This window comes from Aliidiomarina quisquiliarum (assembly GCF_023922585.1).
Classification (GTDB): domain Bacteria; phylum Pseudomonadota; class Gammaproteobacteria; order Enterobacterales; family Alteromonadaceae; genus Aliidiomarina; species Aliidiomarina quisquiliarum.
The window spans coordinates 114,114-171,784 of the sequence record NZ_JAMFTN010000020.1 but is presented as its reverse complement, the minus strand read 5'-3'; the positions used below and the strand labels follow the sequence as shown (position 1 = coordinate 171,784).

Annotated in this window: 47 protein-coding genes (2 of these 47 cut by a window edge); 18 read left to right on the top strand and 29 right to left on the bottom strand. The window is 46.4% G+C overall.

Features of this window, described 5'->3' with window-relative positions; all coding sequences use genetic code 11:
* The 6 genes from M1L23_RS07665 to M1L23_RS07640 form a co-directional block, all read left to right on the top strand.
* Nucleotides 1–820, top strand: the end of a protein-coding gene (locus tag M1L23_RS07665; RefSeq protein ID WP_252626758.1) for a HAMP domain-containing methyl-accepting chemotaxis protein. It extends 1,103 nt beyond the left edge of the window; only the last 820 of its 1,923 coding nucleotides appear in the window; its start codon lies beyond the left edge, outside the window; it ends in the stop codon at nucleotides 818–820.
* Nucleotides 821–985: 165 nt separating this feature from the next.
* Entirely contained in the window at nucleotides 986–1,606 is a 621-nt protein-coding gene (locus M1L23_RS07660; RefSeq protein ID WP_252626757.1) for a bacteriohemerythrin, read from the top strand.
* A 52-nt stretch (nucleotides 1,607–1,658) separates the two neighbouring features.
* The gene (locus M1L23_RS07655) at nucleotides 1,659–2,627 is read left to right on the top strand and encodes a putative bifunctional diguanylate cyclase/phosphodiesterase (protein ID WP_252626756.1); all 969 of its coding nucleotides are present in this window, start codon (nucleotides 1,659–1,661) and stop codon (nucleotides 2,625–2,627) included.
* Nucleotides 2,617–3,030, top strand: a complete 414-nt coding sequence (locus M1L23_RS07650) for a CZB domain-containing protein (RefSeq protein ID WP_252626755.1) — start codon at nucleotides 2,617–2,619, stop codon at nucleotides 3,028–3,030. The genes M1L23_RS07655 and M1L23_RS07650 overlap by 11 nt, the downstream gene beginning before the upstream one ends.
* Nucleotides 3,031–3,416: 386 nt before the next feature.
* The gene (locus M1L23_RS07645) at nucleotides 3,417–3,980 is read left to right on the top strand and encodes a hypothetical protein (protein ID WP_252626754.1); all 564 of its coding nucleotides are present in this window, start codon (nucleotides 3,417–3,419) and stop codon (nucleotides 3,978–3,980) included.
* Nucleotides 3,981–4,192: 212 nt separating this feature from the next.
* Nucleotides 4,193–5,935, top strand: a complete 1,743-nt coding sequence (locus M1L23_RS07640; RefSeq protein WP_252626753.1) for a Na/Pi cotransporter family protein — start codon at nucleotides 4,193–4,195, stop codon at nucleotides 5,933–5,935.
* A gap of 92 nt (nucleotides 5,936–6,027) precedes the next feature.
* Here the strand turns inward: M1L23_RS07640 and M1L23_RS07635 are convergent, their stop codons facing one another.
* The gene (locus M1L23_RS07635; RefSeq protein WP_252626752.1) at nucleotides 6,028–8,217 is read right to left on the bottom strand and encodes a YfaP family protein; all 2,190 of its coding nucleotides are present in this window, start codon (nucleotides 8,215–8,217) and stop codon (nucleotides 6,028–6,030) included.
* A 227-nt stretch (nucleotides 8,218–8,444) separates the two neighbouring features.
* On the opposite strand from M1L23_RS07635, the gene M1L23_RS07630 reads away from it, so the two are divergent.
* From M1L23_RS07630 to M1L23_RS07620, 3 genes are all read left to right on the top strand, one after another.
* Nucleotides 8,445–9,902 carry an NAD-dependent succinate-semialdehyde dehydrogenase gene (locus M1L23_RS07630; protein ID WP_252626751.1) on the top strand — a complete coding sequence of 486 codons (1,458 nt, stop codon included), beginning with the start codon at nucleotides 8,445–8,447 and terminating at the stop codon, nucleotides 9,900–9,902.
* Between the two features lie 125 nt (nucleotides 9,903–10,027).
* Nucleotides 10,028–10,897: an MBL fold metallo-hydrolase gene (locus M1L23_RS07625; protein WP_252626750.1), complete on the top strand. Its 870-nt coding sequence runs from the start codon at nucleotides 10,028–10,030 to the stop codon at nucleotides 10,895–10,897.
* A 21-nt stretch (nucleotides 10,898–10,918) separates the two neighbouring features.
* The gene (locus M1L23_RS07620) at nucleotides 10,919–11,674 is read left to right on the top strand and encodes a sulfite exporter TauE/SafE family protein (RefSeq protein WP_256473672.1); all 756 of its coding nucleotides are present in this window, start codon (nucleotides 10,919–10,921) and stop codon (nucleotides 11,672–11,674) included.
* Nucleotides 11,675–11,691: 17 nt separating this feature from the next.
* Here the strand turns inward: M1L23_RS07620 and M1L23_RS07615 are convergent, their stop codons facing one another.
* From M1L23_RS07615 to M1L23_RS07605, 3 genes are all read right to left on the bottom strand, one after another.
* Nucleotides 11,692–12,252, bottom strand: a complete 561-nt coding sequence (locus M1L23_RS07615) for a gamma-glutamylcyclotransferase (protein ID WP_252626749.1) — start codon at nucleotides 12,250–12,252, stop codon at nucleotides 11,692–11,694.
* Nucleotides 12,253–12,270: 18 nt separating this feature from the next.
* On the bottom strand, nucleotides 12,271–13,635 hold the full coding sequence (hemN, locus tag M1L23_RS07610; protein ID WP_252626748.1) for an oxygen-independent coproporphyrinogen III oxidase: 1,365 nt from the start codon (nucleotides 13,633–13,635) through the stop codon (nucleotides 12,271–12,273).
* A 112-nt stretch (nucleotides 13,636–13,747) separates the two neighbouring features.
* Nucleotides 13,748–14,614 (bottom strand): putative RNA methyltransferase, encoded by an 867-nt coding sequence (locus M1L23_RS07605; RefSeq protein ID WP_252626747.1) that lies wholly within the window; start codon nucleotides 14,612–14,614, stop codon nucleotides 13,748–13,750.
* Between the two features lie 56 nt (nucleotides 14,615–14,670).
* On the opposite strand from M1L23_RS07605, the gene M1L23_RS07600 reads away from it, so the two are divergent.
* On the top strand, nucleotides 14,671–16,899 hold the full coding sequence (locus M1L23_RS07600; protein ID WP_252626746.1) for a patatin-like phospholipase family protein: 2,229 nt from the start codon (nucleotides 14,671–14,673) through the stop codon (nucleotides 16,897–16,899).
* 12 nt (nucleotides 16,900–16,911) lie between these two features.
* Here the strand turns inward: M1L23_RS07600 and M1L23_RS07595 are convergent, their stop codons facing one another.
* Nucleotides 16,912–17,868, bottom strand: coding sequence for a YeiH family protein (locus M1L23_RS07595; protein WP_252626745.1), 957 nt, complete (start codon nucleotides 17,866–17,868; stop codon nucleotides 16,912–16,914).
* A gap of 28 nt (nucleotides 17,869–17,896) precedes the next feature.
* Nucleotides 17,897–18,475, bottom strand: a complete 579-nt coding sequence (locus M1L23_RS07590) for a TMEM165/GDT1 family protein (protein WP_252626744.1) — start codon at nucleotides 18,473–18,475, stop codon at nucleotides 17,897–17,899.
* Nucleotides 18,476–18,585: 110 nt separating this feature from the next.
* Here M1L23_RS07590 and M1L23_RS07585 point away from each other — a divergent pair, with 110 nt between their 5' ends.
* The gene (locus M1L23_RS07585; RefSeq protein WP_252626743.1) at nucleotides 18,586–19,197 is read left to right on the top strand and encodes a LuxR C-terminal-related transcriptional regulator; all 612 of its coding nucleotides are present in this window, start codon (nucleotides 18,586–18,588) and stop codon (nucleotides 19,195–19,197) included.
* A gap of 8 nt (nucleotides 19,198–19,205) precedes the next feature.
* Here M1L23_RS07585 and M1L23_RS07580 read toward each other — a convergent pair whose 3' ends face one another.
* The 10 genes from M1L23_RS07580 to rlmJ form a co-directional block, all read right to left on the bottom strand.
* Nucleotides 19,206–20,252, bottom strand: a complete 1,047-nt coding sequence (locus M1L23_RS07580; protein WP_252626742.1) for a malonyl CoA-ACP transacylase — start codon at nucleotides 20,250–20,252, stop codon at nucleotides 19,206–19,208.
* A 10-nt stretch (nucleotides 20,253–20,262) separates the two neighbouring features.
* Nucleotides 20,263–22,449 carry a thiamine pyrophosphate-dependent enzyme gene (locus M1L23_RS07575; protein WP_252626741.1) on the bottom strand — a complete coding sequence of 729 codons (2,187 nt, stop codon included), beginning with the start codon at nucleotides 22,447–22,449 and terminating at the stop codon, nucleotides 20,263–20,265.
* 3 nt (nucleotides 22,450–22,452) lie between these two features.
* Nucleotides 22,453–23,637: an acyl-CoA dehydrogenase gene (locus M1L23_RS07570; RefSeq protein ID WP_252626740.1), complete on the bottom strand. Its 1,185-nt coding sequence runs from the start codon at nucleotides 23,635–23,637 to the stop codon at nucleotides 22,453–22,455.
* A gap of 146 nt (nucleotides 23,638–23,783) precedes the next feature.
* Nucleotides 23,784–24,473: a hypothetical protein gene (locus M1L23_RS07565; protein ID WP_252626739.1), complete on the bottom strand. Its 690-nt coding sequence runs from the start codon at nucleotides 24,471–24,473 to the stop codon at nucleotides 23,784–23,786.
* Between the two features lie 33 nt (nucleotides 24,474–24,506).
* Nucleotides 24,507–25,232, bottom strand: coding sequence for a hypothetical protein (locus M1L23_RS07560; protein WP_252626738.1), 726 nt, complete (start codon nucleotides 25,230–25,232; stop codon nucleotides 24,507–24,509).
* Between the two features lie 30 nt (nucleotides 25,233–25,262).
* Nucleotides 25,263–27,677 carry a zinc-dependent metalloprotease gene (locus M1L23_RS07555; protein WP_252626737.1) on the bottom strand — a complete coding sequence of 805 codons (2,415 nt, stop codon included), beginning with the start codon at nucleotides 27,675–27,677 and terminating at the stop codon, nucleotides 25,263–25,265.
* 92 nt (nucleotides 27,678–27,769) lie between these two features.
* Complete coding sequence (locus M1L23_RS07550; RefSeq protein ID WP_252626736.1) at nucleotides 27,770–28,969, bottom strand: OmpA family protein; 1,200 nt, start codon at nucleotides 28,967–28,969, stop codon at nucleotides 27,770–27,772.
* A gap of 273 nt (nucleotides 28,970–29,242) precedes the next feature.
* Entirely contained in the window at nucleotides 29,243–29,773 is a 531-nt protein-coding gene (locus M1L23_RS07545) for an Mpo1 family 2-hydroxy fatty acid dioxygenase (protein ID WP_252626735.1), read from the bottom strand.
* Nucleotides 29,774–29,905: 132 nt separating this feature from the next.
* Nucleotides 29,906–31,885 (bottom strand): bifunctional 2',3'-cyclic-nucleotide 2'-phosphodiesterase/3'-nucleotidase, encoded by a 1,980-nt coding sequence (locus M1L23_RS07540; protein ID WP_252626734.1) that lies wholly within the window; start codon nucleotides 31,883–31,885, stop codon nucleotides 29,906–29,908.
* Between the two features lie 15 nt (nucleotides 31,886–31,900).
* Nucleotides 31,901–32,755, bottom strand: coding sequence for a 23S rRNA (adenine(2030)-N(6))-methyltransferase RlmJ (gene rlmJ / locus M1L23_RS07535; protein WP_252626733.1), 855 nt, complete (start codon nucleotides 32,753–32,755; stop codon nucleotides 31,901–31,903).
* A 190-nt stretch (nucleotides 32,756–32,945) separates the two neighbouring features.
* On the opposite strand from rlmJ, the gene M1L23_RS07530 reads away from it, so the two are divergent.
* From M1L23_RS07530 to M1L23_RS07520, 3 genes are all read left to right on the top strand, one after another.
* Entirely contained in the window at nucleotides 32,946–35,129 is a 2,184-nt protein-coding gene (locus tag M1L23_RS07530; RefSeq protein WP_252626732.1) for a M3 family metallopeptidase, read from the top strand.
* A gap of 202 nt (nucleotides 35,130–35,331) precedes the next feature.
* Complete coding sequence (locus tag M1L23_RS07525; protein ID WP_252626731.1) at nucleotides 35,332–37,890, top strand: penicillin acylase family protein; 2,559 nt, start codon at nucleotides 35,332–35,334, stop codon at nucleotides 37,888–37,890.
* Between the two features lie 66 nt (nucleotides 37,891–37,956).
* Nucleotides 37,957–38,526, top strand: a complete 570-nt coding sequence (locus M1L23_RS07520) for an isochorismatase family protein (RefSeq protein ID WP_252626730.1) — start codon at nucleotides 37,957–37,959, stop codon at nucleotides 38,524–38,526.
* Here the strand turns inward: M1L23_RS07520 and M1L23_RS07515 are convergent.
* The 8 genes from M1L23_RS07515 to cysE form a co-directional block, all read right to left on the bottom strand.
* The gene (locus M1L23_RS07515; RefSeq protein WP_252626729.1) at nucleotides 38,518–38,880 is read right to left on the bottom strand and encodes a Na+/H+ antiporter subunit G; all 363 of its coding nucleotides are present in this window, start codon (nucleotides 38,878–38,880) and stop codon (nucleotides 38,518–38,520) included. The two genes, M1L23_RS07520 and M1L23_RS07515, sit on opposite strands and share 9 nt — an antisense overlap.
* A gap of 32 nt (nucleotides 38,881–38,912) precedes the next feature.
* The gene (locus M1L23_RS07510) at nucleotides 38,913–39,182 is read right to left on the bottom strand and encodes a K+/H+ antiporter subunit F (RefSeq protein WP_252626728.1); all 270 of its coding nucleotides are present in this window, start codon (nucleotides 39,180–39,182) and stop codon (nucleotides 38,913–38,915) included.
* Nucleotides 39,176–39,715: a Na+/H+ antiporter subunit E gene (locus M1L23_RS07505; RefSeq protein ID WP_252626727.1), complete on the bottom strand. Its 540-nt coding sequence runs from the start codon at nucleotides 39,713–39,715 to the stop codon at nucleotides 39,176–39,178. Before M1L23_RS07505 ends, M1L23_RS07510 begins: the two co-directional genes overlap by 7 nt.
* Nucleotides 39,712–41,217 (bottom strand): monovalent cation/H+ antiporter subunit D, encoded by a 1,506-nt coding sequence (locus M1L23_RS07500; RefSeq protein ID WP_252626726.1) that lies wholly within the window; start codon nucleotides 41,215–41,217, stop codon nucleotides 39,712–39,714. Before M1L23_RS07500 ends, M1L23_RS07505 begins: the two co-directional genes overlap by 4 nt.
* Nucleotides 41,214–41,585 (bottom strand): Na+/H+ antiporter subunit C, encoded by a 372-nt coding sequence (locus M1L23_RS07495; protein ID WP_252626725.1) that lies wholly within the window; start codon nucleotides 41,583–41,585, stop codon nucleotides 41,214–41,216. Before M1L23_RS07495 ends, M1L23_RS07500 begins: the two co-directional genes overlap by 4 nt.
* 12 nt (nucleotides 41,586–41,597) lie before the next feature.
* Nucleotides 41,598–44,384 carry a monovalent cation/H+ antiporter subunit A gene (locus M1L23_RS07490; protein WP_252626724.1) on the bottom strand — a complete coding sequence of 929 codons (2,787 nt, stop codon included), beginning with the start codon at nucleotides 44,382–44,384 and terminating at the stop codon, nucleotides 41,598–41,600.
* Between the two features lie 85 nt (nucleotides 44,385–44,469).
* Complete coding sequence (cysK, locus tag M1L23_RS07485; protein WP_252626723.1) at nucleotides 44,470–45,438, bottom strand: cysteine synthase A; 969 nt, start codon at nucleotides 45,436–45,438, stop codon at nucleotides 44,470–44,472.
* A gap of 2 nt (nucleotides 45,439–45,440) precedes the next feature.
* A complete protein-coding gene (gene cysE, locus M1L23_RS07480) occupies nucleotides 45,441–46,253 on the bottom strand; it encodes a serine O-acetyltransferase (protein ID WP_252626722.1) in 813 nt (270 codons plus the stop codon).
* 117 nt (nucleotides 46,254–46,370) lie between these two features.
* On the opposite strand from cysE, the gene M1L23_RS07475 reads away from it, so the two are divergent.
* Nucleotides 46,371–47,681, top strand: coding sequence for a metal-dependent hydrolase family protein (locus M1L23_RS07475; protein ID WP_420840633.1), 1,311 nt, complete (start codon nucleotides 46,371–46,373; stop codon nucleotides 47,679–47,681).
* Nucleotides 47,682–47,731: 50 nt separating this feature from the next.
* Here M1L23_RS07475 and M1L23_RS07470 read toward each other — a convergent pair whose 3' ends face one another.
* Together M1L23_RS07470 and yihI are read right to left on the bottom strand one after the other, a co-directional pair.
* On the bottom strand, nucleotides 47,732–48,184 hold the full coding sequence (locus tag M1L23_RS07470; RefSeq protein WP_252626721.1) for a DUF2489 domain-containing protein: 453 nt from the start codon (nucleotides 48,182–48,184) through the stop codon (nucleotides 47,732–47,734).
* Nucleotides 48,184–48,654, bottom strand: coding sequence for a Der GTPase-activating protein YihI (yihI, locus tag M1L23_RS07465; protein ID WP_252626720.1), 471 nt, complete (start codon nucleotides 48,652–48,654; stop codon nucleotides 48,184–48,186). The genes M1L23_RS07470 and yihI overlap by 1 nt, the downstream gene beginning before the upstream one ends.
* Before the next feature lie 787 nt (nucleotides 48,655–49,441).
* Here yihI and M1L23_RS07460 point away from each other — a divergent pair.
* The gene (locus M1L23_RS07460) at nucleotides 49,442–51,214 is read left to right on the top strand and encodes a DUF885 domain-containing protein (protein ID WP_252626719.1); all 1,773 of its coding nucleotides are present in this window, start codon (nucleotides 49,442–49,444) and stop codon (nucleotides 51,212–51,214) included.
* Between the two features lie 101 nt (nucleotides 51,215–51,315).
* On the opposite strand, the gene M1L23_RS07455 is transcribed toward M1L23_RS07460, so the two are convergent.
* Nucleotides 51,316–51,960: a c-type cytochrome gene (locus M1L23_RS07455; RefSeq protein WP_252626718.1), complete on the bottom strand. Its 645-nt coding sequence runs from the start codon at nucleotides 51,958–51,960 to the stop codon at nucleotides 51,316–51,318.
* Between the two features lie 183 nt (nucleotides 51,961–52,143).
* On the opposite strand from M1L23_RS07455, the gene yihA reads away from it, so the two are divergent.
* On the top strand, nucleotides 52,144–52,782 hold the full coding sequence (gene yihA, locus M1L23_RS07450) for a ribosome biogenesis GTP-binding protein YihA/YsxC (RefSeq protein ID WP_252626717.1): 639 nt from the start codon (nucleotides 52,144–52,146) through the stop codon (nucleotides 52,780–52,782).
* A complete protein-coding gene (locus M1L23_RS07445) occupies nucleotides 52,783–53,676 on the top strand; it encodes a DMT family transporter (protein ID WP_252626716.1) in 894 nt (297 codons plus the stop codon).
* Nucleotides 53,677–53,697: 21 nt separating this feature from the next.
* On the opposite strand, the gene polA is transcribed toward M1L23_RS07445, so the two are convergent.
* Nucleotides 53,698–56,532, bottom strand: coding sequence for a DNA polymerase I (gene polA / locus M1L23_RS07440; protein ID WP_252626715.1), 2,835 nt, complete (start codon nucleotides 56,530–56,532; stop codon nucleotides 53,698–53,700).
* Between the two features lie 421 nt (nucleotides 56,533–56,953).
* Nucleotides 56,954–57,671: the 3' portion of a TetR/AcrR family transcriptional regulator gene (locus tag M1L23_RS07435; protein WP_252626714.1), read on the bottom strand. It continues 23 nt past the right edge of the window; 718 of the gene's 741 nt are visible here — the last part of the coding sequence; its start codon lies beyond the right edge, outside the window; its stop codon occupies nucleotides 56,954–56,956.

Sequence of the window (57,671 nt, the reverse complement as noted above, 5' to 3'; positions counted from 1 at the left end):
CACTACTCAGCTGGCTTCAGCCGCAGAGGAGCTTTCCGCCGTAACTGCGCAAACTAGTGCTGGGGTAAGTATGCAACGTCAAGAAACCGAGCAAGTGGCAACCGCCATGAATGAAATGACCGCCACGGTGCACGAAGTAGCGCGCAATGCAGAAAATGCGGCCGCAGCAGGTGAGCGCGCCAATCGTTTAGCGACCAATGGCGAACAAGTTTTACAAGGTGCATTAGATGCCAACCGCCGCTTAACCGCCCAGGTACAGCAAAGCGCTGAGGCCATGCATCGGTTAAATGAAGACAGTGCAAACATTTCAACGGTGCTAACGGTTATTAACGGGCTGGCGCAACAAACCAACCTATTGGCCTTGAATGCTGCCATTGAAGCGGCGCGGGCTGGAGAAGTTGGGCGTGGGTTTGCTGTTGTGGCCGACGAAGTACGTAATTTAGCCCATAGTACCCAGCGGTCTACTTCGCAAATTGAAGAGCTAATTGAAAACTTACAATCGGGCTCTAAAAACGCCGTGGAAATGATGGATAACAGCTACAAGCTTTCAGACTCTACGCTTGAATTAGTACAAGAAGCCAATACCGAGTTGAAGGTTATCGCCCAAACGGTACTAGAAATTCAATCGATGGGCATGCAAATTGCCACTGCAGCAGAAGAACAAAGCCTGGTAGCCGAAGAAATTAACCGTAACGTTGTGAACGTAAACAATGCAGCGGACCAGTCTGCCACTGCAGTGGAAGAAACCGCATCAGCGTCGCAGGCTTTAGCGCGCTTAGGGCAAGAGCTTAACAACTTGGTAGCGCGCTTTAAAATTTAGTTTTACCTACCCTAACTAGGTAGCTAATACTATTGTTACTATTAATTCAATTGCTATAACCTTAATTACACTGTTTTTGTCGCTCGTATAGGTTACTTGCTGGCAGTACATTGAAACCAATTAATACTAAATTAGTAAATGGTTGTCATTGAGGCTTACCAAAATATGTTGGAAGCAAGCTCACGTTCAAAATTTGATATTGTGCCGTGGAACTCTAGTTTTGAAATAGGTATTGAGGTTCTCGACGAACAGCACCGTAGGCTGGCTGCTTTAATAAATGAGTTCGCACAATCCTATGTTTACGGCAACGATATAGACGAACCCATTCGTATTTTAGACGATATGGTAGCTTTCGTAGAGTTCCATTTCGACACTGAAGAAACACTGTGGGCCGAGCTTTCTGTGAACGACCCCTTATTTAAAGACCATGTGAAAACCCATAGTGGTTTTGTGGGGAAAATACGTCTATTTCAGTCAAAACTGTCGGTAGAAAACCGCCAAAAGGTAATGGATGAGCTTTTAGCATTCCTAATTACTTGGCTAGCCCACCATATTCTGTACGAAGACAAAATTTACTCGCTGGTATTGCACCAAGTTCGAGCAGGCATTGATATAAGTACCGCTAAACAGCAGGCACAAGAAACCATGTCTGGGCGAACCTCGGTACTTATTCAAAGTATTCTGTCTATGTATAAAGAGCTTTCTTCCCGTACCCTTGCTCTCGAACGAGAGGCCTATTCTCGGCAAGTGGCCGAACAAGCATTATTAGACCAAGAGCAATATTGAATTTCTGTGCTGGGGGTAAATAGCGATAACCTTTGGGACTGGGACTTTAGCAATGTCGACTTTAGCCAAACGCTTACAGCGACTGTTTAATAGTTCTACTGTGCTTGCTCGAGTTGGTGGCGATGAATTTGTTATGCTGTTTTCTCGGCTTGAAGCAGAGGAAAGCTACTTCCCACAACTTAACCGGCTATTAGCTGCGGTTAATAAGCCTTTAACCATTGACGGAGTTGACTTGGTATTGACCGCCAGCATTGGTGTTACTGAATACCCGCAACCATTAGAAGTGGCCGGTGAACAGCTAATGCGGCAAGCACAGCAAGCACTGTTTCAGGTAAAAATGTTAGGTAGAGGGCATTATCAAAAATATGATGTTGGCTCTGAACAAAATGCCCGAGAGCTTACGGACTATATTGAACAAATTCGCAAAGGCCTGCATGCCGGCGAGTTTGTGCTGCATTACCAACCTAAGGTTTATATGAAAAGTGGCATCGTTTTCGGTGCTGAAGCCTTAATTCGGTGGCAAAAAAGCACCGGCGAACTGGTTTTACCTGGTAATTTTTTACCTGCTTTATTTAACCACCCACTTGAAGTTGAACTAGGTGATTGGGTTATTCGCACTGCATTGGCACAAATGCACTTGTGGAAGCAGCAAGGGCTAAATATAAAAGTAAGCGTTAATGTTAGTAGCCAACAACTATTTGATACTGCTTTCGTTGATAAGCTAAACGCCGAGCTTAAGCTTTATCCAGACATTAACCCTTCGTTGTTTCAGCTTGAAGTGCTTGAAAGTAGCATGTTAGACGACCTGCAGGCTGTTTCTAGCATAATGCAGAACTGTCGTCGACTGGGAGTAAGCTTTGCCCTTGATGACTTTGGCACAGGCTATTCTTCCCTTGCTTACCTTAAGCACTTACCGGCAAATGTATTAAAGGTTGACCAAAGCTTTGTTCGCGAAATGATGCAAAACACCGATGATTTGTCGATTATTTCCGGCGTAATTGGTATGGCCAATGCCTGCTGATGACTTTCCCCGTTGGGCGCAGCACTGGCAAGCGCCGCCTTCGTGGCTTGGCCAACCACCAGTGGAAGCCCACAACTTGCCATTGCTTTACGCAGAAGTTGAGCATCGCTCATGGATAATAGCATTAGAGCAGTGGCTATGTGGTGAGCTCAAAAACCCACCTGTGCTTGATCGCCACCACTGCAAACTAGGCGTTTGGATTGACAGCGAAGCAAATAGCCGGTTTGGCTTACAAGCTAAATTCTCTAACTTAGAAAAGTTGCATCACGACATACACCAACTTGGCCAAAGTGCAATTTCTTTGTATACGCAGGATCAAGCCGAAGCGGCAAAAAAACTATTACCACAACTTTGGCATTTGCGTGATTTATTTATGGACGAACTAAAGTCTCTGATAGGTTAAAACCAAACACTTTCTATTTCGCTTGGCTTACTTCATTTAAAAAGCTAATATAAGCCACATTACTAATCGTGCAGTACACTACTTAAAAGCTACATTCAATTATTCCAAACAACTGCGCTTATTATTTCCAAGTTAATATAAACAACAGTTAGCTAACAATATAAATTTACTGTAAATTACCTTGCTTATTTTATTATTTGTGAGGTCCTTCCTTTTGTATTAAATAACTGTACCAACACCCCTAATAGATAAATAACAATTGCTTGATAGATAGCCATTCAGCACGCTACAGACCCCATTCTACTTGACCTTCGCTTACCTACAACCGAAAATAGGGGCCTCTTAATGAGTCACTTGATTTTTTCAACCCATAAGGAATATACATTATGAAAAAATTAGCAGTAGCGACAATTGTAGCAGCCAGCTTAATTTCTTTTTCAGCTGCAGCAGAACAATCTCCTTCTTTTGATTTTGTTTCTTTAAATTATTTAAGCAATGACACTGTTGCTGGAACTATTAAAGGCTTCGATATTAAAGCCAACGTAAGTATTATGAATGGTGTTTTTGCCGAAACTGAATTAAGCCGTGTTACTAAGTCTGGAAATACTTTATTAGCAGGCGACTTTGGTATTGGTTACGGCTATGCGATTTTACCTTCAACCGCTTTAGTAGTTTCTGCTGGTTTAACCCATATGCGTTTGTCGCCAAAAGGTGACAAAACCCTAACCGACAGCGGTCAGTATGGAACAATTGGTGTGCGTTCAACCATATTGCATGACAACCTAGAATTAGGCCTGCGGGTAAACCGCCACTGGACCGATATTAGTGAAACCTCTTACACCGCTTCTGCCCGTTACTATGTAATGGACCAGTTAAGTGTTGAGTTAGGTTACAACTACGTAGACAGCGACTTTAAAGCGTACAACCTCGGTGTTGCTTACCACTTCTAAGCCTTTTTAAGTTAAGCCTTAAAAGCTATCCAAAGCCTCGTATTTACGAGGCTTTTTTATTGTTTTTATTTTTTAAAAGTCGAAACTAAGCAGAAACTTTTTTATTGCGCTCGAAACATGGATATAATGCGCCACCACAACAGGCTAAAAACACCGTGCCCTAATTAATAAGTGAACTTACACTTTTGGGCCAGGCAAAAGAAGGCGACGGTATGACCTATACATGGTTTGACTTCCTCCAGTTGATCGGGTCTCTGGGCATTTTCATATTCGGTATGAAAATATTTAGTGAGGGCCTGCAGAAAATTGCAGGAGGTAGGCTTAAAGGCATTCTCAGTGGCATGACGCGAAACCGTGCCATAGGCGTAGTAACAGGGCTTGGTACCACAGTAATAACTCAGTCGTCGACTACCACCACGGTGATGGCGGTGAGTTTTGTTAACGCCGGCTTACTTACCTTCGTGCAGTCAACCGGCGTTGTTATGGGGGCCAATATTGGCACCACGGTTACTGCTTGGATGGTGGCACTGTTTGGTTTCAAATTCGAAATTACCCCCATTGCTTTAGCACTTATTGGTGTGTTTTTCGCTTTTTTATTCTCTAAAAGCACCCGTTTGCGTAATATTGCTGAAACCATGGTCGGCTTTGGTATTCTCTTTATCGGCCTAAGTTTTATTAAAGGTGCCGTACCCGACATTGACGCCAACCCCGAAATATTGAACTTCCTGCAGAACTATTCCGACTTCGGCTACCTATCTTTAGTGCTGTTCGTGCTTATAGGCACCCTACTAACGTTGCTTACCCAGTCTTCTTCTGCGGCAACGGCCATTACCTTGGTTATGCTGTTCGAAGGCTGGATTTCCTTCCCTATTGCCGCGGCAATGGTATTGGGTGAAAACATTGGTACTACCGTAACAGCGAATATAGCCGCACTTGCCGGTAACGTGCATGCGAAACGAACCGCCAGGTTCCACTTCTTTTTTAACGTAATTGGCGTGATTTGGATGATGTTGGTGATTGTTCCATTCTTAGGCCTAATGGACACCATGATTCAGTACTTCACTCAAAACCCTATTTCTATCATTGAAGGGGCGAAAGAGTCACGTGCGAATGCCACCTTAGGGCTGTCGTTATTCCATACTTCGTTTAATATATTAAACGTGCTTATTTTATTTGCGTTTGTACCTTACTTGGTGCGCTTCGTTGAATATATATCGCCCGACAAAGGTACCGACGATGAATTTAGTCTGCGCTACATAAGTGCTGGCGCTATGGTGTCGCCGGGCTTCTCCATTGAGCAAGCCAATAAAGAAGTACAACAGTTCGTTGGTATTATTGAAAAAATGCATCACTCCTTGCATGAGCTTATTTTCGACGAGAAAGCTGACAAACCAAAGCTTATGGAAAGTATTGCAAAATATGAAGAGCTTACCGACCGGCTTGAAGTTGAAATTGGTAACTATTTGGTACGTATTAGTGAGAATGCTAACCTAGAAAACGTGCTCACCGAGCGCATGCGCTTTATGCAAATTATGATCAACGACTTAGAGCGTATTGCCGATATTTATTACCAGCTGTCGAAACAAAGTGAAAAAATGGTGCAAACTCGCTCTAGCTGGCCCACTACTGCTCTTTCCGAAATGGCTGAAATGATGGACGCTGTTAATAACGCCATTCAAGCCATGAAAACAAACGTGAAGCTTGACCCCGAAATGGTTAGCTTAGAAGAAGCATTAGTACTTGAAGACAAAATAGACGCCATACGTGAAATGTATCGCGACACGCACTACACGCGCTTAGAAGGTGGCGAGTATGCTTCTCGTGCGGGTGTGTTATTTATCGACATGCTGAATCGTTTAGAGCGTATTGGCGACCATATTCTTAACGTTAACGAGTCGGCTGCAGGGCGCCGCTTAAAAGCTGTACGGGTAGACGGCGACGACCAGGGCTCTTAATACTTAGCTGTTCCATTAGACAACATAAAAAGGCCTGACCTCAGTTTGCTGTGGTCAGGCCTTTTGCTTAGTTAAGTTTTTTAGCTGTGTTTCTATTGCTCGCTTGGTGCCTGTTTAACTGGAAACTGCATGGTTGCTTCTGGCGGCATACCATTCGCCCAAATGTCGGAACCACTTCTAGGTACATAACGGTCTACTCGTAACACACTTACACTACCGTCTTCAGCAACAGTTACGTCGAAGGCAATCCAAGTATTAGTACTGCTGCTTCCGCTATTGGCGTCTTCGCTTGGGGCAAATACATAGTTTTCACCATTTACCTGCAGCTCTACGCGAGTAGGCGACTGGAAAATTGTGCCACTGCCGCTGTAATGGTGCACTGCGTAACGATAAACACCAGGGTACGGGAACGCTGGCACTGTTGTTACTTCAGGCCCATAGCTGGTTACATCATCCACATCAAGGTCTATAGTTACACCATTAACAGTTTCTTTACGGTTAGCATAGTAAACACGGAAACGTTCACTACTAACTGTGCCATTGGGCACTGTTGGGCCCATTAGGTGGGTGTCTAAGTCGCTTGGGTTCGCTCCCCAAGTTAGGGTTACCCGCATTGCACCCTGTATAGCCACCACACATTCTGGCAAAGTCAGGTCTGTTGCACCTACTTGCACTGGGAAAGTGGTGCTAATTCCGCTGGCGTCATTCACGGAAATAAGCAAGCGGCTATTGGGCCTAACTTGAATGGAGTAATTACCTTCGTTGTCGGTGTAGGCGGTCGAGCGACCAATATAATCTACCCCTTCAGCTCGTATACGAACATTGCGCCGAGGTGTTTCATTATCTTCTTCAAACACGCAGCCATTGATACGCACGGAATTGTATAACACCGCCGCATTCCAGAATGAAAAGTGTTTTACGTCACCTTCATAATACTTTGCACCGCTGTTGGCATCGGTTTTCAATGTAGCTTGGCCTTCTACTCCCCATATTCCGGTTAATTCATTGAAGTAAATTAATGGCACCGTGGCCGGTGGATTAGTGGCTCGTTCCGCTAAAGGAATTCGGGCCGTAGCTACTACGCCTTCGGCTAGGTTCACGGCATTACCACTGCTATTTACAAAACTAGCATTTATGGCACCAAACGACTCAATTTGCTGAATTGTGCCTTGTACCGGATCGTAAGCTTCGTACTCGCCTGGCATAATGTCTGGATCAGACGAGCCATCGATATTCGTTAACCTAGCTGTAATGTCTGTACTTGCATAACCGTCGGCATCGACAAACCCATTAGCTGGCACGGTAACTGATAAAGGTGAGTTTTCAACAGTCACTGTTGTTTCTTGTGCACCATCGAAGGTTACTTCGGCGTCGACAGAAATCATTGCTATTGAAACACTAGTGGAAGGGTTTTCAACGCTGGTTCGGCCCACATCGGAACGGGTTGAATAACCATCAGCAATGGCTTGCATGACAAGGCGTTCTTGGTAGCCAACTCCCTTTACCGTAACACGACCTTCGTCGTTTGTTTCAACGCTATCTAACAGCGTATAGGCATTTTCATCTTCTATTGCTGCCCCTTCTGCACCACTGAACACATAAGCATTCACAGTTCCGTTCACTATAGGCATAGCAGTTTGGTAGTTTGTAACTAACACCGAAACTGAACCAAAGGTAGTGCAGGAAATATCGATAGCAGGTGCTTCTTCTGCAACTACAAACTCGCTTGGCGTAATTGTACAAGTATGGCCAGCCATTGCATTTAAACTTAGCTTAATCACGTCACCTGGGCTTACCAACGGGGCTAGCTCGGTGTCACCCTCACCGACAATGTGGCTATAGTCGGTACCATTAATTGAACTACTTAGGCTTAGGTCGCGTTCGTTACCGCTAACTGAAAGCTGCATAGCAAATGTAGGTATAACCACTATGTCTTCACAGCTTACCGCAACATTATTAATATCAGCTCCTGCAAATGTTACTTGTTGTGGCGCCAACGTACATGTTTGCCCCTCTGGGGCTGTTGTTATTGATAAATTAACCGTGGTTTTGTCTTCCCATTCGGTGCTGAATGAAAAGCTTCCATTCGCTGCAACTGTCAGGGTTTCGGTATTAGCTTTAAGCTTCACTGCACCACTTAAACCACTAGCATTACCTGATAATGTATATTTTTTTGCTGGTTTGTCGTCACTTGAACAGGCGGTTAAAGTAGCTAACGTTGCCACCACAGCAAACATTTTCAGCAACCCTAGTAGTGCCCGATAATTTGAATTTTGATTCATGGTATTCTCCTCGGCTCCATTAATTACGCCGATTAAAACTTAACCAATTGCAACCTTTGTGTAAACATGTTTGTGCGTTTCACCTGCTAAAGCTCATAGGTGTCTTTACTGCGCTTTTACTGCGCATTAAAACTATGACAGTCTTTCAAGTTGAATTCGTGTAACGTGATAGCACTATTTTTGCCGCACTATTTATACTTACTCTATGCCCTAGAAGGACGTTATTTATGCCTCTTAGCCACGCTGCGAAACAGCTTATTCACAATCAATGCTTAATAAATGGTACTTGGGTTAGTGCTTTGTCGGGCGACACTATTACGGTGCGTGATCCGGCCACCAATGCGGCTATTGTTAACGTGCCCGCTTTAAGCGACGCAGAAATAGAACAAAGTATTCAAGCAGCCACCGCTGCGGGAAGCCCATGGCGGGCTAAAAGTAGTGCCGAACGGGGGCTGTTATTACGTGCATGGTTTGATTTAGTAATGCTATACCAAACCCCCCTAGCGCAAATAATGACCCTTGAGCAAGGTAAGCCTTTAGCTGAAGCCAAGGCTGAAATTGCTTATGCGGCCAGTTATATAGAATGGTATGCGGAAGAAGCCAAGCGTAATTATGGTGAAACTATTCCTGGCCCGAACAGCACTACGCGTATTGTGGTTACCCGCGAGCCGGTTGGTGTATGCGCAGCTATTACCCCTTGGAATTTCCCTGCCGCCATGATTACCCGCAAGGTAGCGCCAGCCTTAGCGGCTGGCTGTACCATTATTGTTAAGCCAGCTTCTGAAACACCGTTAACGGCATTGGCGTTAGCCGACTTAGCCATTGAAGCGGGTATTCCAGCAGGGGTGCTGAACGTAGTAACTGGTTCGGCCAAGTCGATTGGCAAGGTGCTTACCAGTAGCCCTAATGTGCGCAAGCTGAGCTTTACTGGTTCAACTGCTGTAGGCGCCCTACTTATGGCCCAAAGTGCGCCTACGGTGAAACGGGTGTCGTTAGAGCTTGGTGGTAATGCACCCTTTATTGTGTTCGACGACGCCGACATTCAGGCTGCCGCCCAAGGCGTGATAGACAGTAAGTTTCGTAACGCTGGGCAAACCTGTGTGTGTGCTAACCGCATTTATGTACAACGCAATATTTACCCACAGTTTGTGGCGGCATTAAAAGAAAAAGTAACTCAACTTAAAGTTGGCAATGGTTTTGAACAGGGCGTAGCTATAGGACCATTAATTAACCCTGCAGCAGTAGAAAAGGTACAAGCACATATAGCCGATGCCTTAAAGCAAGGCGGCGAACTGCTACTAGGTGGTAAGCCCCACATGCTTGGCGGTAATTGGTTTGAGCCCACTATTATTGGCAACGTACCGCAAACAGCCCTATGTGCCAAAGAAGAAACCTTTGGCCCTTTTGCGCCGCTATTTATATTCGACACCGACGAAGAAGTAATTGCCTGGGCCAATGACACCGAATTCGGCCTTGCGGCTTATTTTTATGCCAGCAACATTCACCGTGTGTACCGTATTGCCGACGCGCTCGAAGCCGGCATGGTTGGTATTAATACGGGTTTAATTTCCAATGCTAGCGCACCTTTTGGCGGGGTAAAGTCTTCGGGTATTGGGCGTGAGGGCGGCCGCCAAGGGCTAGAAGAATATACCGAGCTGAAATATATGTGCTTTGGCTCTGTTTAACCCGCGCTTGAATCGGAAACTTCGATTAAGCCAATCAGCCCTTGATAGTTTAAAAAGTTATATATTTATGCAATATTAGCATTAACTAATTTAATGAATGTTTTTGCACTAGCAAAGGAGAATATATGAGCTCGTCAGTTTTGGTTAAAGCGTTCCTCGATAGCGACAGCGAAACCTTTAGCTATGTTGTGTCTGACCCGATCACCAACAAAGGTGTGGTTATAGACCCTGTGCTCGACTTCGACTATAAGTCGGGCCGTACGGCTACCACTAGCGCACAAACCATGTTGGACTATATAACCGCTGAACAATTAGATATTGAATGGGTACTAGAAACCCATGCCCATGCGGACCATCTTTCTGGGGCGCCTTTTTTCCGCGAGCAAATTGGTGCGAAAGTAGCCATTGGCACTGAAATTAAACAAGTGCAAAAAATTTTTAAAGAGGTATTTAATCTTGAAAAAGAATTTTTACCCAATGGCGACGTATTCGACCGTTTGTTTGACGACGGCGATGTATTGCAGGTGGGTAACTTAACTATTCGCATTATGCACACGCCTGGCCATACGCCTGCCGACCTTGCTTACATTGTGAACGAGGAAGTAGTCTTTGTGGGTGACACCTTATTTATGCCCGACGTAGGCACCGCCCGCTGTGACTTCCCAGGCGGCGATGCGCGCACCTTATATCAGTCTATTCATAAGCTATTGGCGTTACCCGACCACATGCCCATGTACGTATGCCATGACTACCCTCCTGAAGGCCGTTCGCATGAGTACGAAACCACCGTAGCAAAGCAGCGGGCGGAAAACATTCATGTAGGCGGGGGGGCTACGGAAGATGAATTTGTTGCTAAGCGTGAAGCCCGCGACGCGACGCTTGAAATGCCACGACTTATTTTACCTTCTATTCAGGTTAACATTCGCGCCGGCCACATGCCGCCAGCTGAAGACAACGGCAAAGTGTATTTCAAATTGCCAATTAACCAGCTGTAAGCAACACATAAGGACGTTTTAATGATTAACGCAATACTTGGGGCCATTCTTATTGGTTTGAGCCTTGGCGTGTTTGGTTCGGGCGGTTCAATTTTAACGGTGCCGGTGCTGTTGTATTTAGTGCACATGCCGCCTGATGTGGCAATTGCTTCGTCGTTATTGATCGTGGCGGCCATTAGCTTTTCGGGTAGTTTGCTACAAATTCGTAAAGGCATGATTTCATGGCCCCATGTACTACTGTTTGGTATTCCAGGCATGTTTGGTACTTATGGCGGTGCTTGGTTAGGTAGTATTACCGACGCCCGTTGGCAGTTACTGCTGTTTGTTGTGCTTATGCTTGTTGCGTCGGTATTTATGTGGCGCAATAAAACCGCACATATAGCGCCCGCTGCAGAGAAAATAAAAGTGCCGCGGGTAGTAGCCGACGGTTTAGTCGTTGGTGTTATTACTGGTTTTGTGGGCGTGGGCGGTGGCTTTTTAATTGTGCCTGCCTTAGTACTGCTAGGTGGGTTAACTTTACCCATAGCCATTGGTACCAGCCTATTTATTATTGCTATTAAGTCGGTGGTAGGTTTTGCAAAGTACTACGAAGTGCTTAGCGCCACCGACTATATATTTGACTGGTCTATTATTGGCTTAATTATAGCCGGGGGCGTGCTGGGTAGTTTCTTTGGGGTGTGGATTGGCCACCGTTTACCCAAAGAAAAACTGCAAAAAGGCTTCGCTATATTCTTGGTTATTATGGGTGTATTTGTACTGGTGCGTTCGGTGCTATAACCAAGTTAAACTGTCCGCTAACTGAGCGCCAGCAAATGGCGCTCGATAGCAAACACATGTTCGTCTTCAACATTCAGCTTTCGCAATGCGGCAGCAAGTTCAAGTAAATACTCGTCGTTGGGCCCGCTTGGGCCCACCGATTGCGCAATATGCTGGGCAATGTCGGCTTCGCTGGCAGGGCCCAAAAACGCGACATTTTCTTCCGTGGCAATATAAACCAAACCTTCTACTTCAGTACCGTCGGCAAAGTGCAGCGGTGTTTCAAACCGCAAGTAGCCATTTTTTTCACGATGATCAAGGTGGCCAAATACTTCAGGGGTAACCTTATAAGCCATACCCATGCAGCTTGAACCGGGTTGTTCAATAAGCGTAGCTACTCGGCCGGGGGCTTTAGGTGTACCGCGGTGGTCGTGCGAACCTTGCCAAAAACGCCGCACCCAATTGTCGATACGAGCGGGCTTTCGTTCTATATAGTCAAAGTCTACTTTATAAATTAGCGAACCATAGCCAAACAACCATACCGGCTGCCCTTCTACTAAGGTGCTTTGCGCTTGGTTAATTGCCTGTGTGTCGATCATTGTTACTGCTGCCTTTCATTAAATGACTTTTGAATACGACTGCTGGCCTTGTTGTAAGTAAATATCAAACGTTGAACAGATACTTCTAACCAGTAACCGCCCTGCTTCCGTTACGAAAATATGTGTTGCTGTGCGTTCTACTAAGCTGTCGTTTATAAAGGGCTTTAAGCGCGCCAAACTGTCGGCAAAATAGCTTTCAAAGTCGATATTCCACTTCTTGGCAAAGGCAACGGTGTCTAAGCTGAAGTGACAAATTATTTCCGCAATAAGGTCGGCGCGAATGGTGTCGTCGTGGGTTAAGCTAACCCCTTTCACCACCGGCAATTGTTGCTGTTCAATACAGCCGTAATACTTGTTTAATTCTTTTTCGTTTTGCCAAATTACACCGTTAATTTGGCTTATAGACGACGACCCAAGCCCAAGCAGTGCGTTCGAACCATGGGTTGTGTAACCTTGGAAATTACGTTGCAACTTACCTTCTCGCTGCATTTGCGCTAGCTCGTCGGTTGGTAACGCAAAGTGGTCCATGCCAATACATTGGTAGCCCGCCTCGGAAAACTCTTCAATGCCTAACTGTAACAGCGACAGCTTGGTGTCGGCCGTTGGCATGGTGTCGTCTTTAATTTTTCGCTGCGACGGAAACCGGCTAGGTAAATGAGCGTAGCTAAATAACGAAATGCGGTCCGGCGCCCAAGCTATGGTTTTCTTTAAGGTGTAGGCAAAAGTTTCTGGTGTTTGTAAGGGTAAACCGTAAATTAAGTCGAGGTTGATAGAATTAAAACCAAGCTCTTTCGAGTGTTTAATAATAGCGTCGAGCATAGATTCTTCTTGTACTCGGTTGATAGCAATTTGCACGTTTGCATCTAGATCTTGAATACCATAGCTTACTCGATTAAACCCTAGCTTACGCAGGTGCGTCAGCTTGTCGAGAGAACAACTGCGGGGGTCTATTTCAATACTTATTTCGTGGCCCGCATGAACGTCGAGCGACAAATGCTGTTCTATCATTAGCATTAGCCTGGTTAGCTGTTCTTCAGTTAAAAAGGTTGGTGTACCGCCGCCTAAGTGCAGTGCGCCTACGCCCCGGTGAGCAATCAGCGGCTGGTAGTATTGTAGTTCTAACTCGAGCGCGTCTAAGTAGGTGTCGGCTTTGTCTTGGTGGCGAGTAATAACTTTATTGCAGCCGCAGTAATAACAAAGCTTATGGCAAAACGGTAAGTGAATATACAGGCTTAACCTGTCGTTTGTTGCTGCCAGTGCCTGTTTAACCAGATCATGGTCAAAGGGCTCGGCAAGCAACAGCGCAGTTGGATAAGACGTGTACCGTGGCCCATTAATATTATAGCGTTTAATAAGTTCTGGATCCCACGTAAGCCCCTGCATAACGATTACCTCTGCTGTGCGCTGTCAATTAAAAAGCATTAAGTTGAAGCTATTATAGCCATTTTACTCGCCTCTTTCATTGATCTGCCACAAGGGCCAAGCGAACCCTGCTTTAGGCCTTGGCAACACGATGATACAGCACACATTGCATATCAACCGTAACAGTTAGTTGCTGCAACTGCTGTAATCGCGTTAACGCATCGGCAGTAATGCGATGCACATGTGGGGTCATGGCCAGCAGGTTTAAAATGTCGTTGTTGTTATTTAGCTGCATGGTAAAGTTTACTGGGTGGCTTGCTTGGTAAGTAAAACCCGCCTTGGCTTCGGGCACAGTCGGTTTATTATGGCTTACCTTGGCATAAATAATCTCTCGCAATTCATGCAGGTGAAGTGGGTTCGGCTCAACAATAATAAGTAGCCCGCCTGGCTTTAGCACTCGTGCAAACTCTTCGTATATGGGAAAACCAAACACGGCGCTAATAACATCAAAGCTGGCGTTTGCGGTAGGCAAGTGCGCATTCGAGCCCACTACCCACTGCACCTGCTTGGTCCGCCTTGACGCCGCTTGTATGGCCCATTTCGAAATGTCTAGCCCTAATACGGCAACTGCCTGATCGCCTTTATAATTGCTGGCATGTGCAACAAACTGTTGTAAGTAGTAACCTTCACCGCAGCCGGCGTCTAAATAAGCTGGCGTTAATTCGGCCTTATTGCTTATATGCTGTAATACTAACTTGCTTAGTGTTTGGGCTACAGGCTGGTAGTAACCGCTATCAAGAAAATGTTGTCGCGCCCGCACCATGTCTTTGTTATCGCCGGGTTGCAACGACTTCTTTTGCTGCACGGGCAACAAGTTTACATAGCCTTGTTTGGCGCGATCGTACTGGTGCCCATGCGGGCACTGCCACCCTTGCTGATTACTGTATAACGGTTGCTGATCAAGTGGGCAGATTAAATGCTTAAAACCATGAATTTTCATGAATTCTCATTATACTAACTTATTCCTTTGTGCCAGCAGAATAATAGCCCTTGCTTATGAATACAACACGGAAGATGTGCCACAAGTTTTCTAGCGTACTGCTAGCCGTTTTTCTGTTGCTGTTATTAGCTTACACCCAGCCAGTGCAAGCAACAGCACCACGGGTGGGTTTAGTGCTGGGTGGTGGCGGTGCAAAAGGCTTAGCACATATTGGTGTGCTTAAATATTTAGAAGAGCACCAAATTCCCGTTGATTTTGTAGTTGGCACCAGTATGGGTGCTATTGCTGGCGGTTTATATATTCAGGGTGTATCGCCAGCAGAGCTTGAACGCTTAGTACTTACGGTTGACTGGTTACATGTATTTACCGACGCGGCGGGCCGTGAATTTAGTGGCATACGCCGTAAAGAAGAAGACCGTATTTTCCCCCTGCAAGCTACTATTGGTTATTCCGAGCGCACCTTTAAGTTTCCCAGCGGTATTATTCAGGGCCAACGCTTAATGCCCTTATTACGCAGCTATTCGGTGAACCGCCAAGATATTCGCCACTTCAACGACTACGCCTTACCTTTCCGCGCGACTGCGACAGATATTGAAAGCGGCGAACTAATTGTTTTAGAGCAAGGCGACATTGCCTTAGCCATGCGCGCCAGCATGGCCATTCCTGGCGTGTTCACACCGGTTAATTTGAATAACCGCTTTTTAGTTGACGGCGGTATAACCAACAACCTACCTATTGATGTAGCGCTAGCGATGGGTGCCACGCAGCTTATTGTAGTTGATGTAGGCGACCTACAGCCCAACATAGAAAAACTAAATGGGCCTTTTAGCATGATGGAACAAGCTGTTAACCTAATGATTCGTAACAATACCCTTGGCCAATTAAGCCAGCTGCGCGAACAAGACATTCATTTAGCACCAGACTTACTTAGTGCTGAAGTGACAGCTGCTAGCTTTGATAAGGCCTCACACGCCATTCGCTTAGGCTATGAAGCGGCAGCACGCCATAGTGCTGTATTACTTAAACTTTCCACGAATGACGCAACATGGCAACGCTACCTACAACAATTACGTAATCAACACCAAAACTTCACTCCCAGTTGGTTTAGCTTACAGAATGAATCGGCTTTACCCGACGATTTGCTTTGGGCCAATATGGCTACCGAGCCTGGCACTCGCTTTAATGCCGAAATGCTTAACCAAGATATCGAACGCATTTATGGCTTAGGGTATTTCGATCAAGTGGACTACCAGGTAGTGTGGGACGAGCATAATAATAGTGGTGTAGAGCTTCGCACCACGCCGCGTTCATGGGGGCCCGATTACTTAAGCTTTGGTTTAACCCTTGAAGAGAATTTTGACAGCCAATCGAATTATCGAGCCGCGGTAAGTTACCTGCGTACCGCTTTTAACAAGTACGGTGCTGAATTTCAAGCCGACTTGCAGGTAGGTAACGAGCCTATAATTCGAGCTAAATATTGGCAGCCTTTACGTCGCGACGCCCGTGCCTACGGCAGTATTCGTGCTAGTGCGGGGCGCAATAATGTGAATAGGTATTTGCAGGGAGAACTATTAACCCGTGCTCAAGTTAGTCGCCAAACCATTGGGGTTGATTTAGGTACCCATTGGCAACACACGGCCGACTTGCGCATAAGTTACGACTATGGTTCTGGTCAAGCTAAGGGGCTAAATGCGCTGACTGAAAGCGTTCAGCGGGTTCATTTTAATAGCGCCACCATTAGTGTAAGCGCACTGTTTGATTCGTTAGACAGTGTACACCTGCCTAAACAAGGTACTTTTATTGAATTAAATTATGCCAACAGCAATAAGGCCCTTGGTGCTGATTTAGACTATCAGCAACTTAACTTTCGTTACCTTGGTGCTAACACGTGGGGCGACCATACCCTGGTTGTAGGTACACGTTTAGGAACCACTACAGCAGGCACTAGCCCTTTTTATGACCGCTTTTCACTTGGTGGTTTTATGAATATGTCGGGCTACGAATTGAATGAGTTCAGTGGCCAACACTTGGCCTTTGGGCAATTGGTATATTTGAAGCGACTAAGCTCTAGTCGTCGCTTTGGCACCTTACCGGTTTATATTGGCGCCGCCGCAGAAGCAGGACATACCTGGGACCAAGGCGAACAAGTAAAAGCGTCTGACTTAATGTATAGCGGTTCACTGCTGGGGGTAATAACAACACCTTTAGGCGCCATTTACATTGGAATAAGCCGTAGTAATGAAGGGCGAACCGGCGCATATTTAGCCGTAGGCCGACCTTTTTAAATTCACCTAGGCTTAAATAAAGTAGTACACCCAGCTTAACGTAACAGCAGATATTACAACCCACAGTGCTATGGCTAAAAGCATGGGGCGTAATCCAGCTGCTTTTATAGCTGCAAGCGAAAGGCTAGCCCCAACTAAATATAAGCACACCACCAACAAGCTTTTCGCCACGTCAAACACTAGGCTATAAACCGGTGCGCCTTGCGGTATAAATTCGGCAATAAGCATGGCAATTACATAAAACACTATAAAAAACGGTATAGCTGGCTTTTTTACCATGCCTTCAACTTGCTTGTTTGTTCGTGCATACCACCAACTAAACGTTAGTGCTAAAGGCACTATGGCCAAAGCACGAGTTAGTTTAAGCGTAGTGGCCAGTTCTAATGCTTCGTTACCATAAAACCCAGCAGCGCCTACTACCGATGAAGTGTCGTGAATAGCCAGTGCTGCCCACACACCAAATTGTTGCTGGCTTAATTCGAGCATTTGCCCAACCCAGGGGAAAATCCATAGCGCCGTGGCATTAAGTAAAGACACACAACCTAAAGCAACACCAATATAGCGGCTATTAGCTTGTATTGCTGCAGCCACCGCGGCAATGGCGCTGCCGCCACAAATAGCAGTTCCTGCACCGATAAGGGTGCCTGTGGTTGGCTCTATTTTTAGCAGCCGGGTACCTAAACTTGCTAGCAACAAAGTGGCTAGAATAGAAACCACTAGCAAGGGCAAGTATGCCAAACTACTATTCATTGCCGAGCTTAAACTTACGCCAAAGCCCATACCCACAATAGACCAAGCCAACAAGCGCTTCAGTAGTTGTTGAATATCTATGTGGCTTGGTACAAAGCCAGCTAAAGCCATAGCTAAACCGATTAACAAGGCCACCGGCGCATTTAACAGGGGCGTTAAACAAAGCAAGCCAACAAAAACAAAAATAATATGCTTTAACGAAATTACCTGAGGTTGCATGGAGCCTTCCTATTGGTGGCTTGGCAGGTTATTTGCTTAGTAAACCTGCCGCTTGTGCAAAGGCGAGTAAACCGAACAGCACAAACATAACAGCACCGAAGTATTTTATACCTTTTACTGGCAAACGGGTGGCAAATTTATTACCAAACCATAAGGCTGGCCCGGTTACTGCAATGAGCCCTAAACTAGCCCCCATAACCACAGGCAAAAACACTTGGTAAGTACCCGCTAAGGCAACCACCGCTAACTGGGTTTTGTCGGCCATTTCAGCAGCAAAAAACATTAATGCAGCAGCTAAGAACACCCCTGTATTAGACAATTCATCTTTCACTTCTTCGGCTTCACTTTCTGGCCTAAGCAGCCAAATTGCCATTAATATAAATACAGCCCCCATTACCCATTGGTGCCAGTTCCCTGCAAACCAGCTGAACAACACTACACCAACTAAACCTGCTAACGCTTGGTTGGCCAATAAGCCTAGCACCATGCCAAAAAAAATTGCCCATGGCCGCTGATTGCGCAAACCTAATATTAGCGCTAACAGCATAGACCGGTCTCCTACTTCAGCCACACTTACGGTGGCAAAAGAAATCCAAAAAGCTTCCATATTTATATCCTATTAGTTATTAAGGTATACCTACATTGCATGATCTAAATCAATCCTTTTATTGCCTTATTGTGATGAAATCAGCCATCGAATTTTATTTTAGGCAAGGTATGTTTACGCAACGGTCGCTACAGGTATTTGATCCAGAGGATTTAATTACCAAATTCCAGCCTGAACTCTATGAATCTACACATATTTCGTTAGTAGACATTCGGCGTGGGCATAGTGAACCTAACCTACCTTTAATGTTAGTTAGTCCAAAGTCATCGCCACAAAAAGTTATGCAATTGTTAACCAGTATTAAAAAGAAAATTAATCCCAGTCATATTATTTTACTTAGCCGCTACACCGACAATTCAGGCTTATGTACCACTATAGAGTTAGGTATTAAGCACTGCTTAAACCTAGAAGAGCCTACAGACAAGTTAATTTCACAATTAAAGCAAGTTAAGGCCGGCGACATTATTATGTGCCAAGCAGCTTTAAAAGCGCTTATGAGCTGCCTGCATAAAGACACCGCAAACAAGGGCGAATTACTTGCCAGCCTTACCAAGCGCGAACGTCAAATACTTATTCTTATTAGCGGTGGAAATAGTAATAGCGCAATTGCAGAAGAGTTAGAAATAGCCGAGGGCACGGTAAAAGTTCATGTTAAAAACCTTCTTCGTAAACTCGGCCTGAAAACCCGCTTGGCTGCGGCTAGCTGGTTTTACGGTAGCTAGCCTAGTGTTTATTTCACTGCTTGTTGGCGTTGGCCGTCCATCCCCATTGCAAGCAACAGCGGTTGGTTTTTTTGCCGCGCAATAAAGTCTTGTTTATCGGCTAAGTCCTGCCAATTTACTTCGATCATTACTTGCGCCACTGCCCCGCCCATAGTGCTACCAGGGCCGGTTAAAATAAGCACGTCGGGTGCAAACTCCTTCATGGCTACTTCTATGGCTTGGCTAAAGTTATAGGTTTCCGTTACCTGTGTATTCAAGGTGTAGTCGCGCAAGGCGTCGGCTTGTGTGCCCGACGGATGCCATATTCGCCCATCACCGTCTACCAATGGAATAGTCGGAGCTGTAAAGAAATCGGTGGGGAATTTTTCAAAGGCTTTCACGCTACCGCCCTGCATAAGTGGGGTATGAAATGCGCTATGCCCCGGCAGTTCGAGCGGGTAAATACCGTCTATATTGGGTAACTGCTGCATAGCACGGCGAACTGCTGCATGGCTGCCTGCTAGCACTGCATAGCCACCAAATTCAATCGACCAATACAGCTGGTCTTCCGCGCTTACAGCAGGGTCGTTTACTAATGCATCTATGGCCTTGCGGTTGGTTTCGCTAGCCAGCCAGTTGTCGTCTACTAGTGGGTAAATAAGCTGCCCACCAAGGTTTGCACCTTGAGTAAGTGCAGACATACCCGACACTAGTTCAAAACCTTTATCGGCGTTTAAGGCGCCAGCGCAGGCCAAGGCAATATACCAACCCATGCTGTTACCTGTTACGGCAACAATGTCGTATTCGTCGCGGTTAATACTTAAAAAGTCGCCATAGGCACAGCTATAAATTAGCGGTGCGGCATTTTCAGCTTGCAGGTGTTCGCGGCTTTTAAAGGCTTTGGCACTGTCTAAGCTTTGAATGGTGGCCAAGCCCTGCTGCTGCCGCTGCACGTCGAAACGGGCCAGCATGTCTAGTTTGTCGCTATGGTGGGTGTGAAAGTAACCTAGTTCAGGGCGGTTATAGGTACCTCGCCCTGGGCACACTACCACGGCGCGTTTTTTTACTTTGCTCATATTGCTGTACTCATAATTTCTTAGCCTTTTCTACAATACCTTCAACGCTTGGCAATACGTAATACGCCGCTTTTGCTAATGGAATAAAGCTGTCGTCGGCAGTTAACCGCGCTACTTTATGCTTGCTACCGGCTTCTTGTAAGCGTGTCATAAGCTCTTCCGACAAAGAGCCAGTTTCACGACACTCATCAACTATAAGCACTTTCTTACAAGGCGCTATTGCCTTCAGTAGCGATTCCATGGGCAATGGGTGCAACCAGTTCAGGTCGATAACCCGTGCTTGAATGTCCTGCTCAGCGAGTATTTTTTGCGCTTGGCAACTTAAAAAGAATCCATTGGCGTAGCTTACAATGGCAAGGTCGGTGCCCTCCCCTGTAGTGCTTACTTCACCAAAAGTTATGCGTTCGGTGGGTTCAGGGTAGTCTTGCTGCCAAAGGTTGTCGCCTGGCTCGTGTAAGTCTTTGGTGTTGTATAGGGCGATAGGCTCTAAAAACACCACCACACGCTTTTGTTCGTCGGCTAAACGTACTGCTTCTCGCAACAACTTGGCCGCGCTAGCACCGTTCGACGGACATACCAACACCACCCCGGGCAAGTCTCGGAACACCGTAATGCTGTTGTCGTTATGGAAATGACCGCCAAATCCTTTTTGGTAGCCTAAACCGGCAATACGAATAACCATGGGGTTAGCGTATTTGCCCGAACTAAAGAACTGTAACGTGGCCGCTTCACCACGAATTTGGTCTTCCGCATTATGCACATAAGCCAAGAATTGTATTTCTGGCATCGGCAAGAAACCGTTATGGGCTAAACCAATACCCAGGCCCAATATACTTTGCTCGTCGAGCAGCGTATTAATAACTCGGTTGGGGCCAAAGCTGTTTACTAAGCGGTTAGTAACACCGTACACACCGCCTTTTTTGCCAATGTCTTCACCCGCCATAACAATATTGGGGTATTGGTGCATAAGGTCGAGCAGCGCCCAGTTAATTAATTTATTCAGGGTTTGCGGCTTGCCCACATTATGTTTGTCGTGGCTAAACAAACGTTCACGTTGTTCGCCAGCGGCCACCGGTGGCACGGCTTTAGCTGGGTAGCTTGGCGCGATGTCGGCCATAACTGCCGCGGCGTCTTTTAGTTTTGGTCGGGCAATTGCCATGCGGCCTACCGCATGAATACGCTCGTACAAACGTTCCGCATGTTCACGCATGCTAGCTTGATCAGCAATACCTAGCTGGTTCAATAAGGCTAAGCTAAAGCGTAATGGGTCTTGGCTGTCGTTATGGGCAATTTGCTCTTTGGTTAAATAGGTCATTTCGGCGTCGGAGCCCGCATGGCCGTACAAACGTACACAGCGCATGTGCAAAAACACCGGTTTGCGTAGCCTACGTGCGATGCGCTCGGCTTCTTTCGAGGCACGATACACATCAAGCAAGTTACGGCCGTCGCAACTCACGTATTCCATACCGGGGCGGTGGCTAAAGCTAGACTCAATCCAGCGGTGCGGAGTGGCCGTACTAATGCCAATGCCGTTGTCTTCACATACTAATACCACTGGCACCGGCACACTTTGGTACGACGCCCAACAAGCCGCGTTGATGGCACCCTGGGTGGTACTGTGGTTGGCCGAAGCGTCGCCAAAGCTGCAGAGTACGACACTGTCGTTGGGTACTACGCCGCTGTGGTTAGTGCGCTTGGCCAAACCAATGCTGTAGGCCATACCCATGGCTTTGGGTAAATGCGAGCCTATGGTGCTGGTTTGTGGTGGTACAAAGTGATTATGGCTACCTAAAACTTTATGCCGGCCCGACGAAATCGGGTCGTCGGCGCTGGCCGCAAAGCTTAGCAACATGTCGTAAATTGGCGTGCTACCCGGCACTTGGCGTTGGCGCTGAATAAAGAAGGCACCGCTGCGATAATGTAAAAACGCCATATCGTTGCTACGAAAGGCGGCTGCAATGGTGGCGTTATTTTCATGCCCGGCCGAACCGATGGTGTAAAAGCTTTCGCCTGCCGCTTGCAGCTCTCGACTATGTACGTCGAGTAACCGGCTAGTAAGCTGGGTGTCAACTAAGTCGAACACTTGCTGCTTGGTTAAACCCAAGCTGGCTAATGAAGGCAATGGCCCAAATTCGTCATCGAGATCAAGCAGGGGCTGATCAAACAGCCCCTTCATTAAACGTTGGTACAAGGTCATAAGTTAATTGCCGAAAGCTGCGATGTCGGTTTGAGCACGGCCTAAGATAAGCGCGTGCACGTCGTGGGTGCCTTCGTAAGTATTCACCGCTTCCAAGTTCATTACATGGCGAATAACATGGAATTCGTCGGCAATGCCATTACCACCGTGCATATCGCGCGATACACGAGCAATATCGAGGGCTTTACCACAGCTATTGCGCTTAATTAAGCTAATAGTTTCAGGAGCCAGTACGCCCGCGTCGGACAGACGGCCAGCCTGTAATGCCGATAATAGTGCAATATGAATTTCCGTTTGCATGTCGGCCAGTTTCTTTTGAATCAGCTGGTTTGCTGCCAATGGGCGGCCGAACTGTTTTCTATCGAGGGTGTATTGGCGTGCTGCATGCCAGCAAAACTCTGCTGCACCAAGCGCTCCCCAAGCAATACCGTAGCGGGCTTTGTTTAAACAGCTAAAAGGACCTTTTAAGCCGGTTACTTCTGGGAACATGTTGGCTTCTGGTACCAACACGTTGTCCATAACTATTTCGCCGGTAATAGAAGCACGTAGGCTGAATTTACCTTCTATGGTAGGTGCACTTAAGCCCTCCATGCCTTTTTCCAACACAAAACCACGAATAACACCGTCAAGCTTGGCCCACACCACGAATACGTCGGCAATAGGGCTATTGGTGATCCACATTTTGTTACCCGTTAAGCGGTAGCCGCCGTCAACTTTCGTTGCTCGGGTGGTCATGCTGGCAGGGTCTGAGCCTGAATCAGGTTCGGTTAAGCCAAAGCAACCCACCCATTCGCCAGAAGCTAATTTAGGCAAGTATTTTTTGCGCTGCTCTTCACTACCAAAGGTATAAATTGGATACATAACCAACGAGCTTTGTACGCTCATGGCACTGCGGTAGCCACTGTCGACCCGCTCTACTTCACGGGCAATCAAGCCGTAGCACACATCGCTTACACCTGCGCCGCCGTATTCTTCTGGCAAAGTAGCGCCTAATAAACCGAGCTCGCCCATTTCCGTCATAATTTCACGGTCAAAACGCTCTTCGCGGTTCGCCGTTAATACACGAGGCATTAATTTTTCTTGACAATAAGCATGGGCGCTGTCGCGGATCATGCGTTCTTCGTCGGTTAACATGGAGTCGAAATTGAATGGGTCTTGCCAATTAAATGAAGGGCGGAGCTTGCTCATAAGAACCTCTAATTATTAAAACACTTAAGCCATATAGGCTGGCCATATGGCTCTACTATAGCGACTTTTGTTGGTGAATGCCTAACGACCGATGGTCGGTTTAATACAACTTTATACTGGTCGGATCTTAGTTCGTGGCTGCACGGTTAACTGCCACCATACACTCGTTTGCTTAGCACCCAGCGTAACGGTTTCCCCGCCCCATTATTAATGGTCAGTGATTGATATTCATGATCCAAATCTATTGCGCCTGATTCGGTTATTGCCTCATAAAATGACTTCAAGTCTATTCCCGTACGCGAGTCGTTTGACCACAGCTCAATCACACACATTTGTGTTCTGCATTGAACATCGCTTATTTGTATATGGCTGAGCTGCTGGCTACCTTCCATTAAGTCTTGTAATAATGTGCTCATATTATAAGCCCACTCATGGTTTACGGGTTCGTTCGCTAACTGTTCGTCTATTTTATCGAACTGAATTGGCAGATATGAATTGTTTCGACCTGTAGAGCTCCTTGGTTGTTGCGGAGCCCTTGTTTGTGTCGCGTTTCGTTCCAGGTTGTTAAACTGCTGCTCGAGCATTTCAACCTGTGCCATTAGTTTATTATTGTCGTGCTCGAGCGTATCAATACGAAGCTGTTGGCCAGTATCCACTATGAATTCATTATTGGATTCTGGCTGAATATCTGCCACTTCTGTAGCTGTATCAGCATGGTCGAGCATGAATGGTGTCGTACGCGACCCGCTGCTATACGGGTGTTGCTTCGACAGCATCAGCCAACCGCCAAGTGCCAAAATAATCACCCAGTAAACTATGTGTGTGTAACGACTCATAACTTTTCCTTGTTGTGTTTAAACAGCCCTGACTTAATGGCCACCTTCTTCTTTTAAACTAATAACCCATTGCACTGAGTTATCGTCGCTATTAAGCATAATAAGCGAATTATGGGTTTGGTTATTAACCACTCCCGCATTTGATATCACTTGGTGAAAGCCCATCATGTCAAAGTTTTTGTTTTTATCGTAACTGGATAGGTCAATAGCACATAAACTGGTTGTGCATTTTACGTTTTCAAGTTTTAAATTTCTTAATTCATTATGAGTAAGCATTAGGTCTTGAACGAGTATGTCTAAGTTGTAAGCCCACTCATCGTCGGCCGGCTCAGTTGCCAACCGCAGCTCGACTTCTTCTGCTGTTAATACCCCAGGTGGGGCGCTTTTAAACAGTGCATTCAGTTGTTCCTGTGACATTTGGTCAAATTGAATGGCGTTACGGCCTTGCTCATTCAGTGGCTGGTGCTGGCTCGTTGTTAGTTGCTGCTCTAAACGGTCAACCAGCGCTAACAACCGAGTATTGTCTTGTTCGAGCTCCTGTACCTGCACCAACAATTGCGCCACTGACTCGTTCTGCTCAGCGGGCGCCAAGTTCATTGCAGGCCGCTCTGCACGCTCACTATTTATTATCTGTGGCCTTTCTTGCGCTGCGGGCGCCGAAGACGACGCCCTCATGTGTGGTTGTTGTTTGGTCAACATAAACCAGCCGGCAAGTGCCAAAATAATCACCAAGTAAACAATGTGAGTATTACGGCTCATAATTTATCCTTGTTCAATTATTTATTCTTTTTATATAGGCGAACCCGGTGGTAAATCTACCGCTGTGAACGACTCAGGCCAAGCACCCGTATTTAATAACTCGTCAATACAGTGCGCCAAGTGCCCGGCAAAATCACGACTGCTATAACGGCGTGAACGACTGTCGCTAACCAAACGCTGTTGTAATTGGCCAAGTTGCGCACGTATTACTGCGCGTACTTCTGGTGCAGTGCCTTCATTTAGCAGCGCGCTGCCTAAGCGGTATGCAGTTAAGTAAGCCACTCGCTGCGCTATGGCGTCGTTACTATTTTTTAGTGGACCAAAGGTTGTTGCTATTAGTTCCGCTAGTATTTGTTCCGGCCCTGCAATGGCTTTGTCGTGCTGATGCTGCCACTGCACCCTATTTAAACGGGCACTATGCAACAACATGGCGAGCGTGTGGTTGGCGCTTGCTTCAGCAATGGTTACTGGGTCGCTAAAAATATCCATGCGACTAGCGAAATCTTCCCGCGAAACTACCGAGCCCATCGCTTTCGGCACCATAAGCCCTTGAATGTGCGTTGGTAAACGTAAAAAGTCTGCATTCAAGGTATATAACAGTGCTGCTAATGCATTTTTCTGATCGGCGGCGCTTACGGGCCGGTAATCGACTTCGCCTTCGCCATTTACAAAGTATTTGTAGTGCATACCACCTACTAATTTAGCGGTTGCGTCTACCTGGTAACGATGCAATAAATACATGGGTACCAGCATTTGTTCGAGCTCGTCGAGCGGGCGGCCTGGAGCTAAGTTATGTGCACCAAAGTTTTCTAATACATAACTGCGCACTTCCGCTAAACGCATTAACTCATCGCTTGCACTAGCGCCATTGTCCCATAAATGCGCGGTAGGATGACCACCACCCTCGGTGCGGGTGTCGCGGTCGGAAATAAAGGCATAATTGTTATCTGCCGCTTGCTTAAGTAGTTTTTTTAAACCTTGTTCTTCTGCTGCTGGCGATTCAAACTCCGTATACCCATAAGCTATTGCAAACTTGTCCCAAGGACCCATACCAATGGAATATGCGCGCTGCAGGGTTAGCTTACCTTCGTCGGTAAATTCAGCCAACGGGTGTGGGTAGTCCATCACCGATGCGCGATTTTGTGGGTTAGCGGCAAAGTTATGGGCAATACCTAAGGTATGGCCTATTTCATGGGCCGATAGCTGCCGAATACGGCTAATGGCCATGTCTTGAATAATCTTTAAGCGGTCGGCGGTGTTTTTGCCCGCTTCGTAGGGTGGTAACATGCCTTGCGCTAGTAACATATCTTGGCGTACGCGTAATGAACCTAAGGTTACATGGCCTTTAATAAGTTCACCGGTACGTGGATCAACCACCGACGAACCATACGACCAACCACGGGTAGCACGGTGTACCCATTGTATTACGTTATAACGTACGTCCATAGGATCTGCGTCGGTTGGTAATTCCTGCACTTGGAAAGCGTTGATATAGCCAATTTCTTCAAACGCTTCATTCCACCAGCGAGCACCGTCTAACAAAGCACTGCGCATGGGTTCTGGCACACCTGGGTCGAGATAATAAATAATCGGCTTAACTGCTTCGCTACGAGTTGCAGTAGGGTCTTTTTTGTTAAGTCGGTGCCGTGCTATAAAACGTCGGTCCATGGTTTCACCCAAAGGCGCGGCGTAATCTTGAAAGCCGCGGGCATAATAACCACTGTTCGGATGAAATGCGCGGGGCCTATAGCCTTCGTCGGGAAGTTTAATAAATGAGTGATGTAAATGTACCGTTATTGCCGATGAGTCGGGAGCTACCGAGCGTAAGTACTGGCCAGCGTTTTTACCGGTAAAGGTAATTTTTGCTTCAAATTCGGTATTTTTGGGAAATGACTTGGTGCGATCTAACCACAGAATAGAACGCGAAAGGTCGATGCTAAATTCACCTTCGTTTTGGCGTTTTAGTCTTTCGGCTAAACCATGAATGTCTGACATTAAAAATGGAGTGTAGTCAACTAACACTGCTTGGTTGTTGCTAGCTTTTACCTCGAAACCATATAACACCGAGTTGGCAAATGCTTCTTCAACACTTAACTGTTCGGAGGCATTTTCTGTGCGAGCCACAAATTGGGTATTTTGCTGGGTAAGCAGCACCTTAGGGCCGTGCACACTAAATTGCACTATACGTGTTCTGCCAAGTTGGCCACGGTCTAAGCCAATGTCGTTCGAGCCAACACCACGGGGCAAGCTGTTTAAAAAAATAAAGGGCTCTGCATTGCGCGGCACTTCCAAATAGACTTTATCGGCTTCTTTGTCCACATAGAAAGTGTAATAACCTACTACCCGTTCCATTTTAGTAGTGAATGTGTTTATTGACTCTGCTACTACTGTAAATGGCAGAATCAACAATAAGAACAACCAAACATACATGTGTCGCTGCAACATAAAATGTCCTCTACTTTTAGTGTTTTTGTATGGCTATTTTAGTGGTATAAAAAAAGGAGCCCTAAGGCTCCTTTTTAACATGCTTTACAATATTAGTCGCGTGATGAAACAGTAACTGTTGTTTCAATACGACGGTTGCGAGCGTTCGCATCTAAAGTGATACGGTTCACAACTGGTTTGTTCATACCGTGGCCTACCGCTTTAATACGTGAGGCATCGATACCGTACTGATTCTTTAGAATGTCGGCAACTGCGTTCGCACGACGCTCTGAAAGAGCTTGGTTATATTCAGCAGTACCGATTAAGTCGGTGTGACCTTCAATTAGAATATCTAATTCTTCGTTAACACCTACTAGTATAGCTAAGTCACGAATTGCATCGTAGTAACGCTCTGGTACATGTGCAGAGTCGAAGCCAAAGGTGACGCGTAAGTGGTGAACTTGTGACTGTTGCTCGTAAACACTGCAACCACGCTCGTCAACTGAATGACCACGAGGGGTGTTAGGGCAAACGTCGCGATAGTCTGGAACACCATCACCGTCTGTGTCGGTGGTGCGGTTTACACCAACTAGTGCAGTGCGAATTTGCGGCGCAAATTCTTCGTCAGTTCGTGTTACTTGACTAGCACGCGTGTCGGTTTGAACTTGAGCAGTATCGCGTGTTGATGCTGCAGTACTTGTATCACGGCTGGTGGCAGCAATAGCGTCACGACGTGCAGCTTCTTGGCGAGTACCCTGAATACGGGCTAACGCCGGGCCTTGATCACCAAAGCTCATTATTAAACCAAATACAACTGCGTGGTCTTTGAAGCCACCACCTGATTGGTAAATGTATTCACCAGACCATGAAAGTTTGTCGTTAATTGCTTGGCGGTAACCAGCGGTACCACGAGCGGCACGAGTTACGTGTTCGCCAACTTTCATAGAACCAAAGCCTGGTCCGAAGTAAATACCGTTGTCTAAACGATAAAGTGCGTCGACACCAAGAGCATAGCCAGACTTACTACCACCGGCACCTTCAACATCAGCTGACAGGAAGTCGATGCTAGTACGCAACGACCAATGTTGGGTTAACGCTGTATTGAGTTGAAGACCAGGCGCAATATTCTTAAATCCGCTTTCAATGTTACTCACTGGGACCGTTGGAAATTGACGCGCGCTATCTAAATTGTAAACACCTAAACGCAAGCCTACTGACAATTCTTCTTTGTCGAAAGACGCCAATGCCTGAGGGCTGACGGCTAGGATCCCTGCCAGCAGCGCAGGCAGCGTAAAACGGGCAGATTTGATCATGTTAATATTCCTTTTTAATTTCATTTTCCGCAAACATCTTTTACCAACTACGGAGGTAAAACTGGTCTTGGCTAAAGCAAACTACATTTCAGTAGAGTACGCGCAATTAATCCACTTAGCACTAAGATACCAAGGCATCGTTAGGCAAACAATAGAAAACAACACTATTCAACGATTATTTTCTTAATTGTTCGCTATTTTACCCTTATATAGCAAAGACTCACATGCTTGTTTGCAATTTATTTGCATTGTTATGCCTTTTATCTTAGCTGTTCAGTTTTTTGAGCTTGTTGGTGGCATGTTTGGTAACAGAATTGCCACCTTGCCCTCTACCTTTTTGTACAAAGATTTACGCAAGCCTAGAAAAAACAACACTTCCGCAACAACAAATAAAGGCCCAATAACGAGCCCCATAATGTCATCGACAAAGGCCGGCTTACGACCTTCATAACCATGGCCAATAAACTGAAAAACCCAGCCGACAATAAACAGCCCTATACCTAAACTAAGCCACGTTGGCGTACTTAATGCGGCAACTGAATGGCCAAGCCATAAGGTTAAAGCCAATATAGCCGCCATTAACACCCCAAGCGCTAGGTCGAGCATTAAGTAATAAATAACACCTGCGGCAACTAAGGCTATTGCTGGCGTTACATAAAAACCAGCGAACACCCACTGGGGTCGTGACAGTAAAGCTAATAAAGCAATAACGATCAAGGGTATACCCACCATATGGGTCATAACATTACGACCGTCACGATGGTAACAAGAATACATTGCCAACTGGTCAACTACAGACTTCATTGCAACTCACCTCGTTGATATTATTATTAGAATTGATTAGCGCTACTGTTAGCTTGCCGCATAAACAGTATAGTGTATATAAATTAAAACATTCGATGTTTTTTGTAAGTTTTCCTACTGTTTTAAAGCCTGCTATTTGCCAATTGGCAATTCATAGCGCCCATAGGCTCCTTCCGATTCTACAAAATGCAGGCCTTTATACAACATGGCTTCTGCATGCGCTTGCTCGTTATCGGCAGAACGCACAAATGCCTTAATTGGTGTTGGGCTATATAGGCGCCAATTCCAAACGCGGTTTATGTTTATTCGCCCTTCAGCTTGTGCTTGCTCACGCCCATAGGCAGCAATTGCCTCTCTTACTTCAACTGCTCCTTCATATACAATTGTTTCGCCATTCAGGCCGGGGAAATGACCACCGCCACCTGCACGGTAGTTATTCACCATAACAATAAACTGGTTTTGGTTTGTAACTAACTTACCTTGGTAACTTAACTCTTTCACCCGATGTGAATTGGGATTAATCAATTCACCCTTTTGATTGTACCGAGGCGGCTGGGTTACATCGAATACGTAATGAACCCCAGATATAACGTCGAAGTTAAAACTTGGGTAATTACTTAATAAATTCTGTGCATGGCTAGTACTGGTATCAAGTGTATTAAATGCCAATGCTGACATTTCAAGCCATTCTCGCAGCTGCCCGCCTGAAACTTTTACTGCCTGTAGTATATTCGGATACACATATAGGTCGGCCAAGTGGCCTAAAGTTATTTCCCCCGCAGGGATATTGGTATAGTCGTCGGCACTTTGAAACCCATTCCGAAAAGGTGCCGCGGCCGACAAAATAGGCAAGTTAGCGGGTAGCTGCCCTTCTGCTTGTAAATTTTTACCAAACCAAGTTTGTGCCGCATTTATCAGTGCAGTTGAGCTGTCGGGGAATACCCGCGCAAAAAAACTATTAACTGGTTGGTTTGTTTTTGTTAGGGGTTCGTTCAGCATGTGCAAGGTTGCTTCATGGGACTCTTTTATTAGCAGTGCCAGACCTTCGTCGAAGGCTTCGGTTACTGCCCGTAATTCCGCTTTACCATTGGTAACCTGCCAACCTAATTCGTTTTTCTCTAGGGTTAAGTCGATAACACCTAAGTGGCTACCCCAATACCCCGGCGAAACCGCCGGTATGCCGTGTACCAAGCCTTGCTGGTTGTCTACTAAGGGTAAATTGTCGTAACTAGGGTCGCCCGGAAAAAGCCGATGCTGATGACCAAACAAAATGGCGTCAATGCCTGGCACTGCGCCAATTTGCCGAGTTGCTTGCTCGGAAAACTCCGCATAACGTGCATGGTCATTTAAGCCTGAATGAGGAATGGCAACCACAATATCAGCTCCTTCAGCGCGCATTTTAGGCACAAAGTGTTGTGCTGCAGCAACCATGTCACGCACATAAACCCGGCCATTTAAATGCATGGCGTCCCAACTCATTATTTGTGGTGGCACAAAACCAATCACCCCAATATGAATTGTTTGCTTATTTCCGGCTTGGTCAACAAAGTTACGCTTTAAAATAACATAAGGCGGCACTAATGGGTTTTTCCAGTCTTCAGTACGCATACCTGACATTGCTTCGGTTGCAGCCATAAATACACTGGCGCTGACATAGGGGAAGCTTGCTCCAGCAAGAGTTTTATCGAGAAATTCTAAACCAAAGTTAAATTCGTGGTTGCCTAAATTAGCGGCGTCGTAATTTAAGTAGTTTAAAGCGGCAATAACCGGGTGAACCTGAGTAGCAAGATATTCGGCGCCCTGTTCTGCTACCCAATCACCAAGTGCGCTACCTTGGATAAGGTCGCCATTATCGAACAATAGGGTATTCGGCTGTTCTGCCCGTGCTTGGTGAATAAGCGCCGCAGTGTGGGCTAGGCCATAACTGGCCGTGGGTTGCTGGCGAGTATAGTCAAAGCCCAACATATAGGCGTGTAAGTCGCTGGTTTCTAATAGCCGCACATGTACTGGTGCTGGCGCACTTGCGGTATTGCTGGCACAGCCTATTACGAACACCATAAGTAACGCTGCTATTGATACGCGCAGACCGTTACTAATTAAGTTTTTACTCACTTGTTTAGCCCTCGTTTAGTTGGCGCTATTAAATTGCTTTAAACGGTGTTCTGTCGGTTTACCCAGCGCCTTGGCAAAAGGTTGAAAAATGTCAGCCAATTGCTGTTCTAACTGCCATGGCGGATTAACAATCAATACACCCGAGCCATACATACCCCAGTCGCTGATGCGCTCTTTATGTACCCATTCACTTTGCAATACCGGTGCAGCAATATTTTTCGTTAAGCGTTCGCATAGTGCAAGGTGTTTGTCGGCCGGCAGTAATGGGTACCACACCAAAATAACAGCATGGCGGCTTTTCTTTAGAATGTCCTGCACTGTGGTAGCCACGTCGGTGTATTCCTGCGGCAATTCGTAGGCAGGATCAATTAGTATCAATAAACGTGGGGTTTTCGGCGGTAACATGCGCACCACCCCACTTAGGCCGTCGCCATGCACCACAAAGCCCGTGTGATCTTTATTTAACGACGCTAAGGCTTTATGTTCACCGGGGTGCAGTTCGAATACCGTATGGCGGTCGTGGTGGCGGCGCAACGACGACATCCAATGGGGCGAACCAGGGTATTGGGCCAAGCTTGCGCTGCTAACACACCCCTTATGTAAGCGGTCGAGCTCAGCAAAATAGTGCTGCCATGCCGCTGCAGTTAGCACCTTGCGGTGCGTTATAGTTTCACTTACTCCGGTAACGTATTCTTGGCGTTTTTGCGCTTGGTCGTCGTGTAGGCTGTACAGCCCCTTACCAGCATGGGTATCGAAAAAATGAATAGCGGCTTCTTTTCTCAGCAAGTATTGGCTTACGGCAATGAGCGTTAAGTGTTTATGTATGTCGGCGGGGTTGCCCGCATGATAACCGTGTTGATAACTCAGCATATTGTAATTTCACGTGGCGAAATAGAAAGCCTATAGCCTACCCGTTTTCTGTTTTTTTGTCGTGCTTCGCAACATAGGTCATTAAAGGAAGTGATTGAGCGTTTGCCCTCATCCTGTTATGTTAACCCGTTATAATTGGCTGTCGGCGTTGCTGGCATGCCGCCCATATTCCTAGAGAGGAGAGAGCACCATGCGTTTATCCATGATAGCCGCAGCGGTCGGGTTAGCTGTTACCCTGAGCGCCTGCAGTGACTATGATAGCCAAGTTTCTAAATCAAGTTCCCAAGAGGCCAGCGTGCAAGAAGCTGTTCAATTAGCAAGTAGTAATCCTTTTTATGCCGTCAGCACATTGCAGTATGGCGCCCCAGACTTTACTAAAATTACTGATGCCGATTATGCACCAGCCTTTGAAGCCGGCATGTCGCAACATGCGGCCGAAATTCGTGCCATTGCTAATAATCCCGCAGCACCTTCTTTCGACAATACCATTCTTGCAATGGAAACCAGTGGCCAGCTTTTAGGCCGTGTTGCTGCAGTTTTCTACGCTATGTCGTCGTCGACCAGCAATGAAACAATTCGTGCATTACAAGGTGAGCTTGCACCTAAAATGTCTTCGCATAATGACGATATTTATTTAAACAAAAAGCTGTTTTCACGGGTAGACAGTTTATACCAAAACCGCGACAACCTTGGCCTAGACGCTGAAAGCAAACGCTTGGTTGAAGTTTACCACGAGCGTTTCGTGCGTGCAGGTGCAAACCTAACCGAAGACCAAATGCTCAAAATTAGGGCCTTAAACGAAGAAGAGTCAACCTTAACCACTCAGTTTCAGCGTAATACCCTTGAAGTGGGTAATGAACGCGCACCTATTTTTGATTCTGTCGAAGAATTGGCGGGTTTAAGTAGCGCAGCTATTCAGAATGCCGCTGATCGCGCTGCTAGCATGGGCTTAGAGGGCAAGTATGTATTGAGCTTAAGCAATACCACCGGTCAAGCGCCGCTAGCCGAAATGACTAACCGTGAGTCGCGTAAAAAACTATGGGAAGCTTCTGCTTATCGTAGTTTAGGCCGTGACGGTGGTATCGACAGCCGCCCTATTGTTACTCGCCTTGCTGAATTGCGCGCTGAAAAAGCCGCTATTTTAGGTTATGACTCTTTTGGTCATTACCGCCTTGAAGCAGCCATGATCCAAACCCCAGAGCGGGCGCGGAAAATGTTAGTCGACATGGTGCCTGCTGTACTTAATCAAGTTGAAAACGAAGCCAAACGTTTGCGCAAGCAAATTAAAGATATGGGCATGGACCACGAGCTAGAGCCGTGGGACTGGGCATTTTACGCCGAGCGTGTACGCGAAGCTGATTACAACCTAGACCCAGCTGAAGTTGCTCAATACTTTGAGTACAACCGCGTATTACAAGACGGTTTATTTTACGGTATGGGCCAGGTGTACGGCATTAGCTTTGAACGTCGGAACGACTTACCTGGTTACCACCCCGACGTAGAAGTGTATGAAGTATTCGACAAAGACCAGTCTAGCCTTGGTATTTTCTACGCCGACTATTTTGCCCGCGACGGCAAACGTGGTGGTGCTTGGATGAGCTCCTTTGTTGGTCAATCGCATTTAGAAAACACTAAGCCGGTTGTTTACAACGTAATGAACATTCCTAAAGCGCCTGAGGGCCAGCCAACGCTGATCTCTTGGGACAACGTAACCACTATGTTCCATGAAATGGGCCACGGTGTGCATGGTTTGTTCTCCGACGTAAACTACCCAACCTTGTCGGGTACTGCTGTGCCCCGTGACTTTGTAGAGTCGCCGTCGACCTTCCACGAAGGCTTTGCCCTCGACCCGAAAATTTTGCCTAACTTCGCAAAGCACTATAAAACTGGCGAGCCTATTCCTAAGGCCTTATTAGATAAGGTACTTGAGGCAATGAGCTTCAACCAAGGTTTCAGCACCTTAGAGTACATGGCAGCAGCCTTAATTGACTTGGAATATCACGCTTTAGCTAAAGGCGAAACCATTGCTGACGTAGAAGCGTTTGAACAGCAAGCCCTTGCAAAATACGGCATGGACATTAGCTATGTACCACCGCGTTACCGCTCGGGTTACTTCTCGCACATATTCTCAGGTGGGTATGCCTCGTCGTACTACGCTTATATGTGGTCTGATGTACTCGCTTCCGACGCCTTTGCCTATGTGAAAGCAAATGGTGGAATTGGTAGTCAAGCATTACAAGACTACCGCGATCGTATTTTGTCGAAAGGTGGCACCAAAGAAGCCCTAGACTTATACCTCGACTTCCGTGGTCAAGAGCCAGACACGCGCCACTTGCTAATAAGCCGTGGTTTACTCGACCCTGAGGCAGAATAACACCCTTAAAGAAATAAAAGAGCGGCTTTAGCCGCTCTTTTTTTTACCCCGAATTCAGCGATTCTGTTGGCCTGCAACGTTAAAACAGCGATAAAGTGCTTTATTCACATGTTCAAACAGGTTTGACCAGCGCCGTTTTTTTGCTAATACTGGAAAATGAATTTCCCTAACAACTTAAAAGCAACAATTAAGGGTACTTAATATGCAAAAGCGCAAAACTTTAAAGTGGAGTTTGCTTGCTACCGCCTGTGTTATGGCACTAAGCGGCTGCTTTACTAGCTCAACATCATCTGGGCTCGACAGCAATGTGGCAGTAAACCCACCCAAGCCACCTGCCCCGCCCGCCCCACGCGACCCTGTAACAGTAACCGCGTTTGCTCCGGGTGAATTAACCGCTAACATTCGTAGAACTGAATTTGGTGTTCCTTATATTAAGTCGGACAGCCTAGAAGGTATTGGCTACGGTACTGCTTACGCCTTTGCTGAAGACAACATTTGCGTATTAGCCGACCAAATAATTCGCTTTAATGGAGAACGAGCAAAGTACTTTGGCCCTGACGCTGTACCCGGTTCGGGCGACACTGCCAACGTTATTAACGACTTTATTTATAAAGCATTAGGCCTACGCGACATAGCCGATGCCAACCTAAGTAGCTTAAGCGAAAACTCTCGTGCCTTAGTGTCTGGCTATGCGGCTGGTTACAACGCTTACCTTGCTGAAGTTGGGGTGAACGGTGTTGCTCCGCCTTGCCGCGGCATGCCCCACATGCAACCTATTGAGCCAGCCGACATGTTAACCTATGCCTTAGGCGTAGCCTTACTACCTGGCGCAGCAAACTTCCTAGACCCAATGTTTATAGCGGTACCACCGGGTGAAAGTTATAACCCTACACCGGTTATGCCTGGCTCACTGGCCTTTGAAATGGGCATCGACTTAGCCAGCATTGTGCCACCTGAGCCAAACCCTGAAGAGCTTGGTTCAAACGGTTGGGCGTTAGGTAGTGATATAACCGAAAACGGCCAGGGTATGTTGCTAGCGAACCCACACTTTCCACACACAGGAAACCAACGCTTTTGGCGCTTTGGGGTAGAAATTCCTGGCGAAATGAAAGTGGTAGGCGGTTCGCTTTCAGGTATGCCTGGGCCAGTTAACATTGGCTTTAACGAACACATTGCTTGGACCCATACCTTCTCTACTGCCGAACGCTTTTTGGTGTATCAGCTAGAACTCGATGAGTCTGATCCTGAGCGCAAAACTTACTTGGTAGACGGCCAACCCCGCACCATGGAAGAGAAAACCGTTACCATTACCGTGGCCACCGGTCCTGCTTCAAGTATTAAGCTACAACGCACTTTTTATACCAGCGACTTTGGTCCGTTGCTAAGTATTCCAGGTCAATTCCAGTGGGGCATGAACTTTCAAGGCACCACCTCGGCTTTTGCTCTTTATGATTCAAACTTGCCTAACTTTGAATTGCTCGATCAGTGGCTGGCTTTAAACCTAGCCCGTGATACCGATGAAATTGGCGATATTATGAATCGTCATACGGGCGGCTTAATATTCAATAATATTATGGCCTCTGACTATCGCGGTAAAACCTTCTATGCCGACGGCTCTAGTGTTCCGAACCTTAGTGCTGCCGCCTTGAATGAAATACGCACCAACCCTGTATTAGCTGCCGTACGCTTACAAGCGCCCTTTACTCTAGTACCAGGCAACAGCATGGAATTCATGCCCAATGGCCGTGTACCGGGGAACAAAGCGCCACGCTTAACTCGTAACGACTTTGTGCAAAACTCGAATAACAGCTACTGGTTAACGAACCCGAAAGCACCTTTAGCTACGTCTAACTTTGGTGGTACCGTTGACGGTAAAGACTTCCTATTGTTTGGGCGTTTTAATAATGAGCAAACCTTGCGTTCACGCATGGGCCAGAAAAAACTCTTTGGCCTACGCGATGTAACTCTAGATATGCTTGAGGAAACCCTACTCGACAACAGCGCCTACTTAGCCGACATTGTGTTAGACGACTTAGCTGCTTACTGTGCTGCGAACTCAGGCCCTGTAACCACTGCGCAAGGCACCGTTGATATAACTGCTGGCTGTTCTGCCTTAGGCCTATGGGACAAGCGCATGAATAAAGACAGCGTTGGTGCTGTGTTATTCCGTGAATTTGCCCAGCGGTTTAATACTAACCCGCAGTGGGTGGTGCCTTTTGATCGCACCAAGCCAACCACAACGCCACATACCTTAAAAACCAATAGCACCGTACTACAACAGCTTGCCCTGGCAATACAAACCGTTGAAAGTGCAGGTTTTGCCGTAGACGCACCCTTAGGTGATGTGCAGTTTGTTGAGCGTAGCAACCCAGACGGTACCCCTAGCGGTGTTCGCCTGCCTTGGGCTGGTGCCAATAACATTGAAGGTGGCTTTAACGTGTTCCGTTCACAGGGTAAAGACGACGGTACTATTTTACCGCGCCACATTTACCCAAGCTTACCGGGTTCACAGCTAAGCACACAGGGTTACCACATTACTAGTGGCTCAAGCTGGATGTTTGTAATGCGCTTCACCGATAATGGTCCTGAAGGCCGTGGCTTGCTTACCTACTCACAGTCATTTAACCCATTGTCGCCGCATTTTATAGACCAAACCGAGTTCTATTCACAAGAGCCTCGTTTAGCCCCTATTTGGTGGCATGAAGACGACATTGCCGAACATACCATTCGCACCGTCGACTTAGCTCCTCCGCCAAACTAGGCTTAGTTTTTCAACCACTCACAAGCCGGCATTTAATGTCGGCTTTCTTTTATAAGGTACTTCATAATGAACCCACTACGGCTGTTAGAACACCACAGTTTTGTGCTGGTAATTGATATACAAGGCAAGCTGGCTCGCATTATTGACCAAGGCGAGGCCGTTATTAAACGTAATCAGTGGCTATTAACCATTGCCAACAAGCTTAATGTTCCCATTTGGTTTACTGAACAATACCCGCAAGGGCTTGGCGAAACTGTGGAGGAACTACTTGCTTGGCGCACTAAAGCCAATACCGTAACCAAAACCCGCTTTAGTGCCTATGAAACCTTGCAACAACATCAAGGTTTTAGTGCTTTTTTACAACAAAACCAAGGCCGCAACCAAGTGGTTATTACTGGTACAGAAAGCCATGTATGCGTATTACAAACCGCACTTGAATTTGCCCACCATGGCTGGTCGGTATTTATGGTAGCCGACGCGGTTGGTTCGCGCACAGCAGAAAGCAAAGCATTAGCCTTAGCTCGTATGCAGGAAGCCGGAATACAAATTATTAATGGCGAAATGGCGGTGTTTGAATGGCTAGACGACAGCGCGAGTGAGCGTTTTAAACAAATAAGCCGCAACTACCTACGATAAATTTTGGTCTTGCTGCTCTTCTTTGGCCGCTGCTTCAGACTCAATATATTCAGCGTCGTATTGCACTTTTAAGTGTAGCGCCGCTTTAGCAATAATATAAGCACTAGCTGGAGCGGTAATAAATAAGAACAACGACACTAAAAACTCTTGAAACTGAAAGGTGCGCTCTACTGCGGTAAAAAACAATACCGAGCCTAAAATCATGCCCCCCACACCTAACGTGGTGGCTTTAGTTGGTCCATGCAAACGGCGGAAAAAGTCTGGTAACTTTACTAGCCCAATAGAGCCTATTAACGCGAACAGTGCACCTAACAGAATTAATGCTGCCACCATATATTCAATAAACGTTGTCATAAACCGCCCTCTTTTGTTGCCTAATTCGAAATTTATTCAATAATGTCGCCGCGTAAAATATATTTCGATATAGCTATTGTGCCTACAAAGCCCATCATGGCTATTAACATAGCGGCCTCAAAGAAAATTAATGACCGCTGCGACACCCCTAATAAAACAATAAGCGCAATGGTGTTTATATACATGGTGTCGAGAGCCAGAATTCGGTCGGGTAAACTAGGCCCCTTAACTAAGCGATAAAGGTTAAGCAGCAAGGCAATAGCCAGCATAACCGACGCAATTAAAACCACCTTGTCTAACATTCGAAGATCTCCTTTAAGGGCCGCTCATAGCGATGCTTTATGTCTGCTGCCGCTTGTTCTACGTCGTCTACGTTGAGAGCGTGCACTAACAAACGCTTTTTGTCAGTGCTTAGTTCCGACGACACTGTGCCCGGTGTTAAGGTAATAGTTCCCGCTAACATAGCAATGGTGAAGTCATTTTTCACATCGAGTTCAACTTCAAAAAATTTTGCATTTAACTTTTTATTTGGTCCTAGTATTTGCACGGCAACAATAAAATTTGCTTTGCATATATCTACCAATACCAAAAGCAAATACATGCATAGCTTAAACGGCCTATGTACGCGTACTGCTGTGGGCCAAAAGTCTTGTACTAAATACGGAATACCTAGCGATAGGAAAATACCCAAAACCAAATGGCCCATGCTGGCGTTATTAAGCGACAACCAAATAAGCACCATAACTACACTTAGCACTGGGTGGGGTAACCACTTTTTCTTTTTTGGCAGTTCGCTTGCTTGCTCGTGTTGTTTTTGCCGTTCTTCATGAGTCATCGTGTTATGACCTCCGTACTTAGAACCGCATTAAAGTAGTGGGTTGGATCTATTAACTGAGTACCGAGCACTGCTAAGTAAGCTAACACTGGTTCGGCAAATATTACCAAGCCTATTGTGAGTAGCATTAAGCCACTAATACTGATCCAGCTGCTTATGGCAACCTTGGCTTTACTGTCTTTTAAGTCGGTTACCCGCCAAAACAAGGTGCTGCCCGTACGCCCAAAGGCAACAATGGTGGCCAAACTACCCACCAAGATAATAGTCCATAACCAAACTTGTGCGGCTCCTGTAGGGGTGGCTTTTAATAGCAGCACCTTACCAAAAAACCCGCTTAATGGCGGCATACCCACCAAGGCAATAGCCCCAATAAAAAAGTACACGGCTAGCAGCGTGTGCTGGCGAATTTGCGGCCCACGCACAATGCTGTCGGCCATGCTGCCACGTTGTAGCGCAATTACTTCGGTAAGCAGGAATAAGGCGGCTGTTATCCAGGTAGAGTGAATTAAGTAGTAGAACAGTGCCTGCATCGCGTCGGCGGTATTAATAGCTATTGCTGCTACCATGGTGCCAACAGAAATAATAATTGCGTAGGCAATTTGCATACGTACCCGCTTTGCGCCTAAGACGCCAACACTACCGGCTGCAATGGTTAGTAGTGCAATTGGCCATAGCCACGGCTCGAGTAAACCTACAATAGGCTGCTGATTAAAAATCATGCCGTGCACACGCACGATAGAATAAATACCTACTTTGGTCATAATGGCAAAAAGTGCGGCCACCGGTGCAATGGCGTTGGAATAGGCCCGCGGTAACCAGAAATATAAGGGAAGAATTGCCGACTTTAGGCCAAACACCAGCAATAAAACCAGTGCGGCCGCAGCAATAATAGGAGCACTTTCAGCCGGCACTTGAGTAACTTTAGCGGCTAAGTCGGCCATGTTCATGGTACCAAGCATGCCGTACACCACACCAAGGCCAATAATAAACAGGCTAGAGCCAACCAAGTTTAATACCACATAATGAAGCCCAGCTTTAGCCCGTTCTTTGCCGCCACCAAAAATAGTTAACGCATACGAAGCAATAAGCATAATTTCAAAGAATACGAACAGATTAAACAAGTCGCCGGTTAAAAACGCCCCATTTACACCCATGGTTAAAAAGTGAATTAAGGGCTGCAAATTGTCGTTACGTTCGGCTTTTACGTTAAACGTGAAAATAATACTGGCCACCACTAACACTGCGTTTACCAGCAGCATTAAACTGCTTAAGCGATCAGCCACCAGCACAATACCAAACGGTGGCGCCCAGTTTCCAAGTGCATATACTTCAATAATTCCGGCACCCGACTGCACCACAAACACTAACGACACATACAACAGTAGCAAAGCTGAAACTAAGCTAACCACACGGGTTACTTTTAAACTGCTGCGTGCTAAAAATACCAGTAACACCGCAGTTAATGCGGGCAATAAAATAGGCGCAATAAGTAAATGGCTCACGAATTGGCTTCCTCTTGGGCTTGTGTTTCAGCGGGCTCTGGTTCAGCTATGTCGATGCCGTCTACGTGGTCATTGCCTAAGTCGGCCCGAGCTCGCAACGCCAGCACAACCACAAAGGCGGTCATGGCAAAGCCAATTACTATAGCGGTTAACACCAACGCTTGGGGTAAGGGGTCTGTATGGGTGTCTGACATATTAATAACTGGGGGGGCGTTATAATGCAGCCGCCCCATAGCAAATAAAAACAAATTCACCGCATAGGTAAACAAGGTTAGCCCTAGTACTACTGGGAAAGTGCGGGCCCGCAGCATAAGGTAAATTCCTGTGCCGGTAAGCACCGCAATAACAATAGCTAAAATAAGCTCCAAGCTGAGTTCTCCTTATCCATCAACCCGTTCGGTTGTTGTAAGTTTACCCACATACGCCAGTATAAGCAGCGTTGTGGCAACCACGGTTAAATACACGCCAACGTCGAAGGGCAGCGCAGAAGACACTTCAAAGGTGCCAATAATTGGCAAGGTTATGTACTGGAAAGTCGAGGTTAGGAATGGGTAGCCAAATACCCAGCTGCCCATGCCGGTTACCCCAGCAACTAATATTCCCGCAGCTAACCAACGTGGGTAGTTAAAGTTCATTCGCTCATGTACAAACCCAACCCCACTGGCTACATATTGCAGAATAAGCGCCACACTGGTTATAAGCCCAGCAATAAAACCACCGCCTGGCGCGTTATGGCCACGCAAGAAGATATAAACCGATACCATTAACGCTAGCGGCAATAGAATACGTGCCATAACCGACACTAACGTGGGGTGCGGCTCGGTTGACCAGGCACGGCCTTCGTTGTCGGTCAGGGGCAGTGGCAAGTACAAGTTTCTCAACATATTGGCTATGCCTAAGCCCGCTATTGCCAACACAGTAATTTCGCCAAAGGTATCAAAACCCCGGAAGTCGACCAATATAACGTTCACTACGTTATAGCCACCACCTAAAAGTTTCGCATTTTCAAGGTAATAGCCGGCTATGGTTGTCATAGGCCGTGTAAGAATAGCGAACACCAATATACCAACCCCAACAGCAGCAACTGTGGCAATTATAATGTCGCGAATAACCCGCGGTGCGTTCGACTCGTTCAGCCTAGCCTTAGGCAAGAAGTACAGCGCCAGCATTAGTAATACTACGGTAACGGCTTCCACCGACAACTGCGTAAGGGCTAGGTCGGGGGCCGAGAAACGGGCAAATAGAATGGCCACCATTAGCCCCACCACACTTACAATAATAAGCGCACCAAAGCGATTATGGTGCACAAATACAGTGGTTAAGGCTGCAAACACAAGAATAAAACTGGACACCGAAGCAATTAGGTCTGGCTTGGTCATAGTTATGTCGCCCGTTAAGTGCTCTAAGGGCGCTAGCGCAAGTACCAGCATAAAACCAAATAGCATAACAATAAGGGCAATATACCGCTGTAGCGAACCGTTCTCTAGGCCGTTGGTAAAGGCATTTGCATGCCCCGCAAACCATTGCGTAAGGCCTTCAAAAATATGCAGTTCATTAAAGTCTGGTTGGTTATTATACCAGGTGAATAACTTAGCCCGAAACTGATACACCAACACCCCACCAGCTAATGCCAGTGCACTCATAAGTAATGGTGTATTTACCCCATGCCAAATATGAATTGTATAGGGGCTTTGTTCAAAGCCAAGCACCGCTGTTGCCGCAAGGTTCACGTAGTTACCCACCAACGGCTGTGCAAACAGGCCTACTGCAACACAAATAGAAATGAGCAGTATAACGGGTGCCATCATTAACTTAGAAGGTGCATGGGGCGGGAAAATGGGGGTTTTCTTCGCTTTACCGCCAAAAAAGGTATTGTGGGCGAAGCGCACTGAATAAAACACCGAAAACGTTGCCGCAATTGTTGCCACCAGCGGAATAAGCCAAGCAAAACCGCCAAACACGTCAACACCAATACTGGCGGTAAGCATCATTTCTTTGCTGAGGAAGCCATTGAAAAAAGGCACCCCGGCCATAGCTGCTGCACCCAGTACCGATAGCAAAGCAGTAAGCGGCATGAATTTATGCATGCCTTTTAGTATGCGTAGGTTGCGCGTGCCCGTGCCGTGGTCCACCGCGCCAGCCACCATGAACAACGACGCCTTAAAAGCTGCATGGTTCATAATATGGAATACAGCAGCCAATACCGCCAAGTCAGTACTAATACCAAATAACATGGTAATTAAGCCTAAATGGCTTACGGTGGAATAGGCTAACAGCCCTTTTAGGTCATGTTTGAACATGGCCATAGCCGCGCCATAGGTCATGGTAGTTAAGCCCGTAAGCGTAACTAATATTATCCATAAGTCGGTGCCACCAAGGGCAGGAAATAAACGTGCTAACAGAAAAATGCCGGCTTTTACCATGGTGGCTGAATGCAAGTACGCCGACACAGGCGTAGGCGCAGCCATGGCGTGGGGCAGCCAGAAGTGGAACGGAAATTGTGCCGACTTAGTAAACACGCCAAGTAACACCAGCACTAATATAACTGGGTACAACGCGTGTTGAGTAATTAAGCTATGAGCCGCCAGTACCTCGCTCAAATTGAAGCTGCCTACCACCTGGCCAATAAGAATCATGCCAGCCATAAGCGCTAAGCCACCACCGCCGGTTACGGCAAGGGCCATACGGGCGCCTTTGCGGGCTTCAGAGTCGTTTTGCCAATAACCTATCAGTAAAAATGAGGTTAGGCTGGTAAGCTCCCAAAACACCACTAGCAATAGAATGTTGTTTGACAGCACAATGCCTAACATGGCTGTCATAAACATTAAAAGCATAGAGTAAAGCTTGCCTAGGTTGTCGCCTTTACTTAAATAAAAGCGCGCATACCAAATCACTAAAATTCCTATGCCCGCTATTAACAAGGCGAACATAAGGCTTAAAGCGTCAACTCGAAAAGCTAGGTTTAGCCCTAGCGAAGGCATCCAGTTATAACTTACTGTAGTCAGTTCGCCATTGAGCACCATGGGCAAGTGGCTTAATGCTAACCACACCACAACCACAGGCGCAATTAAGGTAAGCACCGTGCATGCAGTACGCCCTAAACGGTCGCTTACCAGCGGCAGCCAGGCTGCCAAAATAGGTAAGAAAACAATTGCTAGTAGGGTCATAGGGGTTCGGTTCCTCTACCTATAAGCTAAACACCAAAACGCTCAGCATACCAATTTCTATCTTGCCGCGCCAAAATATAAACAACTACGGACTTAGCTCATGCGCGGAGAACCTGTCTTTAAACATAGGCGTACTTAAGTAACGTTCCGCTGAACTGGGTAGTATGGTTACTATCGTTTTATTTTTATATGCGGGAAATTCTTCCAGTAAGTTCACAATCGCGGCAACAGCCGCCCCACTAGATATTCCCGCTAAAATACCTTCTTTGCGCATTAATTGGTGGGCCATTGCTATGGCTTCATCATTATTTACGGTAAGCGCCCTATTTACGCAGCTAAGATCAAGGTTGCCCGGAATGAAGCCAGCCCCTATACCTTGTATTTTATGCGGGCCTGGTTGTAAAGGTATACCTGCTAGTGCTTGCGAAATAACTGCCGAGTCGGCGGGCTCTACGGCTATAATTTCAACCTTATGACCTGCTGCTTTAAAGTAGCGAGCCACCCCAGTAAGTGTGCCGCCGGTACCTACACCTGCCACAAACACGTCGGGCGCCTTACCAAGTGAACGAACAATTTCAGGGCCGGTGGTGCGCACGTGGATGTCGGCATTGGCTGGGTTATCGAACTGATGCAAGTGCAAATAAGTTTCTGGCTGCGTATTGGCTAATTCATTGGCGCGGTCTATGGCGCCCTGCATGCCTAATTCGGCGGGTGTTAGCTCTAGTTCGGCCCCGAGTGACTTAAGCAACTGACGCCGCTCTAAGCTCATGGAGCGTGGCATAGTTAGCGTTATTTTATAGCCCCGTGCTGCCGCTACGTAAGCCAACGCTATGCCCGTATTACCCGACGTAGCCTCTAGTAAATGCATGCCGGGCTTTAGTACACCGCGCTGTTCAGCGTCGAGCACTAAATTAGCCCCAAGCCGGCACTTTACGCTAGCCGACGGATTGCGGCTTTCCATTTTAGCCAACACATTGGTGCTATTAACCACTCGATTAAGTCTAACTAAGGGCGTATTACCTACACTTTCTGCATTATTGTTATATACGGTCATGTTTACTGCTCGTTGTTTTCATTTGCGTTAATGGCCTCAGTACCATTAGTTGAGTCGGCCAAAAACTCTTTTAATTCTATGGGAGTTAGTTCTGTACACACATCGCCGCCCAATTGGTTTACCGCACGGCAAAGTTCAGCCATACGCTCGTCCATTATATTCACATGATCAAGCAACCGCCCAATAGCTGTGGCTACGGGGTCTGGGTTATCGGGCGACACCGCATAAGCATCGAAACCAAACTTCTCTGCCATAGCGTCTAGTTTTGCTCGTTGTTGTTTATTTAAGTTATTATTTTCCCGCGTGGGGGTAACTAAACGGCCCGGAATACCCACCATAGTAGCGCCAGCAGGCACATTTTTGATAACAACCGAGTTCGAACCAATACGGCCATTTTCATGTACCGTAATGGGCCCTAATACTTTTGCCCCGGCGCCAATAACCACGCCATTTTTTAAAGTTGGGTGGCGTTTACCTGGCTTCCAGCTGGTGCCGCCTAATGTTACCCCGTGATACAGCGTACAGTCGTCGCCTATTTCTGCTGTTTCACCGATAACCACTCCCATACCATGGTCGATAAAAAACCGACGGCCAATAGTAGCTCCAGGGTGTATTTCTACCCCTGTTAGCCAACGCGCTAAAGTAGAAATAAAACGCGCCAGCCACTTAAAACGCCAGCGCCAAAGCCTATGGCTAATGCGATGAAACCAAATGGCATGCAAGCCTGGGTAGTTGGTGAGCACCTCAAAAAAATGACGTGCAGCAGGATCGCGCTTATAAACACTGGCGATATCTTCTCGAATACCAAATAACATATATTAGGATTACCTTGTTACTCTGCTATTGTGATTAGGTTTATAAAATAATAAACCTAGTATACCTTTTCATCGGCTTACCGGTGAAGCTTAGATCAACAATTGGAGGTTTTCGTGATACGAACTTTAATCAGCAGTGTAGTGCTCGTTGCCATAACCTGGTTCGCAGCACCTAGCTATGCAAATAACAGTGCAACTAATACCGCCGTTGTTATTCATGCCGGCGTGTTAATTGACGGTACTAGCGCAGCACCTCGCGAACAGGTAACGGTGCGAGTAGAAAACAACAAAATAGTTTCTATTCAAGCTGGCTTTCAACGCCCTAAGCAAGGTGACACCCTCGTAGACTTAACCGATGGCACCCTAATGCCTGGCTTTATCGACATGCACACCCACTTAACCAGCCAAATGGAACCGGGCTCTTATATTTATCGTTTTACTCATAACCCGGCTGACGTTGCTTTTCGCTCAGCACATTTTGCCGCAATAACATTAAAAGCTGGCTTTACCACTGTGCGCGACCTTGGCGACAGTTTTAATACCAGTATTGCTTTGCGTAACGCCATTCAAAAGAACCTTATTATTGGCCCACGCATTTATACTGCGGGTAAGTCGCTTGCTACCACGGGCGGCCATGCTGACCCTTCAAACGGGCTACGCGACGGCTTAAGTACCACGCCGACTCCAACCGAAGGTGTGCTGAATGGCCCCTTAGAAGCTAGACAGGCCGTGCGCCAGCGTTATCAAGACGGTGCTAACTTAATTAAAATTACCGCTACAGGTGGCGTATTAAGCTTGGCTGATAGTGGCGACAACCCACAGTTTATGGACGACGAACTAGAAGCTATAGTGCAAACAGCCCGCGACTATGGCATGCGTGTGGCAGTTCATGCTCATGGTAAAGAAGGTATGATGCGCGCCATTCGTGCCGGCGTAGACTCAATTGAACATGGCACTTACATGGACAACGAAGTGTTTGCCCTAATGCGTGAACATAAAACTTGGTATGTGCCAACTATTATTGCCGGTAAAACTGTAGCCGAGCGCGCCGAAATAGACGGTTACTTTCCTGAACAAGTGCGCCCAAAAGCTCGTACTATAGGCCCGCTTATTCAAGGCACCCTAAGCCGCGCTTATGAAGCAGGGGTTCGTATTGCCTTCGGTACCGACGCAGGAGTATTTGACCACGGTAACAACGCCTTAGAGTTTGTTTACCTAGTTGAAGCGGGTATGCCGGAGCTTGAAGCCATTCGTGCCGCCACCAGTAGTGCAGCAGAGCTACTAGGTGCTAGCGATATTTTAGGTACTGTTGAAGCCGGTAAACTAGCCGATTTAGTTGGTGTGCACGGTAACCCATTGCACAATATAGCTGTGTTGCGGCAAGTTGACTTTGTTATGAAAAACGGTGTTGTTTATAAACATCAATAAAGCTAAGCCGTAAATAATGCCTATGCTTAACTAACCTTGCATAGGCTTTATTATTTTCGCTCGGCTTTAATTAAGGCAATAACTTGCACCACGTCGGCCTGAATGCCTTCGCCAAGATCAACTTCTAGCTGTTCTCGTTCACGGTCCAGTTTGTGCAGCTCTTTCTTCGAAAGCTGCTTACGAGCGTCGTGGGTTGGCATATGCTTAATGCGTTCATACATTTCATGTATTTTAGGAAAACGTTGGGCAAAGCCTGCCTTTTCAGCATTAGGTAAGTTGTCTAGCAGCACCACCAGCCGAATACAGCCTTCCGACAATTCGCACTGCCCTTGCTGCATGGCCAAGCTTATGGTGGCAATGCTTTCATGCAAATAATTAAGGCGTTTCGCTTGGCCTGCAGCAACTTGCTGGTTTTGTTTATACAGCCGCGAAAACAAAATTCCCGCGTAAACACTCAGGCCAAGAATAATTAATACACCAACAGTAATAGCAACCCATATCATTATAATAACTCGCCTCCGTCGTATTCTTCTTCGTCGTCTAGATCAAGGCCAAGTATTTCAACCAGTTGTTGAAACCGCGCCAACTGTTGATCAACCCATGCTTGGTCTTCCGCGTGCAGTTCTTCACCGTCGTCGAGCGCGTCGAGAAAGTCTTGTAAACGCTCGTCGTTTTCTAATAAGGCAAGTTCTTCCGCTGGCGTTAAGTTTGGCTGCTCAGGTTTACTGCTTTGCTTAGGCAAAATTAACGCTATTGGTTTTTTGCTACCGTGGCGCGGATCTTTCGGTTGTGCACCTGCCTGTTGCCCATGTTGATTGCTGCCCTGCTTGTGACTAAAGCGGCTACCTGGTGGTAAACCTTTGTGCTTTAGCGGCTTTTTGGGGTTTTCAACAAGCTTTTTTTCCCGCTCTTGTTTCGGCGTTGAGCGAGTACCAACAGGACCTATTTTGCGTGTTTTCTTCTGGCGTGTCATAAAGCTCCAATGGAGTCATAAATAGAATATAGAATTAGCTATAGGATACCTGATCTCGGGCGGTTTCGGCAGGGCTTCGTGTAAGAATGTAAGCAATAAAAAAGGCGATGCACGCATCGCCTTTCAAAAGTTATTATTAGTAACCAAGTTATTAATAATAGTTGTCGCTTATTCTTGTTGTTCTCCCAGCGGGATTAAGCGCTGATAGACTCTCGCCACTTTTTCACGGTTGTTAATACAACCTCTTTTTATCGGCAGAGACTTTGAGTTACATGCAACCCTTCACGGCAAAACGCACACAGCGGTACATGTAAAAATTATTATTATTTCGCCTCCTGGCATTATTATTTTTCCTTTATTCTTACTTGAACTGAGCAGTTCAAGGCAGTTGCGACTGGTGAATCACCTTAATTATTGTTAATACTGTCGCAACAAGTCAACGTTGTTTTTATTGTTGTAATGTTAACGTTAACTAATTTTTTTTACCTAACTCTCTTCGGAGCTTTAGTAAATTTTCATCTTTAGGTTGCGTAAGGCATTGGGCAAAGAGCTAAAGACGCGAATAAGAGTACTTAATTCATTTTATATGGCAAGCTTTTTTTATCTCTTTTTAGTTTTTTAAGCCATATCTCTGTAAACTTTTAACTACACCACAAGCATACCATTTGTTATAGAAAGCAAAATTAGCATCGGCTCGGTCTTATGCTTACAATGCCTATACTACGTTTATCTTCGCAACCGCCGGTTACAATTATGGCGGTTAATTTTACTTTTTAAGGAGTACGCCATGCGTTATTTTATTGGCATTACCGCAGGTTTATTGCTCGCGGGCTGTGCAGTAACAACTTCACCGCCTTCTGTAAGCATTCAAAATCAATCTTTTCAAAACCTTGCTGAAGAAGCTTGGAACTTTAACCGCATGCAAAACCCCGCGGTAGCAGCACGTCTTGGTGACAAAAGCGCCGAAGGTAAGCTAATGGATATGTCGCCGGCAGCCATGCAAGCACGCTACGAGGCCCGGAAAAGCTTTTACCAGCAACTGGAAGCTATTCCGGCTGAATCGTTAAGTGAAGAAAACCAAATAAACCGCGAGATGATTATGTACGCTTTACGTAATCAACTTTCAGATTACGAATTCCAAATGTATTTAACTCCGCTTACTAACGAAACCGGCCCACACAACCGCCTTGCTTATGTGGCCAGTGGTAAACGTATTCGTACCGAGCACGACGCTAATGTGTATTTAAGCGAGCTCAGCGAAATACCTGCAGCCATGGCGCAGTACATTGCCTATATGCGCGAAGGCATTGCAACGGGCATTACACAGCCTGCTGTGGTGTTATATGGCATGCCCGACAGTATTAATGCCTATATAAAACAAGACCCAACTGAAAGCACCTTTTATGCACCCATTGCGGCCGCTAAAAACACCCTCGACGCCAATGTTTTTAACCGCGTAGACACCGACGCTAAAAACATTATTTTGAGCCAAGTTAATAAAGCCTATAGCGACTTTCATGCATTTATGGTGAACGAGTACATACCAAATAGCCGTGCAGACATTGCCGCTATCAACTTGCCCAATGGCGAAGCCTTTTATGCTAACCGGGTGCGCCATTACACTACTACCGACCTAACTGCCCAAGAAATTCACGACAAGGGTTTAGCTGAAGTAGCTCGTATTCGCAGTGAAATGGACGCAGTTATCGCTGAACTTGAGTTTGAAGGGTCTTTTGCCGACTTTACTCACTTTCTTCGTACTGATCACCGTTTTTACCCCACCAGTGAAGAACAACTTTTAAAAGAAGCCGCTTACATTTCTAAAAAAGCAGACGCCGTATTACCTAAGTTCTTTAAGCTACTACCGCGTAACACTTACGGTGTTGCCCCTGTGCCTGCTGAAATAGCGCCTACTTATACCACTGGCCGTTATGCGGGCTCGTCTGCTGACGACCAACCTGGGTATTACTGGGTGAATACCTATGGCCTTGATCGGCGTCCATTATATGCCTTAGAAGCACTTACTTTGCACGAAGCCGTGCCAGGCCACCATTTACAAATTTCGTTAGCCAAAGAAATGGAAAATGTACCTGACTATCGTCGCTCTACCTATATTTCTGCTTTTGGCGAAGGCTGGGGCTTATATGCAGAGCATTTAGGTGTTGAAGCTGGCTTTTACCAAGACCCCTACAGTAACTTTGGCCGCTTAAGCTACGAAATGTGGCGCGCAGCCCGTTTAGTGGTCGACACTGGTATGCACACCATGGGTTGGACCCGTGACCAAGCCGTAGACTTTATGGCTAGCAATACGGCCCTTTCAATGCATAACGTGAACACCGAAATTGACCGCTACATTAGCTGGCCTGGCCAAGCTCTAGCCTATAAATTGGGTGAAATGCTAATTAAAGACTTGCGCATTGAAGCAGAAGAAGCCTTGGGCCTCGACTTCGATATACGGGAGTTTCACTACCAAGTGTTAAAAAATGGCAGTATTCCCTTGGCTACATTAGAAGACAAAGTTCGTGCCTACATTGTAGAAGCAGCAGCTAACAAACAGTAATTAACACGCACCAACTAAGTTTTAGACATAAAAAAAAGCAGTTTCACCAACGTGAAGCTGCTTTTTTATTCGTACTGTGCTTAATGCAGTGTTCTTAACGCTTAATGTAAACCGCGTAAATACTGCGACAGCACTTCAATGTCGCGGTCCGTTAGCTTAACCGCTATGTCGCGCATCATGTTATTTGGGTCATTAGCACGGTTAGCACTGCGAAACTGCTTTAATTGCGTTGTCGTATATTCTGGGTGCTGCCCACTTAACAATGGAAAAGCGGCTTGGCCTGAACCCGCTCCCGAAGGACCATGGCATGCTGCACATGCTGTAATGCCACGCTCTACGTCACCGCCCAAGAATAACGCCATACCTTCTTTAACAACATCTTCTGGCGCACTTCCTAGTTGCGGCTCTTGTTGCGAGAAATAAGCGGCTAAGTCGTACATGTCTTGTTCGCTTAAGCCTATGGCTTGCGAAGCCATTACAGGTTCGTAGCGGCCTTGTTCACCATTTGTCGCAGCACCTAATTTATATTCGCGCAGTTGCTTCACCAAGTAACGCTGATGCTGACCAGCAATATTGGGGAATTCGCCAATGGCGCTATTGCCATCTGGGCCATGACACGCGGCACAGGTAATTGCTTTGCTTTCGCCTGCTGCTGCGTCACCAACTAACGTTTTAACTTGCTCACCCGCTGCCATTGACGGGCCAGCGAAAAGTAATAATCCACATAGAATTGCGAGTTTTTTCATGATCTCTCTTCTCTGCATTTGAACGGGCAACCCCGAAACACCACATAGCTTTGCACTAATACCTTGGCATTTTACACGAAACTGCGCACGATGAAACGCCTGATTGCTGTTCAATGATTGGACTCCACCCTGTAATGGTTCATAATATGTGTCGTTTCGCCCTCAGGCACAGGAAATAGTAGTATGTCTAACCCCGTTATATTTCAGCAAGCTAAGTTTTTAACCAGTGCCCCAACTATTCGTCACTTGCCGGCCGACGAAGGCATTGAAATTGCCTTTGCAGGTCGCTCAAACGCTGGTAAATCAAGCGCTTTAAACGTTTTAACTCGGCAAAATAGCTTAGCTAGAACCAGTAAAACACCTGGTCGTACGCAACAAATTAACATTTTCGAAATCGACGCCGAACGTCGGTTAGTCGACTTACCTGGCTATGGCTTTGCTAAAGTACCAATTGCTATGAAAGAAGCATGGCAAAAGTCTTTGTCGGAATATTTGCAGGAACGTAAATGTTTACGCGGCCTTGTGGTATTAATGGATATTCGGCATTCATTCCGTGAAGCCGACCAAGAACTAATTCATTGGGCTGTTCGTAGTAACATTCCTGTTTTAGCTGTTTTAACTAAGTCTGATAAGCTAAAAAGTGGCGCCCGCAAAGCCATGTTACTGAAGGCCAGGGAAGCCGTACCGGCCTTTGGTGGCGACGTAGAGGTTATTGCGTTTTCGTCATTAAAAAAAACCGGTCTTGAAGAGCTCGAAGCTATTATTCAAGGGTGGTTTAGTGCCGCAGCAGCAGAAATTGCAGCGCGTAACGAACTTTCGTAAATGACAACACAGTATCCTCTTTCCGCTTGGGCCAAGCTGTGTTTACTGGCACTTATATGGGGCAGTAGTTTTTTTCTTATTAAAAAAGGCTTAGTAACTTTTACCGCCTTAGAAGTGGCTGCCATACGTTTAGCCGCTGCGGCGGCTGTGCTTGCGCCCTTTGCCTTAGTTCGTATTCACCGTATAAAGCGCCGCCAGTGGCCTGTAATACTTTCTGTGGGTTTAACCGGCAGCATGCTTCCGGCTTTTCTCTTTGCGCTCGCTCAAACTCAGGTAGATAGCGGTATTACGGGCGCGCTCAATGCCCTTACGCCATTATTTACCTTAGTTATCGGGGCTGTTATTTTTCGCCAGCAGGTGTCGGGGCAAACCTTAATCGGCCTTGGTGTGGGTTTAAGCGGCACACTTATGCTGGTGCTCCTAAACGCTAGTGGTGTACTAACCATAAACGCTTATGCCTTGTTTGTGGTGGCGGCTACCTGTTGTTACGGCATGAACTTAAACTTAATAAAAGCCTACCTACCTGATCAAACACCTTTAACCATTACTGGCGTTAGTTTGTTAATGGTGTTGCCGCTGGCGGTGCTTTATTTAGCCGGGCCGGGTGAAGTATTTAGTAAATTGGAAGGTGCAACTGCGTGGGGTTCTTTGACTGCGGTGGTGGTACTTGGCGTAGTAGGAACTGCTTTTGCCTTAATTATATTTAACCACTTAGTGCAAATTGGAACGACGGTGTTTGCCAGCTCGGTAACGTATTTAATTCCTTTGGTGGCTATGCTGCTTGGTACCCTCGACGGCGAACTGATTGGCATTTGGCAGCTACTTGGCATGGGGCTTATTTTAGCTGGTGTTGGGCTTGCAAACCGCAAGCCCGTTGCTGCTGCCCCACAATAACCTTGACTTGAAGGCCGCTACTTAATGAGCCTCGTCCCAGTTGTCGCCTACGCCGGCTTCCGCAATTAATGGTACGTCTAGTTTTGCCGCACTTTCCATTACTCGCACCAACTCAGCCACATGGGTGTCTAGGCAGTCTTCTTTTACTTCAAACACCAATTCGTCGTGAACTTGCATGGTCATAAACACTTCACCTGCTGCGGGCACCTGTTTTAACCAACTTTGTACATCCAGCATGGCGCGCTTAATAATGTCGGCGGCCGAGCCTTGCATAGGGGCGTTAATTGCCGCACGTTCGGCAGCTTTACGGCGTGGTATATTGCGCGCATTAATTTCTGGTAAATATAGCCGGCGGCCAAATAAAGTTTCAACATAACCCTGCGCCGCTGCTTGTTCACGAGTGTTGTCCATGTAGTCTTGCACGCCTGGAAAACGTTCAAAGTATATATCCATATAGCGTTGCGCTTCTTTTTGGCCAATATTTAACTGCCGTGCTAAACCAAAAGCTGACATGCCATAAATAAGTCCAAAGTTAACCGCTTTGGCGCTTCGGCGCTGTTCTGCAGTAACTGAGTCAAGCGCAACACTAAACACTTCACTAGCCGTTGCCCGGTGAATATCGCGACCGCGGGCAAAAGCTTCAAGTAGCCCTTTTGAACGTGACAAATGCGCCATAATTCGCAATTCAATTTGGCTATAGTCAATAGCTACTATTTTGTACCCTTCTGGAGCAACAAAGGCTTGGCGCACCCGGCGGCCAGCTTCATTACGCACTGGAATGTTTTGTAAGTTTGGATCTGTCGACGACAACCGCCCTGTTGCTGTAACCGCCTGATGATACGAGGTATGAATACGCCCAGTTTGGCTATTTATCATTCGTGGTAGCTTGTCGGTATAGGTTGATTTGAGTTTAGCTAAACCACGATGGCGCAAAATCAAGTCGGGCAAGGGATAGTCTAGCGCTAGCTCTTGTAATACGTCTTCGGCCGTAGAAGGCGCACCTTTGGGGGTTTTCTTTTTAATTGGTAAGCCTAACTGGTCAAATAAAATAACCTGTAACTGCTTAGGTGAATTCAAGTTAAATGGTTCGCCAGCAATAGCAAATGCGTCGAGCTCAATTTCTTTCAGCTCTTTGGCTATTTCTTGGCTTTGGTTAGTTAAACGTTCGGCATTCACAAACACGCCACGACGCTCCATCATTGCTAAGATTGGTAGCAACGGCAGTTCAAGTTCGTTTAGCACGCTTTTTAGCCCCGCTACTTCAGCCACCTTTGGCCATAGTACCTGGTGTAAACGTAAGGTTATATCGGCGTCTTCAGCGGCATAAGGTGCTGCTTCAGCAATAGACAATTGGTCGAAGCGCTTTTGCTTTGCCCCTTTGCCCGCTAAGGTTTCATAACTAATGGTTTTATGACCAAGATATTGCAAACTTAAAGTGTCCATACCGTGGCGGGAACTTACACTATTTAAAACGTAAGACGACAACATAGTGTCGTTTAATATGCCCCTTAACCGAATATTATAATTGCGCAACACATGCAGGTCGTACTTTATATTTTGCCCTACTTTTTTCAGTTCCGTGTCTTCAAACAGCGGCTTAAGCTTGGCTAACACTTCGTCGCGTGATAATTGTTTCGGGCCATCAAGGTCTTGGTGCGCTAATGGTATATAACAAGCTTCACCTGCAACCACAGAAAAAGAAATGCCCACCAGTTCAGCTTCCATGTAATTTAAGCTTGTGGTTTCAGTGTCGAAGGCATAGCAGTCGGCGGCCTTTAGCTTGGCCAGCCATTTATTGAAGGCCGCTTCGGTAGTTACCACCTCGTAGTTCGACTGGTCAAATTGTTTGGGTTCAACGGCCGCTTCATTTTCAGTGGTTGTGCTAGTGGCAGCTGCGGTTTGCTCAGCCCCTGCTGCTTTATTGGTGGCTGTTGTTTTATCCGCTGTTGTTGTTACGGCGGCAGTGGTTCCACCTTCTTCTAGTAGTTCACCTAACCAGCGGCGGAATTCACACTCTTTAAATAACCGAATAAGCTCGTCTTTGTCGGCTTCACGGCGAACAAATTCGGCTTCGGTAAGTGGAATCTCCACATCTAGTTTTATTGTGGCTAATTCGCGTGAAAGTAATATTAAGTCTTTGTGCTCGGCAATTTTTGCTGGCATTGTTTTAGCACCACGGAAGCCTAGTTCTGCTACTTTTTCCGGGTTAGCTAACATGGCGTCAATGCTATCAATGCCTTGTAAAATATGTTGCGCGGTTTTTTCACCCACTCCTGGCATACCTGGAATGTTGTCTGAGCTGTCGCCCATAAGCGCTAAAAAATCAATAATTTGGTCGGGCCGTACACCAAAACGCTCTTGCACCGACGCTGGCGTAGAAACACGGTTGTCTAGCGTATTTATTAAGGTGACATGTTCGTTCACCAACTGTGCCATGTCTTTATCGCTGGTGCTAATAAGCGTGTGGTGGCCCGCTTTGGTGGCATGTTTTGCCAAGGTCCCTATAACGTCATCGGCTTCCACATTATCAATAATCACTAAGGGTAAACCCATGGCTTTTATTATTTCATGCAACGGCGCTATTTGGCCCCGTAAATCATCGGGCATGGGTGGCCGGTTGGCTTTATAATCTGCATACAAGTCATTGCGAAAAGTTTTACCTTTGGCATCAAAAACAACCGCTAAGTGACTTGGATCATACTGATTCAACAAGCTTTTCAGCATGTTAACTACGCCATAAATAGCCCCGGTTGGCTCCCCTGCCGAATTGGTTAAATGCGGCGGTGCATAGTAGGCGCGAAATAAATAAGAAGAGCCGTCAACTAACACAAATGGGTTCTTGGGAATATTAGACATGTAGCGTTCCAACGTAAGTGAGGTTCAGAGTGTAAGGATGCCACAAACCCACCCTCGAAAGCGACTCGGTTACTGTTCAAAGAGCTTTTTACTGCCTGAACAAGCTGTGGATAAGTCTGTGGGGGAATGCTCAAAGCTGCCGTGAGTCGAGATTTTCTCGACAGCAGCATCGCTAGCCTAAGTGGTTGTTTTTACGGGATAAAACTGAGGATTCCCGAACATATTATATTTTTTATATAGTTACTGCACTGGTTGTGGAAACTTTACTTCAGTATCTTTCTTTGTGCTCCTAGCAGAGCACTAACCAGCGACTAAGAATAGCATATTAAACGATCTGATCCAGCGATCATTGATCGTTTTTAGTAATATTTTGTACTTGCTATTCACTTTATTAACTTAATTTGTTCTATCTGCCTTCTTGTCATGGTCGCTGGAACAAGCGCTTCAGCATTCCTGATTTTTCTGGCTCTACCGCTATATTTTCAAAGAAGCCGCGCCACATTTGGTGCAAGCCCTGCTGCGCTAAGGGTAAAAAGTCTGGCTGCAATGCCGACAAACCAGGCCCCTTTAGCAGCGACTTAATCGACACGGGTGGCCTTGCTAATTGCCAGCTGCCTAGTAAGTAAGCATAGCTTTGAATAAGAGTGGCTTGGGCTTCATCAACATAATTTTCAGCTAAGCCGGCAGTTTGCGCAATGGCACGGGCTGTTGCGCGGTAGTCTTGTGCTAATTTTGTTTTATGGCTAAGTAAATCTTTTTTGTTTATTTCAGGCTCTAACTGCAAATGACCTAGGCTAGCTAAAGTCCACAAATGGGGCTGCTTGTTTTGAAAGCATAATAGCGCGTCTACAACGCCGTCGAGCATATCACCACGGACAAAACGTAATTGGTCGCGCACTTCGCCAAGCCAGCCATATAACTGGTTTTCTAGCAACGCCATATAAATAGCTTCTTTGCTATCAAAGTAGATATACGCCGTACCTTTTGCTACCCCTGCTTTAGCCGCAATAGCGTTAACCGTTGGTAAACGCCCCTGATTATCTAACAGCAGTTGTAGTGCTGCGGCAAGAATACTTTCACGGCGTTGATCTTTTTCTTTTGCTGTGCGCGCCCGTTTTTTTCCATTAAGTACGGTTTCT

What these genes read in the sequence shown, in the direction of transcription:
- M1L23_RS07655 (WP_252626756.1), top strand. Translation starts at nt 1,659, where the DNA reads ATGTCGACTTTAGCCAAACGCTTACAGCGACTGTTTAATAGTTCTACT.
- M1L23_RS07660 (WP_252626757.1), top strand. Translation starts at nt 986, where the DNA reads ATGTTGGAAGCAAGCTCACGTTCAAAATTTGATATTGTGCCGTGGAAC.
- M1L23_RS07630 (WP_252626751.1), top strand. Translation starts at nt 8,445, where the DNA reads ATGCCTCTTAGCCACGCTGCGAAACAGCTTATTCACAATCAATGCTTA.
- rlmJ (WP_252626733.1), bottom strand. Translation starts at nt 32,755, where the DNA reads ATGCTGAGTTATCAACACGGTTATCATGCGGGCAACCCCGCCGACATA.
- M1L23_RS07570 (WP_252626740.1), bottom strand. Translation starts at nt 23,637, where the DNA reads ATGAGCAAGCTCCGCCCTTCATTTAATTGGCAAGACCCATTCAATTTC.
- M1L23_RS07585 (WP_252626743.1), top strand. Translation starts at nt 18,586, where the DNA reads ATGTTTACGCAACGGTCGCTACAGGTATTTGATCCAGAGGATTTAATT.
- M1L23_RS07565 (WP_252626739.1), bottom strand. Translation starts at nt 24,473, where the DNA reads ATGAGTCGTTACACACACATAGTTTACTGGGTGATTATTTTGGCACTT.
- yihA (WP_252626717.1), top strand. Translation starts at nt 52,144, where the DNA reads ATGTCTAACCCCGTTATATTTCAGCAAGCTAAGTTTTTAACCAGTGCC.
- M1L23_RS07525 (WP_252626731.1), top strand. Translation starts at nt 35,332, where the DNA reads ATGCAAAAGCGCAAAACTTTAAAGTGGAGTTTGCTTGCTACCGCCTGT.
- M1L23_RS07555 (WP_252626737.1), bottom strand. Translation starts at nt 27,677, where the DNA reads ATGTTGCAGCGACACATGTATGTTTGGTTGTTCTTATTGTTGATTCTG.
- M1L23_RS07545 (WP_252626735.1), bottom strand. Translation starts at nt 29,773, where the DNA reads ATGAAGTCTGTAGTTGACCAGTTGGCAATGTATTCTTGTTACCATCGT.
- M1L23_RS07605 (WP_252626747.1), bottom strand. Translation starts at nt 14,614, where the DNA reads ATGAAAATTCATGGTTTTAAGCATTTAATCTGCCCACTTGATCAGCAA.
- M1L23_RS07530 (WP_252626732.1), top strand. Translation starts at nt 32,946, where the DNA reads ATGCGTTTATCCATGATAGCCGCAGCGGTCGGGTTAGCTGTTACCCTG.
- M1L23_RS07615 (WP_252626749.1), bottom strand. Translation starts at nt 12,252, where the DNA reads ATGATCGACACACAGGCAATTAACCAAGCGCAAAGCACCTTAGTAGAA.
- hemN (WP_252626748.1), bottom strand. Translation starts at nt 13,635, where the DNA reads ATGCAGGGGCTTACGTGGGATCCAGAACTTATTAAACGCTATAATATT.
- M1L23_RS07505 (WP_252626727.1), bottom strand. Translation starts at nt 39,715, where the DNA reads ATGACTCATGAAGAACGGCAAAAACAACACGAGCAAGCAAGCGAACTG.
- yihI (WP_252626720.1), bottom strand. Translation starts at nt 48,654, where the DNA reads ATGACACGCCAGAAGAAAACACGCAAAATAGGTCCTGTTGGTACTCGC.
- M1L23_RS07640 (WP_252626753.1), top strand. Translation starts at nt 4,193, where the DNA reads ATGACCTATACATGGTTTGACTTCCTCCAGTTGATCGGGTCTCTGGGC.
- cysK (WP_252626723.1), bottom strand. Translation starts at nt 45,438, where the DNA reads ATGACCGTATATAACAATAATGCAGAAAGTGTAGGTAATACGCCCTTA.
- M1L23_RS07510 (WP_252626728.1), bottom strand. Translation starts at nt 39,182, where the DNA reads ATGTTAGACAAGGTGGTTTTAATTGCGTCGGTTATGCTGGCTATTGCC.
- M1L23_RS07595 (WP_252626745.1), bottom strand. Translation starts at nt 17,868, where the DNA reads ATGCAACCTCAGGTAATTTCGTTAAAGCATATTATTTTTGTTTTTGTT.
- M1L23_RS07645 (WP_252626754.1), top strand. Translation starts at nt 3,417, where the DNA reads ATGAAAAAATTAGCAGTAGCGACAATTGTAGCAGCCAGCTTAATTTCT.
- M1L23_RS07590 (WP_252626744.1), bottom strand. Translation starts at nt 18,475, where the DNA reads ATGGAAGCTTTTTGGATTTCTTTTGCCACCGTAAGTGTGGCTGAAGTA.
- M1L23_RS07455 (WP_252626718.1), bottom strand. Translation starts at nt 51,960, where the DNA reads ATGAAAAAACTCGCAATTCTATGTGGATTATTACTTTTCGCTGGCCCG.
- M1L23_RS07470 (WP_252626721.1), bottom strand. Translation starts at nt 48,184, where the DNA reads ATGATATGGGTTGCTATTACTGTTGGTGTATTAATTATTCTTGGCCTG.
- M1L23_RS07580 (WP_252626742.1), bottom strand. Translation starts at nt 20,252, where the DNA reads ATGAGCAAAGTAAAAAAACGCGCCGTGGTAGTGTGCCCAGGGCGAGGT.
- M1L23_RS07625 (WP_252626750.1), top strand. Translation starts at nt 10,028, where the DNA reads ATGAGCTCGTCAGTTTTGGTTAAAGCGTTCCTCGATAGCGACAGCGAA.
- M1L23_RS07460 (WP_252626719.1), top strand. Translation starts at nt 49,442, where the DNA reads ATGCGTTATTTTATTGGCATTACCGCAGGTTTATTGCTCGCGGGCTGT.
- M1L23_RS07620 (WP_256473672.1), top strand. Translation starts at nt 10,919, where the DNA reads ATGATTAACGCAATACTTGGGGCCATTCTTATTGGTTTGAGCCTTGGC.
- M1L23_RS07490 (WP_252626724.1), bottom strand. Translation starts at nt 44,384, where the DNA reads ATGACCCTACTAGCAATTGTTTTCTTACCTATTTTGGCAGCCTGGCTG.
- M1L23_RS07550 (WP_252626736.1), bottom strand. Translation starts at nt 28,969, where the DNA reads ATGATCAAATCTGCCCGTTTTACGCTGCCTGCGCTGCTGGCAGGGATC.
- M1L23_RS07635 (WP_252626752.1), bottom strand. Translation starts at nt 8,217, where the DNA reads ATGAATCAAAATTCAAATTATCGGGCACTACTAGGGTTGCTGAAAATG.
- cysE (WP_252626722.1), bottom strand. Translation starts at nt 46,253, where the DNA reads ATGTTATTTGGTATTCGAGAAGATATCGCCAGTGTTTATAAGCGCGAT.
- M1L23_RS07520 (WP_252626730.1), top strand. Translation starts at nt 37,957, where the DNA reads ATGAACCCACTACGGCTGTTAGAACACCACAGTTTTGTGCTGGTAATT.
- M1L23_RS07560 (WP_252626738.1), bottom strand. Translation starts at nt 25,232, where the DNA reads ATGAGCCGTAATACTCACATTGTTTACTTGGTGATTATTTTGGCACTT.
- M1L23_RS07575 (WP_252626741.1), bottom strand. Translation starts at nt 22,449, where the DNA reads ATGACCTTGTACCAACGTTTAATGAAGGGGCTGTTTGATCAGCCCCTG.
- M1L23_RS07515 (WP_252626729.1), bottom strand. Translation starts at nt 38,880, where the DNA reads ATGACAACGTTTATTGAATATATGGTGGCAGCATTAATTCTGTTAGGT.
- polA (WP_252626715.1), bottom strand. Translation starts at nt 56,532, where the DNA reads ATGTCTAATATTCCCAAGAACCCATTTGTGTTAGTTGACGGCTCTTCT.
- M1L23_RS07445 (WP_252626716.1), top strand. Translation starts at nt 52,783, where the DNA reads ATGACAACACAGTATCCTCTTTCCGCTTGGGCCAAGCTGTGTTTACTG.
- M1L23_RS07650 (WP_252626755.1), top strand. Translation starts at nt 2,617, where the DNA reads ATGCCTGCTGATGACTTTCCCCGTTGGGCGCAGCACTGGCAAGCGCCG.
- M1L23_RS07600 (WP_252626746.1), top strand. Translation starts at nt 14,671, where the DNA reads ATGAATACAACACGGAAGATGTGCCACAAGTTTTCTAGCGTACTGCTA.